Source organism: Kaistia defluvii (assembly GCF_026343955.1).
In the GTDB taxonomy this organism is placed as follows: domain Bacteria; phylum Pseudomonadota; class Alphaproteobacteria; order Rhizobiales; family Kaistiaceae; genus Kaistia; species Kaistia defluvii.
Genome location: NZ_JAPKNI010000001.1, coordinates 455403 through 511063 on the forward strand (window position 1 = coordinate 455403; position 55661 = coordinate 511063).

Annotated in this window: 56 protein-coding genes (2 of these 56 cut by a window edge); 41 read left to right on the forward strand and 15 right to left on the reverse strand. The window is 66.6% G+C overall.

Features of this window, described 5'->3' with window-relative positions:
• The 4 genes from OSH10_RS02080 to OSH10_RS02095 all read left to right on the forward strand — a co-directional run.
• Positions 1-253 carry the 3' portion of a class II aldolase/adducin family protein gene (locus OSH10_RS02080; RefSeq protein ID WP_266329825.1) on the forward strand. It extends 803 nt beyond the left edge of the window, so 253 of the gene's 1056 nt are visible here — the last part of the coding sequence; its start codon lies beyond the left edge, outside the window; its stop codon occupies positions 251-253.
• 5 nt (positions 254-258) lie between these two features.
• A complete protein-coding gene (locus OSH10_RS02085) occupies positions 259-1629 on the forward strand; it encodes an FGGY-family carbohydrate kinase (RefSeq protein WP_266329826.1) in 1371 nt (456 codons plus the stop codon).
• Between the two features lie 71 nt (positions 1630-1700).
• Entirely contained in the window at positions 1701-2015 is a 315-nt protein-coding gene (gene rhaM, locus OSH10_RS02090) for an L-rhamnose mutarotase (RefSeq protein WP_266329827.1), read from the forward strand.
• Between the two features lie 8 nt (positions 2016-2023).
• Positions 2024-3406, forward strand: coding sequence for an FGGY-family carbohydrate kinase (locus OSH10_RS02095; RefSeq protein WP_266329828.1), 1383 nt, complete (start codon positions 2024-2026; stop codon positions 3404-3406).
• Between the two features lie 66 nt (positions 3407-3472).
• Here the strand turns inward: OSH10_RS02095 and OSH10_RS02100 are convergent, their stop codons facing one another.
• Positions 3473-4312, reverse strand: a complete 840-nt coding sequence (locus OSH10_RS02100; RefSeq protein ID WP_266329830.1) for a MurR/RpiR family transcriptional regulator — start codon at positions 4310-4312, stop codon at positions 3473-3475.
• A gap of 167 nt (positions 4313-4479) precedes the next feature.
• Here OSH10_RS02100 and OSH10_RS02105 point away from each other — a divergent pair, with 167 nt between their 5' ends.
• From OSH10_RS02105 to OSH10_RS02150, 10 genes are all read left to right on the forward strand, one after another.
• Positions 4480-5298: an N-formylglutamate amidohydrolase gene (locus OSH10_RS02105; RefSeq protein ID WP_266329831.1), complete on the forward strand. Its 819-nt coding sequence runs from the start codon at positions 4480-4482 to the stop codon at positions 5296-5298.
• Positions 5299-5493: 195 nt separating this feature from the next.
• Positions 5494-7074: an amino acid permease gene (locus OSH10_RS02110; RefSeq protein ID WP_407660647.1), complete on the forward strand. Its 1581-nt coding sequence runs from the start codon at positions 5494-5496 to the stop codon at positions 7072-7074.
• Positions 7075-7253: 179 nt separating this feature from the next.
• Entirely contained in the window at positions 7254-8618 is a 1365-nt protein-coding gene (locus tag OSH10_RS02115; RefSeq protein ID WP_266329832.1) for a glutamine synthetase family protein, read from the forward strand.
• A gap of 73 nt (positions 8619-8691) precedes the next feature.
• Complete coding sequence (locus OSH10_RS02120) at positions 8692-9129, forward strand: DUF7662 domain-containing protein (RefSeq protein ID WP_266329833.1); 438 nt, start codon at positions 8692-8694, stop codon at positions 9127-9129.
• Positions 9126-9539 (forward strand): type II toxin-antitoxin system VapC family toxin, encoded by a 414-nt coding sequence (locus OSH10_RS02125; RefSeq protein WP_266329835.1) that lies wholly within the window; start codon positions 9126-9128, stop codon positions 9537-9539. The genes OSH10_RS02120 and OSH10_RS02125 overlap by 4 nt, the downstream gene beginning before the upstream one ends.
• 10 nt (positions 9540-9549) lie before the next feature.
• Entirely contained in the window at positions 9550-10953 is a 1404-nt protein-coding gene (locus tag OSH10_RS02130) for an aldehyde dehydrogenase family protein (protein WP_266329836.1), read from the forward strand.
• Positions 10954-11097: 144 nt separating this feature from the next.
• Positions 11098-12273 carry an iron-containing alcohol dehydrogenase gene (locus tag OSH10_RS02135; protein WP_266329837.1) on the forward strand — a complete coding sequence of 392 codons (1176 nt, stop codon included), beginning with the start codon at positions 11098-11100 and terminating at the stop codon, positions 12271-12273.
• An 83-nt stretch (positions 12274-12356) separates the two neighbouring features.
• A complete protein-coding gene (locus tag OSH10_RS02140; RefSeq protein ID WP_266329838.1) occupies positions 12357-13310 on the forward strand; it encodes a sugar kinase in 954 nt (317 codons plus the stop codon).
• 71 nt (positions 13311-13381) lie between these two features.
• Positions 13382-14539 (forward strand): lipase, encoded by a 1158-nt coding sequence (locus OSH10_RS02145; protein ID WP_266329839.1) that lies wholly within the window; start codon positions 13382-13384, stop codon positions 14537-14539.
• 9 nt (positions 14540-14548) lie between these two features.
• Positions 14549-15139 (forward strand): protein-S-isoprenylcysteine O-methyltransferase, encoded by a 591-nt coding sequence (locus OSH10_RS02150; protein ID WP_266329840.1) that lies wholly within the window; start codon positions 14549-14551, stop codon positions 15137-15139.
• Positions 15140-15261: 122 nt separating this feature from the next.
• On the opposite strand, the gene OSH10_RS02155 is transcribed toward OSH10_RS02150, so the two are convergent.
• The 4 genes from OSH10_RS02155 to OSH10_RS02170 are packed head-to-tail and all read right to left on the reverse strand — an operon-like array spanning position 15262 to position 18173.
• Entirely contained in the window at positions 15262-16251 is a 990-nt protein-coding gene (locus tag OSH10_RS02155) for a metal ABC transporter substrate-binding protein (RefSeq protein ID WP_266329841.1), read from the reverse strand.
• Positions 16252-16283: 32 nt separating this feature from the next.
• Positions 16284-17156, reverse strand: coding sequence for a metal ABC transporter permease (locus tag OSH10_RS02160; protein ID WP_266329842.1), 873 nt, complete (start codon positions 17154-17156; stop codon positions 16284-16286).
• A complete protein-coding gene (locus OSH10_RS02165) occupies positions 17156-17908 on the reverse strand; it encodes a metal ABC transporter ATP-binding protein (protein WP_266329843.1) in 753 nt (250 codons plus the stop codon). The genes OSH10_RS02160 and OSH10_RS02165 overlap by 1 nt, the downstream gene beginning before the upstream one ends.
• 7 nt (positions 17909-17915) lie before the next feature.
• Positions 17916-18173, reverse strand: a complete 258-nt coding sequence (locus OSH10_RS02170) for a hypothetical protein (protein ID WP_266329844.1) — start codon at positions 18171-18173, stop codon at positions 17916-17918.
• Positions 18174-18604: 431 nt separating this feature from the next.
• On the opposite strand from OSH10_RS02170, the gene OSH10_RS02175 reads away from it, so the two are divergent.
• From OSH10_RS02175 to OSH10_RS02200, 6 genes are all read left to right on the forward strand, one after another.
• A complete protein-coding gene (locus tag OSH10_RS02175; RefSeq protein ID WP_266329845.1) occupies positions 18605-19105 on the forward strand; it encodes a hypothetical protein in 501 nt (166 codons plus the stop codon).
• A gap of 48 nt (positions 19106-19153) precedes the next feature.
• Complete coding sequence (locus tag OSH10_RS02180; RefSeq protein WP_266330364.1) at positions 19154-20419, forward strand: imelysin family protein; 1266 nt, start codon at positions 19154-19156, stop codon at positions 20417-20419.
• A 118-nt stretch (positions 20420-20537) separates the two neighbouring features.
• Positions 20538-21950 (forward strand): multicopper oxidase family protein, encoded by a 1413-nt coding sequence (locus OSH10_RS02185; protein ID WP_266329846.1) that lies wholly within the window; start codon positions 20538-20540, stop codon positions 21948-21950.
• A gap of 11 nt (positions 21951-21961) precedes the next feature.
• The gene (locus OSH10_RS02190) at positions 21962-23176 is read left to right on the forward strand and encodes a di-heme oxidoredictase family protein (RefSeq protein ID WP_266329847.1); all 1215 of its coding nucleotides are present in this window, start codon (positions 21962-21964) and stop codon (positions 23174-23176) included.
• Positions 23173-24276: an imelysin family protein gene (locus OSH10_RS02195; protein WP_266329848.1), complete on the forward strand. Its 1104-nt coding sequence runs from the start codon at positions 23173-23175 to the stop codon at positions 24274-24276. The genes OSH10_RS02190 and OSH10_RS02195 overlap by 4 nt, the downstream gene beginning before the upstream one ends.
• The gene (locus OSH10_RS02200) at positions 24266-25372 is read left to right on the forward strand and encodes a DUF1513 domain-containing protein (RefSeq protein ID WP_266329850.1); all 1107 of its coding nucleotides are present in this window, start codon (positions 24266-24268) and stop codon (positions 25370-25372) included. Before OSH10_RS02195 ends, OSH10_RS02200 begins: the two co-directional genes overlap by 11 nt.
• 204 nt (positions 25373-25576) lie before the next feature.
• On the opposite strand, the gene OSH10_RS02205 is transcribed toward OSH10_RS02200, so the two are convergent.
• The gene (locus OSH10_RS02205; RefSeq protein WP_266329852.1) at positions 25577-26806 is read right to left on the reverse strand and encodes an SAM-dependent methyltransferase; all 1230 of its coding nucleotides are present in this window, start codon (positions 26804-26806) and stop codon (positions 25577-25579) included.
• A 249-nt stretch (positions 26807-27055) separates the two neighbouring features.
• Here OSH10_RS02205 and OSH10_RS02210 point away from each other — a divergent pair, with 249 nt between their 5' ends.
• Positions 27056-27691 (forward strand): TerC family protein, encoded by a 636-nt coding sequence (locus OSH10_RS02210; protein WP_407660648.1) that lies wholly within the window; start codon positions 27056-27058, stop codon positions 27689-27691.
• Between the two features lie 80 nt (positions 27692-27771).
• Complete coding sequence (locus OSH10_RS02215; RefSeq protein WP_266329854.1) at positions 27772-28269, forward strand: hypothetical protein; 498 nt, start codon at positions 27772-27774, stop codon at positions 28267-28269.
• Positions 28270-28367: 98 nt separating this feature from the next.
• Here OSH10_RS02215 and OSH10_RS02220 read toward each other — a convergent pair whose 3' ends face one another.
• Complete coding sequence (locus tag OSH10_RS02220; protein WP_266330367.1) at positions 28368-28865, reverse strand: L,D-transpeptidase family protein; 498 nt, start codon at positions 28863-28865, stop codon at positions 28368-28370.
• 329 nt (positions 28866-29194) lie between these two features.
• Between OSH10_RS02220 and OSH10_RS02225 the strand changes: the two genes are divergently transcribed.
• The gene (locus tag OSH10_RS02225; RefSeq protein WP_266329856.1) at positions 29195-29911 is read left to right on the forward strand and encodes a FadR/GntR family transcriptional regulator; all 717 of its coding nucleotides are present in this window, start codon (positions 29195-29197) and stop codon (positions 29909-29911) included.
• An 87-nt stretch (positions 29912-29998) separates the two neighbouring features.
• Here the strand turns inward: OSH10_RS02225 and mgrA are convergent, their stop codons facing one another.
• Complete coding sequence (gene mgrA, locus OSH10_RS02230; RefSeq protein WP_266329858.1) at positions 29999-31006, reverse strand: L-glyceraldehyde 3-phosphate reductase; 1008 nt, start codon at positions 31004-31006, stop codon at positions 29999-30001.
• A 232-nt stretch (positions 31007-31238) separates the two neighbouring features.
• On the opposite strand from mgrA, the gene OSH10_RS02235 reads away from it, so the two are divergent.
• The gene (locus OSH10_RS02235; protein WP_266329860.1) at positions 31239-32006 is read left to right on the forward strand and encodes a glucose 1-dehydrogenase; all 768 of its coding nucleotides are present in this window, start codon (positions 31239-31241) and stop codon (positions 32004-32006) included.
• Positions 32007-32200: 194 nt separating this feature from the next.
• On the opposite strand, the gene OSH10_RS02240 is transcribed toward OSH10_RS02235, so the two are convergent.
• Entirely contained in the window at positions 32201-33838 is a 1638-nt protein-coding gene (locus OSH10_RS02240; RefSeq protein ID WP_266329862.1) for a Na+/H+ antiporter, read from the reverse strand.
• A gap of 214 nt (positions 33839-34052) precedes the next feature.
• On the opposite strand from OSH10_RS02240, the gene OSH10_RS02245 reads away from it, so the two are divergent.
• A complete protein-coding gene (locus OSH10_RS02245; RefSeq protein ID WP_266329864.1) occupies positions 34053-34436 on the forward strand; it encodes a YciI family protein in 384 nt (127 codons plus the stop codon).
• Between the two features lie 37 nt (positions 34437-34473).
• A complete protein-coding gene (locus OSH10_RS02250; RefSeq protein ID WP_266329866.1) occupies positions 34474-34872 on the forward strand; it encodes a hypothetical protein in 399 nt (132 codons plus the stop codon).
• A 45-nt stretch (positions 34873-34917) separates the two neighbouring features.
• On the opposite strand, the gene OSH10_RS02255 is transcribed toward OSH10_RS02250, so the two are convergent.
• From OSH10_RS02255 to OSH10_RS02265, 3 genes are all read right to left on the reverse strand, one after another.
• Entirely contained in the window at positions 34918-35679 is a 762-nt protein-coding gene (locus OSH10_RS02255) for an ABC transporter permease (protein WP_266329868.1), read from the reverse strand.
• Positions 35676-36602, reverse strand: coding sequence for an ABC transporter ATP-binding protein (locus OSH10_RS02260; RefSeq protein WP_266329870.1), 927 nt, complete (start codon positions 36600-36602; stop codon positions 35676-35678). Before OSH10_RS02260 ends, OSH10_RS02255 begins: the two co-directional genes overlap by 4 nt.
• Positions 36603-36666: 64 nt before the next feature.
• Entirely contained in the window at positions 36667-37194 is a 528-nt protein-coding gene (locus tag OSH10_RS02265) for an HPP family protein (RefSeq protein ID WP_266329872.1), read from the reverse strand.
• 299 nt (positions 37195-37493) lie between these two features.
• Between OSH10_RS02265 and OSH10_RS02270 the strand changes: the two genes are divergently transcribed.
• Complete coding sequence (locus OSH10_RS02270; RefSeq protein ID WP_266329873.1) at positions 37494-37895, forward strand: hypothetical protein; 402 nt, start codon at positions 37494-37496, stop codon at positions 37893-37895.
• 89 nt (positions 37896-37984) lie between these two features.
• Here the strand turns inward: OSH10_RS02270 and OSH10_RS02275 are convergent, their stop codons facing one another.
• Positions 37985-39013: an L-idonate 5-dehydrogenase gene (locus OSH10_RS02275; RefSeq protein ID WP_266329875.1), complete on the reverse strand. Its 1029-nt coding sequence runs from the start codon at positions 39011-39013 to the stop codon at positions 37985-37987.
• A 169-nt stretch (positions 39014-39182) separates the two neighbouring features.
• Between OSH10_RS02275 and OSH10_RS02280 the strand changes: the two genes are divergently transcribed.
• The 8 genes from OSH10_RS02280 to OSH10_RS02315 all read left to right on the forward strand — a co-directional run bounded on the left by OSH10_RS02280 (position 39183) and on the right by OSH10_RS02315 (position 47722).
• Complete coding sequence (locus tag OSH10_RS02280; RefSeq protein WP_266329877.1) at positions 39183-39944, forward strand: SDR family oxidoreductase; 762 nt, start codon at positions 39183-39185, stop codon at positions 39942-39944.
• A gap of 135 nt (positions 39945-40079) precedes the next feature.
• Positions 40080-41585, forward strand: coding sequence for a sugar ABC transporter ATP-binding protein (locus tag OSH10_RS02285; protein WP_266329878.1), 1506 nt, complete (start codon positions 40080-40082; stop codon positions 41583-41585).
• 82 nt (positions 41586-41667) lie between these two features.
• Positions 41668-42711, forward strand: coding sequence for an ABC transporter permease (locus tag OSH10_RS02290; RefSeq protein ID WP_266330368.1), 1044 nt, complete (start codon positions 41668-41670; stop codon positions 42709-42711).
• A gap of 29 nt (positions 42712-42740) precedes the next feature.
• Positions 42741-43850, forward strand: a complete 1110-nt coding sequence (locus tag OSH10_RS02295; RefSeq protein ID WP_266329880.1) for an ABC transporter substrate-binding protein — start codon at positions 42741-42743, stop codon at positions 43848-43850.
• A 295-nt stretch (positions 43851-44145) separates the two neighbouring features.
• Positions 44146-45144 (forward strand): LacI family DNA-binding transcriptional regulator, encoded by a 999-nt coding sequence (locus OSH10_RS02300; RefSeq protein WP_266330370.1) that lies wholly within the window; start codon positions 44146-44148, stop codon positions 45142-45144.
• A 391-nt stretch (positions 45145-45535) separates the two neighbouring features.
• The gene (locus OSH10_RS02305; RefSeq protein WP_266329881.1) at positions 45536-46231 is read left to right on the forward strand and encodes a GntR family transcriptional regulator; all 696 of its coding nucleotides are present in this window, start codon (positions 45536-45538) and stop codon (positions 46229-46231) included.
• Positions 46232-46318: 87 nt separating this feature from the next.
• Positions 46319-47119 (forward strand): potassium channel family protein, encoded by an 801-nt coding sequence (locus OSH10_RS02310; protein ID WP_266329882.1) that lies wholly within the window; start codon positions 46319-46321, stop codon positions 47117-47119.
• A gap of 42 nt (positions 47120-47161) precedes the next feature.
• Positions 47162-47722 carry a methylated-DNA--[protein]-cysteine S-methyltransferase gene (locus OSH10_RS02315; RefSeq protein ID WP_266329883.1) on the forward strand — a complete coding sequence of 187 codons (561 nt, stop codon included), beginning with the start codon at positions 47162-47164 and terminating at the stop codon, positions 47720-47722.
• Positions 47723-47726: 4 nt separating this feature from the next.
• Here OSH10_RS02315 and OSH10_RS02320 read toward each other — a convergent pair whose 3' ends face one another.
• The gene (locus OSH10_RS02320; RefSeq protein ID WP_266329885.1) at positions 47727-48569 is read right to left on the reverse strand and encodes an NAD-dependent epimerase/dehydratase family protein; all 843 of its coding nucleotides are present in this window, start codon (positions 48567-48569) and stop codon (positions 47727-47729) included.
• A gap of 276 nt (positions 48570-48845) precedes the next feature.
• Here OSH10_RS02320 and OSH10_RS02325 point away from each other — a divergent pair, with 276 nt between their 5' ends.
• From OSH10_RS02325 to OSH10_RS02350, 6 genes are all read left to right on the forward strand, one after another.
• Positions 48846-49205, forward strand: a complete 360-nt coding sequence (locus OSH10_RS02325; RefSeq protein ID WP_266329887.1) for a DUF423 domain-containing protein — start codon at positions 48846-48848, stop codon at positions 49203-49205.
• Positions 49206-49279: 74 nt separating this feature from the next.
• The gene (locus OSH10_RS02330) at positions 49280-50866 is read left to right on the forward strand and encodes a peptide chain release factor 3 (protein WP_266329889.1); all 1587 of its coding nucleotides are present in this window, start codon (positions 49280-49282) and stop codon (positions 50864-50866) included.
• A gap of 73 nt (positions 50867-50939) precedes the next feature.
• Entirely contained in the window at positions 50940-51287 is a 348-nt protein-coding gene (locus OSH10_RS02335; RefSeq protein WP_266329892.1) for an MmcQ/YjbR family DNA-binding protein, read from the forward strand.
• Between the two features lie 142 nt (positions 51288-51429).
• Complete coding sequence (locus tag OSH10_RS02340; protein WP_266329893.1) at positions 51430-52632, forward strand: lytic murein transglycosylase; 1203 nt, start codon at positions 51430-51432, stop codon at positions 52630-52632.
• A 237-nt stretch (positions 52633-52869) separates the two neighbouring features.
• Positions 52870-53415: an RBBP9/YdeN family alpha/beta hydrolase gene (locus tag OSH10_RS02345; protein WP_266329895.1), complete on the forward strand. Its 546-nt coding sequence runs from the start codon at positions 52870-52872 to the stop codon at positions 53413-53415.
• A gap of 266 nt (positions 53416-53681) precedes the next feature.
• Entirely contained in the window at positions 53682-55088 is a 1407-nt protein-coding gene (locus OSH10_RS02350) for a patatin-like phospholipase family protein (RefSeq protein WP_266329897.1), read from the forward strand.
• A 12-nt stretch (positions 55089-55100) separates the two neighbouring features.
• Here the strand turns inward: OSH10_RS02350 and OSH10_RS02355 are convergent, their stop codons facing one another.
• On the reverse strand, positions 55101-55661 hold the 3' portion of the coding sequence (locus OSH10_RS02355; protein WP_266329899.1) for a hemerythrin domain-containing protein. It continues 24 nt past the right edge of the window; 561 of the gene's 585 nt are visible here — the last part of the coding sequence; its start codon lies beyond the right edge, outside the window — the gene reads right to left on this strand; its stop codon occupies positions 55101-55103.

Sequence of the window (55661 nt, forward strand, 5' to 3'; positions counted from 1 at the left end):
CGATACGCCCTCCGCCGTCGCCGAGCGATCCGAACTGCCGCCCATGCTGCTCGCCGTGCCTGGCAAGGGCGTGCTGATCCACCGCGAGGTGCTGCGCGGCGGCGACGCGCTCGCCCGCGCTTTGGCCGAGGTGACCGGCCGGATCGAGGCCGACGCACCGCTCCGCTTCCTCACGGTCGACGAGGAACAGGAGCTTGTGACGTGGGACGCCGAGATCTATCGCCGCTCGCTCGCCGCCGCCGCGAAGAACTGACCATCATGCCCGAAGCCGTCGCCGTCCTCGACATCGGCAAGTCGAACGCCAAGCTGGCGCTGCTCGATTTCGACAGCCGCGCCGTGCTCGCCATCCGCACCCGCAGGAACACCGTGCAGGCGGGACCGCCCTACCCGCATTTCGACGTCGACGGGATCTGGGAGTGGTTTCTCGAGGGACTGGCGGAATTTGCCGGCCAGGCCGAGATCACCGCGATCTCGACCACGACGCACGGGGCGGCGATCGCGGTGCTGGGCGAGGACGGCCTGGCGCTGCCGGTGCTGGACTACGAGCATCCCGGCCCCGACGAATTCGCCGACGACTACCGTTTGGCACGCGGCGATTTCGCCGAGATCCTGTCGCCCGACCTGCCGGGCGGCCTCAATGCGGGGCGGCAATTGTTCTGGATGGCGCGCCGCTTCCCGGAGGCATTCGCGAAGGCCACGGCGATCGTGCCCTATCCGCAATACTGGGTCTGGCGGCTCACCGGAAAGCGCGTCGCCGAGGCGACGTCGTTCGGCGCGCATAGCGACCTCTGGAACGGCCGCGGCCAGACCTATTCGAAGCTCGCCGAGACGCAGGGCTGGACAAAGCTGTTCCCGCCGCGCGCCGCGCCCTGGGACACCGTCGGACCGGTGCTGCCCGAGATCGCGGAACGGACCGGCCTGTCCCCAAACTGCCGCGTCGTCGCCGGCATCCACGACTCGAACGCCAGCCTGCTGCCGCACATACTGGACCGCGCCCTGCCCTTCACTGTGATCTCGACCGGCACCTGGATGATCTCGTTCGCCGCCGGCGGCAGCCTCGATCATCTGCATCCCGAGCGTGGCGGCCTCGCCTATGCCGATGCCTTCGCCCGGCCGGTGCCGTCGGCCATGTCGATGGCGGGGCGCGAGTTCGAGATCCTGACCGACGGCAAGGCGACCGAGCCCTCCCAAGCCGAGATCGCCACCGTCCTCGGGCGCAAGATCATGGCGCTGCCCGCCTTTGTCGCCGGCAATGGCCCGTTCGGCCATCGCCGGGGCAGTTGGTCGGTCGATCCCGCGACCCTTTCGCCGGGCGAGCGCACGGCTGCCGCCAGCCTCTATGTCGCTCTCGTCGCCCAAACCTGCCTGGCGCTCACCGGCGCGCAGGGACCCGTGCTGGTCGAAGGTCCGTTCGCCCGGAACAAGCTGTTCCTGTCCGCGCTGGCGGCGCTCGTCGACCGGCCTGTGATTGGCCGTCCGGATGCGACCGGCACGACGGAAGGCGCGGCGCTGCTGGCCGATGGCCCCGATTCCAGCAGCAAGGCCGCGCCGGACCCGATGCCTGCCGAACCGCACGGCGGCGATTTCGCGGCCTATGCGGCGCAGTGGAAAGAGCAGGCGGAAACCTGAGGCATCACCCATCCGGCTCTGAAATGTTATGGTCGCGCGGAGACGTCCCGCGATCCGTCCAGGAGATCCCCGTGCAGAAATACGCCTTCAAGATGCAGCTCCATCCGGGCCAGGAAGCGGAATACAAGCGCCGCCATGACGAGATCTGGCCGGAGCTCTCGGCCCTGCTGAAGGAAGCCGGCGTCTCGGACTATTCGATCCACCTCGACCGCGAGACCTCGACGCTGTTCGCGGTGCTCTGGCGCACCGACGAGCACGGCATGGACGCCCTGCCCGCCCATCCGGTCATGCAGCGCTGGTGGGCGCATATGGCGGATATCATGGCGTCGCATCGGAATAACGAGCCGATCGCGACGCCGCTCGAAACCGTCTTCCACATGCCGTGACCGGTTCCATGCCCCACGCTGCCCTCCCCAAGGCCACCATCGTCCTCGACATTGGCAAGACCAACGCCAAGCTGGCGCTGGTCGATGACGAGACGCGCGCGATCCTCGCGATCCGCACCACCGCCAACGAAGTCCTGACCGAGGGGCTCTATCCGCATTTCGACGTCGAGCGGATCTGGAAATGGATCCTGGAGGGCCTGGCGGAATTCGCCGGCCAGGCGGCGGTCGGCTGCATCTCGACCACCACCCATGGCGCCGCGGTCGCCGTCACGGACGGCCACGACCTCGTGATGCCGATCCTCGACTATGAGTTCAAGGGACCGGACTCCGTTGCCGAGCCCTACCGCGCCCTGCGCGGCGCGTTCTGGGAAACGCTCTCGCCGGACCTTCCCGGCGGCCTCAATGTCGGCCGGCAACTGTTCTGGCAGGAGCGGACCTATCCGTCCGCCTTCGGCCGTGCGAAGACGATCCTGTTCTATCCGCAATACTGGGTCTGGCGGCTCACCGGCGTCGCCGTCAGCGAGCCGACGACACTTGGCTGCCATACCGATCTCTGGAACCCGGAAGCCGGCACCTTCTCGCGGCTCGCCGATGATCGCGGCTGGTCGAAGCTGTTCCCGCCCATGGTGCATCCCTGGGATACCGCCGGCACGCTCCTGCCGGCGCTCGCCGCGAAGACGGGGCTGCCGGCCGATTGCCGCGTCGTCGCCGGCATCCATGACAGCAATGCCAGCCTGCTGCCGCATGTCCTGCGTCGCCGCGCGCCGTTTGCGGTGATCTCGACCGGCACGTGGCTGATCCTGTTCGCGGTCGGCGGCTCGATCGCCGATCTCGACCCGGCGCGCGACTGCCTCGCCAATGTCGATGCGCTCGGCCGCGCCGTGCCCTCGGCCCGCTTCATGGCGGGACGGGAATATTCGCTGCTGACCGGGGATGCGAAAGCCGTTCCGACCGAGGCGGAGATTGCCCGCGTCGTGAACGAGCGGATCATGGCGCTGCCCTCCTTCGCGCCCGGCACGGGGCCCTTCGCCTTCCGCGAGGGCCATTGGAGCCACGACCCGGCGACGCTGACGCCGGGCGAGAGGATCGTGGCGGCAAGCCTCTATTGCGCGCTGACCGCCGAAACCTGCCTGCAGCTGACGGGCGCCGCCGGCCCGATCGTCGTCGAGGGGCCGATCTCGCGCAACGCGCTGTTCCTGTCGGCGCTGACCAGCCTTGTCGGCCGCCCCGTGGTCGCCCGCACCGACGCGACCGGCACGACCGAGGGCGCGGCCCTGCTTGCCAAGGGCCCTGACGGCGTCGGCCCCGGCCTCCCCGATGCCGACCCCGCCCCGCCCTTCGCGCACGACCTGACGGCCTATGCGACCGCCTGGCGCGAGACGACGGAGTGAGATCTGGCTGGAAGCTTGGCTTCCTTCATCTCTCCCCCAGGGAGAGGTGAAGGAAGATCCTGCAACCTACTCGCCGCGGCGCAGGCGCTCGAGCGCCTCGAGGCGGTCGCGCGCCACGCTGCTCTGCTCGGCCACGCCCGCCGTCAGCGCCTCGGCGAGCAGCAGCAGGCCGGCACTGGAATCCCACACCGACGGCGCCGGCACATGGGCCGGCAAGACATGGCGGGCAACCTTGGAGATCGGCGAAAGCCAGGGATCGGTGATCAGGATGATCCGCGCGCCCTGCCGCGCCGCACGCTCGGCAAAGACGACGAGATCGTCGGAATAGCGCCGGATGTCGAACAGGACGATCACGTCCTGCTTGCCGATGTCGAGCAGCCGGTCGAACCAGGCCGCCGGCTGGCCTTCGATATGCTGGACATGCGGCCGCAGCACGCGCAAATGCGTGGCCATATAGGCGGCGATCGCATCGGTGAAGCGGCCGCCCAGCAGATGCAGCGGCCGCCTTGGGTCGGCGATGAGCCGTACCGCGGCGTCGAACTCCTCGCGCGGCACGTTTTCCGCCGTGGCGCGCAGATTGGCGATCGCGGCCAGCGCGAACGCGTCGAGCGGATCGCCGGATGGAGACGTGCCGCCCTTGGTCAGGGGCGTGGCGCGCTGCGCCGCCAGTTCCTGCTTCAGCCCGTCCTGGAAAGCGCCATAGCTGGAAAAGCCGAGCTTGGCGATCATCCGCAGCACGGTCGGCGCGCTGACGCCGGCGGCCTCGCCGAAGCGGGCGGCGGTATCGAGCCCCGCCATCGGATACCCGGCGAGCAGCCGATGCGCCGCGCGGCGCTCATTCGGCGTCAGCCGCCCGAGATCGCGCCGGATCTGTTCGGCGATCGAAGCCCCATTCCCGCTGTTCATGCCACTCTGCCGCCGCCCCTGTTGCCGCATCGGAAGGCAGTTGACGCCTGTATTTCAGAATTGACGCGCCACACCCACCCTGTAACGTATATTTCAGTTCGGCGGCATCGGGGAGTCGAACGATGTCGCAGCACCGGAAGCAGGCGCGACGTTCGGGGGATCGGGTCATGGCGAATGGCTTGGCAGGCGCGGCACGCGAAGCGGCAACGCCCTTGCTCGCGAGCGACGAGCCACCCGTTGTGGACCTGCAGGACAGCGGCAACGGTCCCTTCGTCTTCCTGTGCGAACACGCCTCCAACCGCCTGCCCAAGGCGCTCGGCGACCTCGGCCTGCCGGCCGAGGCACTGACGCGCCACATCGCCTGGGATCCCGGCGCGGCCGCGATGACGCTCGGCCTCGCCACCCGGCTTGGCAGCCCGGCGATCCTGCAGAGCTATTCGCGCCTCGTCATCGACTGCAATCGCGAGCCGGGCCTGCCGGACGCGATCACGACGCTGTCCGAAGATACCGAGATCCCCGGAAACCGGGATCTCGGTCCGGCGGCACGGCAGCAGCGCGTCGATGCGATCTGGGCGCCGTTCCACGCGGCGATCGACGACCTCGTCGCGACGCGCATCGCGGCCCGGACCCCCACCGTGATCGTCACGCTGCATTCCTTCACGCCGGTCTATCGCGGCCTGCCGCGGCCCTGGCATGTCGGCATCATTTCCAGCGGCGAGCGCAGCTTTGCCGAGGCGATGCTGTCGGCGCTCCGGCGCGATGCCGCGCTGGAGGTCGGCGACGACGAACCCTATTCGGCGCGCGACCATGTCGACTACACGATCCGCCGGCACGGCTTCGACCGCGGCCTGCCGCACGTGATGATCGAGGTCCGCAACGATCTCGTGCAAAGCGCCACCGATGTCGCGGCCTGGGTAGACCGGCTGGCCGCCGCGCTCGTCGAGTGCGCCACCGCCACCGGCCTTCCACCGACCCAAGAAGACTGAGGGAGATGACGCTTTCCTTCGCGACGGCGAACGAGACCAACAAGCCAGCAAGCAGGGCGGGCCGAACGGCGCAGACCGAAAGCCCGAAACGACCCGAGCGGATATTGCCGCCCGGCACCGAACAAAGGGGAACTTCATCCGATCCAGATCGCAGCCGGGCTGCGGCCGGACGGCAACAGAGACGGGAGCAGTTTGATGAGTCACATCGAGGGGTACTCTGAAAGCGACAAGAAGGCGGACGTCCACGTCCTTCACTCCATGGGCTACGCGCAGGAACTCGAGCGGCGCATGAGCCGCTTCTCGAACTTCGCGATCTCGTTTTCGATCATCTGCATCCTGTCGGGCGGCATCAATTCGCTTGCCCAGGCAACGTCGGGCGCCGGCGGCGCCGGCATCGGCATCGGCTGGCCGGTGGGCTGCCTGATCTCGGGCGTCTTCGCGCTGGCGATGGCGCAGATCAGTTCCGCCTATCCGACGGCCGGCGGCCTCTATCACTGGGGCTCGATCCTCGGCAACCGCTTCACCGGCTGGGTCACCGCCTGGTTCAACCTGCTCGGCCTCGTCACCGTGCTCGGCGCCATCAATGTCGGCACCTATTATTTCTTCGTCGGCGCCTTCGGCCCGACCTTCGGCTGGGAAGACACGACGACTTCCCGCGTGCTGTTCCTCACCGTGCTGACCGGCGCGCAGGCGCTGATCAACCACATGGGCATCGGCCTCACCGCCAAGCTGACCGATTTCTCCGGCTATCTGATCTTCGTCACCGCGCTGGTGCTGGCGATCGTCTGCCTCGCCGCCGCGCCGAGCTATGATTTCGCGCGGCTGTTCACCTTCGGCAATTATTCCGGCCAGGCGACGATGGCCGCCGATGGCACGCTGACCGGCGCGCCGGTCTGGCCGGCGGTTTCGGGCTGGTGGGTGTTCCTGCTCGGCCTGCTGCTGCCGATCTACACGATCACCGGCTACGACGCATCGGCGCATACCTCCGAGGAGACCCTGAAGGCGGCCCATTCCGTGCCGCGCGGCATGGTGATGTCGGTCGTGTGGGCGGCCGTGTTCGGCTACATCATGCTGTGCTCGTTCGTGCTGATGCTGCCCAACATGGACGATGCCGCCAAGCAGGGCTGGAACGTGTTCTTCTGGGCGATGGACGTCCAGGTGAAGCCGACCGTGAAGATCATCCTCTATGTCGCGATCTTCGTGTCGCAATTCCTCTGTGGCCTGGCGACGGTCACCTCCGTGTCGCGCATGATCTTCGCCTTCTCGCGCGATGGCGGCCTGCCGGCGTCGCGGGCGCTGTCGAAGGTGAGCCCGAGATTCCGCACGCCGGTGGCGGCGATCTGGACCGGCGCGATCCTCGCCGTGCTGTTCGTCTGGGGCTCGTCGCTCGTCTCGATCGGCGATACGCCGGTCTACACGATCGTCGTCTCCTGCACGGTCATCTTCCTGTTTTTCTCCTTCGTCATCCCGATCGTGCTGGGCCTGCTCGCCTATGGCACGCCCAAATGGCCGGCCATGGGGCCGTGGAATATGGGCCGCGGCCTGTTCTCGCTGTTCGCGATCCTGTCCGTCGTCGCTATGGTGCTGATCTTCTTCATCGGCGTTCAGCCGCCGAACGAATGGGCGCTCTACATCACAATCGGCTTCCTGGTGCTGACGGCGATCATCTGGCTCGCCTTCGAAAGCCGCCGCTTCCAGGGCCCGCCGATCGGCGACGTCATCGCCAAGCGGCAGGCCGAAATCGCCGCGGCCGAAAAGGCGGTCGGCGAGATCTGAACCTTTGCGGACCGGGCGGCTCCTCGCTGCCCGGTCCGCTCCCGCGGCATGCTGCCATCCCGGAGGCCCGCCTCCGGCACTGAGGCTCACCGCTTCTCCGCACGGCCCGTAGGCCGTGGGCGGCCGGATCCGATCCGGCCGCCCGGAGAAGCGTTCGACGGATCGAACAAGGAACTGCCATGGCCGGAAACCTGACGCTGAATGAGCTCGAGACGGCAATCGCCGACGGCACGATCGACACGGTGATCGTCGCCTTCCCCGACATGCAGGGACGCCTCGTCGGCAAGCGTTTCACCGGCCGCTTCTTCCTCGACAGCGCCATCAACGAAACGCATGCATGCAACTACCTGCTCACCGTCGACATCGATATGGAGCCGGTGCCCGGCTACAAGGCGGCGAGCTGGAAGAAGGGTTATGGCGATTTCGTCCTGAAGCCGGACGTTTCGACCCTGCGCCGCATTCCCTGGCTCGAGGGCACGGCGCTGATGCTGGCCGATGTCTGCGACCACCATGGCGACGACCTTGCCCATGCGCCGCGCTCGATCCTGAAGGCGCAGTTGAAGCGGCTGGCCGACCGCGACATGAAGGCGTTCTTCGCCTCCGAGCTCGAATTCTACGCCTTCGACGAGACGACCGAGAGCGCGAGCGGCAAGCGCTGGCGCGGCCTGAAGACGATGGGCGACAACATCGAGGACTACCAGATCCTCCAGACCACCAAGAACGAGCCGCTGCTGCGCGCGATCCGCAACGGGTTGATGGGCGCCGGCATCCCGATCGAGAATTCCAAGGGCGAATGGGGCCCGGGCCAGGAGGAGGTCAACATCCGCTATGCGGAAGCCCTCGAAATGGCCGACTGGCACGTCATCATGAAGAACGGCATCAAGGAGATCGCGCATCTTCAGAACCGCGCCGTCACCTTCATGGCGAAGTGGCGCTACGACCTCGCCGGTTCGTCGTCGCACATCCACTCCTCGCTCTGGGACGGCTCCGGCAAGAAGGCGCTGTTCTCCGATCCGAAGGATCCGCTCGGCATGTCGGCGACGATGAAATCCTGGCTCGCCGGCCACCTCGCCCATGCCGGCGAGATGACGGCGTTCCTCGCTCCCTACATCAACTCCTACAAGCGCTTCCAGGTCGGCACCTTCGCGCCGACCAAGGCGGTCTGGTCCGTCGACAACCGCACCGCCGGCTTCCGCGTCGTCGGCGAAGGCAAGTCGGTGCGCACCGAATGCCGTATCGGCGGCTCCGACCTGAACCCCTATCTTGCCTTCTCCGGCCTGATCGCGGCCGGCCTGCACGGCATCGACGAGAAGCTGGAGCTGGAGCCGGCCTTTGCCGGCGACGCCTATTATGCCGCCGACCTGCCCGAGGTGCCGAAGACGCTGCGCGACGCGATCGCAGCGCTGGACGGCTCGAAGGTGCTGCGCGCGGCACTGGGAGACGAGGTGGTTGAGCACTATCTGCACACCGCCCGCTGGGAGCAGCACGAATATGACCGCCGCGTCACGGATTGGGAGTTGCAGCGCGGCTTCGAGCGGTATTGAACACATAGAGTGTGCATTTGACACACTCATGTTTATTCCCTAGCGTCACCTGAACTCTTTGGAGGGAGGCCCCATGAGCAAATATGACCCGCTGGCACACTTCCTCGAACGCTGCACAGAGTCGGAGGTCCGGATGACCTTCGAGGAGATCGAGGGAATTCTGGGCTTTCCGCTTCCGCCATCCCAAACGCATCGGGCCTGGTGGAGCAACAATGCCAGCAACAACGTCATGACGAAGGCGTGGCTGTCGGCCGGCTTTGAAACCGAGCAGGTGGACCTGGAAGGCCGCAAGCTCGTATTTCGTCGGGTCAAGCCTATCGCCTCGTCCCGCCAGACAGGCGAAGGCGGCAAAGCGCCCGGCAAGAAGTCGCCTCGCCGCAACCCGCTCTTTGGCTTCATGGCCGGTACGTTCACGATCGCACCGGGGACCGATCTGACGGCTCCGGCGGATGGCGAATGGGCCGATATGGCATGGGGCAAATCAAGCCGGGGTCGTGAGGATGCCGCGTGACGCAGCTTCTTCTCGACACCTGCGCCATGATCTGGGTCGCAGGCAACGCCGATCTGGCCGAGCCCGCCATCGCGGCGCTGGACGATGCCGAGGACGAAGCCATGTCGATCTTCCTGTCGCCCATATCGGCATGGGAAATCGGGCTCCTCGTCGCGCGCAATCGACTGACTCTGCCGACGCGACCGAAGGCCTGGCTGGATCGGCTCCTGAAGGCGCCCAATCTAAGGCTGGCCCAGTTGCCGCCGGGCGTTCTCATCGATTCCGCTTTTCTACCCGGAACTCCCCCGCGCGATCCCGCCGACCGGATCATCATAGCGACAGCCCGGGAATATGATCTCACAATAATGACTCGAGACCGCGTTATCCTTGACTATGCTGAAGCCGGGCACGTCCGGGCTATTGCTTGTTGAAAGAACCACTATGAACGCCCCCGTCCTGAAGATCATCACGCCCGTCGATGGCTCGGTCTATGCCGAGCGGCCGCTGGCTTCCGAAGCCGATGTGCTGGCCACGCTGGAAAAGGCCAGGGTGGCGCAGCGCGACTGGCGCACCGTTCCCGTCTCCGAGCGTGAAAGAATGGCGACCGCCTTCGTCGATGCCATGGTGGCCGAGAAGGACAAGGTGGCCGAGCTTATCGCCTGGCAGATGGGCCGGCCGATCCGCTATGGCCATGGCGAGATGCGCGGCTTCGAGGAGCGCGCCCGCTACATGATCGCCATCGCGGCGAGGTCGCTGACCGATATCGACGCCGGTCCGAAGGAAGGCTTCAAGCGTTATATCCGCCGCGAGCCGCTCGGCGTCTGCCTGAACCTGCCGGCCTGGAACTTCCCCTACATGACGGCGCTCAATGCCGTGCTGCCCGCCATCCTCGCCGGCAACACCGTCGTCATGAAGCATTCGAGCCAGACGGCGCTGGTGGCCGAGCATTTCGCCTCATCCTTCGCCCAAGGCGGCCTGCCGGCGGACGTATTCCAGTTCGTCAACATGACGCATGAGACGACCGACAAGGTGATCCGCTCCGGCCTCGTCGACCAGGTCGGCTTCACCGGCTCGACCGCCGGAGGCCGCAACATCATGGCCTCGGTCGCCGGCGCGCCGAACTTCCCGGCCACCTGCCTGGAGCTGGGCGGCAAGGATCCGGCCTATGTCCGACCGGACGTCAACCTCCCCTTCGCGGTCGAAAACATCGTCGATGGCGGCTTCTTCAATTCCGGCCAGTCCTGCTGCGCCATGGAGCGCGTCTATGTGCATGAGGCGGTCTATGACCGCTTCGTCGAGGGCGTCGTCGCCACCGTCAACGCCTACAGGCTCGGCAGCCCGACCGATCCGGACACGACGCTCGGACCCGTGGTGCGTGCCTCGGCGGCCGCGTTCATCCAGGGCCAGATAGACGAGGCCATCCGCCAGGGCGCCAGGGGGCTGATCGATCCAAAGCATTTCCCGGAGGCCAAGGCCGGCACGCCCTATCTCGCGCCGCAGGTGCTGGTCGATGTCGACCATTCGATGCGGGTGATGAAAGAAGAGACCTTCGGCCCTGCCTTCGGCATCATGAAGGTCAAGTCGGATGAGGAAGCGATCCGGCTGATGAACGATTCCGAATTCGGCCTCACCGCCGCGATCTGGACCGAGGACCTCGCCGCTGCGGAAGCGATCGGCGACCGGATCGAGACCGGCACGGTGTTCATGAACCGCTGCGACTATGTCGATCCGGCGCTGGCCTGGACCGGCGTCAAGGCGACCGGACGCGGCGCCAGCCTGTCTGAGGTCGGCTACGAGCAGCTGACCCGGCCGAAGAGCTTTCACCTTCGCACCAAGACCGACTAGGTCACTTCGCCTCTCCCTGAGGGAGAGGTCGGCCCCCAGGGCCGGGTGAGGGTTTACGCCCTATCCGGATACCCTCCCAAACCCTCTCCCACCGGCTTCGCCGTCGACCTCCCCTCTGGGGGAGGTGAAGCAAAGGATCCCGAGATGCTCGACAACTACGCCTCGCTGAACGCGAACTGGTCCTATCCCACCGCCATCCGCTTTGGCGCCGGCCGCATTGCCGAGCTGCCGGCGGCGCTGACGGCGACAGGCATTCAGAAGCCGCTCTTCGTCACCGATCCCGGCCTCGTGGCGCTGCCGATCGTGAAGAAGACGCTGGCGATCCTCGACGAGGCCAAGGTCGAATACGCCGTCTTCTCCAAGGTCGACGGCAATCCGACGCTGGCCAATCTCGATGAGGGCCTCGCCGTCTACAAGGCCGGCGGGCATGACGGCGTCGTCGCCTTCGGCGGCGGCTCGGCGATGGATATCGGCAAGACCATCGCCTTCATGTCGGGCCAGACGCGGCCGGTATTCGATTTCGAGGACCGCGCCGACTGGTGGACCCGCGCCGACCCGAAGGGCATCGCCCCGATCATCGCCGTGCCGACCACCGCCGGCACCGGCTCGGAAGTCGGCCGCGCCTCGGTCGTGACCGATCCGTCCGACCACACCAAGAAGATCATCTTCCATCCGCTGATGCTGCCGAAGATCGTCATCTCCGACCCGGAGCTGACCGTCGACCTGCCGGCGAAGATCACGGCCTGGACCGGCATGGACGCGCTGTCGCATTCGCTGGAGGCGTTCTGCAGCCCGTTCTTCCATCCGATGTCGGCCGGCATCGCGCTCGAAGGCATGCGGCTGGTCAAGGACTGGCTGCCCAAGGCCGTGAAGGACGGCCACGACATCCAGGCGCGTTCGCAGATGCTGATCGCCTCGTCGATGGGCGCCGTCGCCTTCCAGAAGGGACTCGGCGCGATGCATGCCATGAGCCATCCGAGCTCAAGCCTGCGCGGCACGCATCACGGCCTGACCAACGCCGTCGTCATGCCCTATGTGCTCGCCTTCAACGGCAAGGCGATCGACGCCAAGCTGGCCGCCGCCGCCCGCTATCTCGACCTGCCCGGCCAGAGCGCGTCGAGCTTCGTCGACTGGGTGCTGGCGATTCGCGAGGAACTGGCCATTCCGCACACGCTGAAGGAAATCGGCGTGGATGAAACCGTGCTGCCGGAAGCGGCCCGCATGGCGGAGCTCGACCCCTCGACCGGCGGCAATCCCATCGCCGTGACCGCCGCCGACTATGATCTCCTGTTCCGGAACGCAATCAACGGCAGGCTCTGAACGCGATTGCACGCGCGGCGTGGTCTTGCACCGTCGCGCGTGACACGCCATGAAGGGCACCATTCGCGTCCGGAGAAACGTCAATGCCGAGCCCTACCGTTCAGAGCCCTGTTTCCCAGAGCCCTGACATCGTCTGTATTGGCGAACCCCTGTTCGAACTCAATCAGGCCAAGGGCTCCGAGGCGTTCCTGCCGGGGCATGGCGGCGACACGTCCAACTGCGCGATCGCGGCCGCCCGCCAGGGCGCGTCGGTCGGCTATGTAACGGCCGTCGGCGCCGATAATTTCGGCCAGTCCTTCCTCGATCTGTGGAAGAAGGAAGGCGTGGATTTCAGCGCGGTCAAGGTCGACCCCGCCGCGCCGACCGGCATCTATTTCGTGACCCACGGCCCCGAAGGCCATGTCTTCTCCTATCGCCGCGCCGGTTCGGCCGCGAGCCGGATGACGCCGGAAGAGCTTTCGCTGGACTACATTCGCGGCGCCAAGGTGATCCACACCTCCGGCATCAGCCAGGCCATTTCCTCGCAGGCCGCCGACCTCGTCTTCAAGGCGATGAAGACCGCGCGCGAAGCCGGCGTGCTGGTGTCCTATGACACCAATCTGCGCCTGCGCCTCTGGCCGATCGAGCGCGCCCGCGCCGTCATCCATGCCGCGGCGGCGCTCGCCGACATCCTGAAGACCAGCTCCGACGACGCCTTCGAACTGACCGGGGAAGAGGACGCCGACAAGATCGCCGACTTCTATCTCGGCCTCGGCCCGAAGATCGTCATCGTCACGCAGGGCGCCGACGGCGCGCTGGTCGCGACGAAGGAAAAGCGCATGGTGATCCCGGCAATCGCCGTGAAGCCGGTCGATGCCACCGGCGCCGGCGACACCTTCGACGGCGCCTTCCTGACGGAGTATCTGCGTTCGGGCGATCCCTTCGCCGCCGCGCGCTATGCCAATGCGGCGGCCGGCCTCGCCACCGAAGGCTATGGCGCCGTGGCGCCGATGCCGACGCGCAGCGCCGTCGAAGCGGCACTCCTCAACCGAAAATGACGACAGTCGAACGGGCCAGCGCTTCCCTTCGGGAGCCCTCGAGGACGGCCGGACAACCGGTTCGCCGTTCCGTGGTCTATCTCGGCGGCTACGATCCCGTGACGCCGGAGAAGTTCTTCGCCCGTCAGGCGCGCGAACTCGGCCATTTCCGCGCCACCTGGGATGTCGACGTGACGCCGACCCCGGCCCGTCCGTCGTCGGATGGCCATGTCTGGCGCACGGAAATCGAGACCCGGGGCGACGGATGGAACGTCGAAACCGACTTTCGCCTGCTCGCCTGGGACGATCTGGTCAAGGGCGACTTTGCACGGCCGATCTGGCAGCGCATCCCGCTATCCCTCGGACTCCTGGCCGATTTCCTCGTTTCCGGCACGATCTTTCGCTATTTTCTGGCCGCCTGGCGCTTCGGCCTCTACTTCGTGGCGCCTTTCTTCCTCTCGCTGCTATTCGTCATCGCTGCGGCGATGGCCGCCGCGCTGGTGCTGCGCCTGGACAACGCGATCGCCGCCTGGCTGGCCCCCGTCATCGCCGTCCTCGTCTATGTCGGGCTGATGCGATGGCCGGGAAACCGCTGGTTCGTCAGCCACCTGCTCGATGCGCGGGTTTTCATGGGCGAGTACATGCGCGGGTGGCGGCCGGACATGGAAGCGCGGCTCGACCGCTTTGCCCGCGAGATCGTCGCCGTCGCGGCCGAGCCTGGGCTCGACGAACTTCTGATCATCGGCCACAGCCAGGGCAGCGTCTTCGCGCTCGAGGCGCTGGAACGTGCGCTCTCGCTCGATCCGGCCATCACCCGGCGCGGCCTGCCGATCTCGGTCATGACGGTCGGTTCCTGCGTGCTGCAGCTCGGCCTGCACCCGGCGGCGAAGCAGCTTCGCGCCCGGGTCCAGCGCCTGCAGGCCGAGGATGGCGTCGAGTGGCTCGAATTCCAGACCTTGACCGATGTGGTGAATTTCTACCGGACCGACCCGGCCAGGCTGATGCGGCTCAAGCCGTCGGCGAACCGGATCTTTCCGCATGTGCTCAATGTGCGCATCCGCGAAATGCTGCAGCCGGCCGATTACAGCCGGATCCGCAACAGTCTTTTCCGTGTGCACTATCAGTTCGTCATGGGAAACACGCGCCGCTACTTCTATGATTTCTTCCTGATTTGTTGTGGTCCGACGGTCCTGCGCGAGCGCTTCTCCCTGGCCGAGAAGCCAGCGGCGCGGAACCATACGGAAGCCTGAGGGGACGACATGACGCAATTTGCCGCCACGATGTGCTGGGTCGCCGGACTGGTGATCTGGTTCATCATCCGCCTCCCCCACCAGCGCCGCGCCCGCAAGCATGCGATCGTCGATTCCCGCAATCGCGGCGGCCAGCAGACGCTGGTGGCGATCTCGGTCGTCGGCCTCGGCCTGGTTCCGGCCTTCTGGGCGCTGACCGGGATGGGCGCTCCGAGGGGGGCCAACCTGCCCTTCTCGCCCGCCGTCGCCTATGCCGGCATCGTCGCCGTCATCGCCTATCTCTGGTTCTTCTATCGCAGCCACAAGGATCTCGGCCACAACTGGTCGGCGACCCTGGAGATCCGCGCCAAGCACACGCTGGTGACGAGCGGCGTCTACCACTATGTCCGCCACCCGATGTATGTGTCGTTTTGGCTGATGGCGATAGCACAGGCGCTTTTGCTGCAGAACTGGTTCGTCGGCCTCGCTGGCATCGTCGGCGTCGGCATCCTGTATTTCTTCCGCGTGAAGAAGGAAGAAAAACTGATGCTGGACACGTTCGGCAGCGTCTATCGCACCTATGCGAGCAAGACCGCCCGGCTGATCCCGTATATCTACTAGGGGCTCAGGTCCCTTACCCAACCCTCTCCCGCAAGCGGCGAGGGCTTTTCCGCCGATGTCAGGCGACGAGGCGCGGGAGGCTCCCTCTCCCGCGCGCGGGAGAGGGCTGAGGTGAGGGGCTGCTACTTCGCGGGCGCGTTCATCGCCGCGAGCAGCTTCGCGCCGTTGTTCTCGAACATCTTGAGATAGGTCGGCGCCGGGCCGTCCGGCGGCGACAGCGCGTCGGAGAACAGCTCGCCGCCGATCTTGACGCCGGTCTCGCGCGCGATCTGGTTCAGCAGGCGCGGATCGGTGATGTTCTCGGCGAACAGCGCCGTGATCTTCTCCGCCTTGATCTGGCGGATGATCTTGGCGACGTCGGCGGCCGAGGCCTCGCTCTCCGTGCTCACGCCCTCCGGCGCGACGAACTGGATGCCATAGGCATCGGCAAAGTAGCCGAAGGCGTCATGGCTGGTGACGATCTTGCGCCGCTCGGCCGGAACCCTGGCGAATTCCGCCTTGAACTTCGCGTCGATCGCCTTCAGGGCCGTCGCCAGCTCTTCCCCCTTGGCCTTGTACTCGGCCGCGTTCTCCGGGTCGGCGGCGGAGAACCCGGCGACGATGTTCTGGACATAGAGCACGCCGTTCAGCGGATTCTGCCAGGCATGCGGATCGACGCTATGCGAATGGCCTTCATGCGCGGCATGATCGTGGCCGTCATGGTCATGCCCCGCCTCGGCCTCGGCCTCCGGCTTGTCGTGGTCATGCCCCTCTTCTTCCTCCGCGCCGGTCCAGGCGATCGGCTTGACGCCTGCGGTGGCGATGACCTTCTCGCCCTTGAAGCCGGAGACGTTGATCAGCCGGCCGAGCCAGCCTTCGAGGCCGAGGCCGTTCTCGACCAGCACCGCCGCGCCGCCCATCGCCTTGGCGTCGGCCGGGCTCGGTTCGAAGGTGTGGGCGTCGCCGTTCGGGCCGACCAGCGTGCGGACCTCGACATGGTCCCCGCCGATCTCGCTCGCGAGATCGCCGAGAACCGAGAAGGTCGCGACGACCTTGAGCTTGTCGGCCGCCTGGGCCGGCAGCGCCGTGCTCAGGGCAAGCGCCGCCGCGATGAGCCAAAGACTTGACTTCATTGGGTAGTTCTCCTGCATTGGAAACGTAGAATTCAGCCCCTCAGGTGCCTTGCGCGCAGGGCCTGGCTGGCAAAGCTGCCATGGCGGCCCGCGAGTATGGAGAGAGCGTGGATCGCACCGGCCGCCAGGATGATCGCCGGCGAGGTCGGCAATTCGGCGTGATAGGAAACCAGCAGGCCAACCAGCGACGACACGATGCCGATGATGGCGGAGGCGACGATCTGGCCCGGCACGGTCTCGCTCCAGAAGCGGGCCGAGGCGGCGGGAAGGACAATCAACCCCACCACCATCAGCGTGCCGAGCGCATTGAACCCGCCGACCAGATTGAGCACGACCAGCGCCAGGAAGAGGAAATGCGCGAGGCCACCGGCGCCGCCGACGCTCTTCAGGAAGCCGGGATCGAAGCATTCCGCGACCAGCAGCCGGTAGATCAGCGCCAGCGACAGCAGCGTCACCGTCGCGATGCCGCCGATCAGGTAGATCGAGGGATCATCCAGCGCCAGCACGTTGCCGAACAGCACGTGCAGCAGGTCGATGTTCGAGCCTTTGATCGAGACGATCATCACGCCGAGCCCGAGCGAGACGAGATAGAAGGCGGCAAAGCTCGCATCCTCGCGCAGCGGCGTGGTGCGGGCGATGGCGCCGGCGCCGAGCGCCACCAGCAGGCCGGCCGCGACACCGCCCACCGTCATCGCGAACAGCGAGAAGCCGGACAGGAGGAAGCCGATCGCGGCACCGGGCAGGATTGCATGCGCCATCACATCGCCCATCAGGCTCATGCGGCGCAGCACCAGGAACACCCCGATCGGCGCGCCGGAAATCGATAGCGCCAGGCAGCCCATCAGGGCGCGGCGCATGAAGCCGAATTCGATGAACGGCCCGAAGAGAAGATCATAGAGGGCCATCAGGCAGGCATCTCGCACAGCTCGGCATTGTCTTCGAACGCCTCGTGCAGATGCCGGGCACGGGCGAGATTGGCGTCGGTCATCACCTCGGCCGTCGGCCCCCAGGCAACTTTCTCTCGCGCCAGAAGCAGGGTTTCGGGGATGCGCTCGCGCACGATGTCGAGGTCGTGCAGCACGGTGACGACCGTGCGGCCCTCGCCATGCCAGCTCTGGATCAGCGCCAGCAATTCCTCCGTCGTGCGCGCGTCGATCGCCGTGAACGGCTCGTCGAGCAGGATCAGCCGGGTGTCCTGCAGCAGCAGCCTGGCGAACAGGGCCCGCTGGAACTGGCCGCCCGACAGCGTGCCGATGATCCGATCCTCGAAGCCAGTGAGGCCAACGGCGGCCAAGGCCGCCTCGACCGCGCCGAGCTGCCTGCGGCCGATCGACGAGAAGATGCCGGCCTTGCGCCACAGGCCCATGGCCGCGACGTCGAGCACGCGCATCGGAAAGGAGCGGTCGAGCGCGCTCTGCTGCGGCAGATAGCCGATATCGGAGCGGCCGACGCCGTCGAGCGCGATACGGCCGCTATCGGGCTTGATCAGGCCGACAATGCCCTTGAGCAGCGTCGACTTGCCGGCGCCATTCGGCCCGAAGATCGCCGTGAACGAACCCGGCTCGAACGAACCGGAAAGATGATGCACCGCCGGATGGCGCCGATAGGACAGCGTCAGATTATCGAGGCGGATGGAGGGAGCGTTGCGTTTCAGCATGTCGGTCTCAGGAAATCGCCCAGAAGATGCCGATCCAGATCAACCCGATCAGCAGCACCGCGATCACCAGGCGCTCGATCGCCGAGGCGAGAAACATGGAATGCTTGTAGGCGCGCGGAATGGCGACGGCATCGTGCGGCGCGGCGTGCACATGGCCGGCGGAATGCGCATGGCCGTGGCTGTGACCATGATGGTGATCCTGCCCCGGTGCCGAGGCGGGGATCGTCCCGCCCTTCGCCGCTATGCCTGGAATCACGTTTGCCATGGCTGGTTCGTCCCGCTGCCGATTGCTCGACGTTATGTTATATCATTTCACGCGATGCAAGACCCGCATGGCGAATTTTTCCAGCCGGCCACGGCAACAGAGTCGCAGGGCCGCGCTGCGCTCCGACGCCATGTGCATCACGAAGACTGTCGGCCCCGACTCGTAGCCGCAAAGTCGAGCTTGCCAATTCCGCAAGGCGATCAAGAACTCAGCGGCAGAGCAGGCTCAAACACTGGAATTAGAATAATTTCAAGGTGTTACATATTCTTGACTCATCTGGCCAAGAGGTCCAAACGTCGCCCATCCGCGCCACGATCGGTGGACGCTTTAACAACAGGTGCTGCCTGTTGATTGGAGTGGACGATGGATTTTGCCTTCCCCCGCGCGCTGCCGCATCCGGCCCGGCGCGCCTGTTCCAAGGATATGCGCTGATGGCGACGCGCCTGCCCTGTGGATCCCCCAGCCGCTATCTCGAGCGGCAACCGGAAAAGCTGGTTGTCGAGGGCCTGCGCCGCTGGATGCAGGGCTGCGAGCGCGGTTCGGCGACGTGCTGGGAACTGGCCGCGAGCCTCTACGCCGAGGAGCTGGGTTCGGCAGACGGACGGCGCGTCCTGGGCGCGCTGGCGCATTGGGTCGAAGCGCTGCGCAGCTGGATGGACCGGCCCGCCGGCCTGTCTCCCTCGCACTGCCCGCGCCTTTGCCTCGACGAATGCTGTGCCGTCTCGATGATCGCCGCTTGCCAGAATGATGACGAAGGCAGCCTGCTCGACGCCATGGAGCGGCTGATCCTGCCGGAGGGCCATGCCGAGGTCGTCCGAGCCACCCGGATCTTCGCCGAAGCCCTCGCCGATACCGGCCAGATCCTCATCCCGGTCCCGCAGGCCGTGATCCACGAGATCGCCACCCGCCCCTGCCGCCGGCTGTTTCACTGAATTCACCGCACCCATTCACGCACGGAGACGATTGTGAACCTCAAGAAGATGCTTCTCGCCGCCACGGCGGTGCTTGCCCTTTCGGGCGCCGCGCCGGCCCTGGCCGCCGACGCCCCGGCCGCCAGCGCCGTGCTCAAGACCTATGGCGATATCGCGCAGGCGAAGTATGAAGACGCGCTGGCCGGCGCCAAGGCCCTGAACGTCGCCGTCGACGCGCTGATCGCCAACCCGACCGACGCGACGCTGGCCGCCGCCCGCGACGCCTGGAAGGCTTCGCGCCCGGCCTATCAGCAGACCGAGGTCTACCGCTTCGGCAATGCCATCGTCGACGATTGGGAAGGCCGCGTGAACGCCTGGCCGCTCGATGAGGGTCTGATCGACTATGTCGACGCCAAGTCCTATGGCGACAGCTCGGATTCGAACCCGCTCTATGCCGCCAACGTCATCGCCAACAAGACGCTGCAGATCGGCCCGGACAAGGTCGACGCGACGGTGATCAACGCCGATCTGCTGCACAAGCTGCAGGAAGCCGGCGACGTCGAGGCGAATGTCGCCACCGGCTATCATGCGATCGAGTTCCTGCTCTGGGGCCAGGACCTGAACGGCACCGGCCCGGGCGCCGGCAACCGCCCCGCGACCGATTTCGACACCAAGAACTGCACCAACGGCAATTGCGATCGCCGCGCCGCCTTCCTGAAGGCAGCGACCGACCTGCTGGTTGCCGATCTCGAAGAGATGGCCGCCAACTGGAAGGCCGATGGCGAGGCGCGCAAGCAGCTTGCCGCCAAGGGTGACGAGGGCGGCCTCGCCACCATCCTCACCGGCATCGGCTCGCTCTCCTATGGTGAACTGGCCGGCGAGCGCATGAAGCTCGGCCTGATCCTGCACGATCCGGAAGAGGAGCATGACTGCTTCTCCGACAACACGGCCAACAGCCACTATTACGACCAGGCCGGCATGGTCGCCGCCTGGCAGGGCAAGTACACCCGCACCGACGGCACCACGGTCGAAGGTCCGAGCATCCGCGACCTCGCGGCTGCCAAGAACGCAGACGCCGCCAAGCGCGTCGACGACGCGCTGGCCGTCACCACCGCCAAGATGCAGGTTCTCAAGGACACGTCCGACAAGGGCGAGGCCTACGACCAGATGATCGGTGCCGACAACGCAGCCGGCAATGCCATCGTGCAGGCGGCGATCGACGGCCTCGTCGGCCAGACCCGCGCGGTCGAGGCCGTCGTCGCGGCGCTGGGCCTGAAGATCGAGGTCGAAGGTTCCGACAGCCTCGACAACCCGGCCGCCGTCAACGCCGAGTAACGGTCACAATTGGTCCCTATTGCGGACCGCAATTCCGGCGTGGCCACCTTCCGTGGCCACGCCACCAGAGCCCCTTATCATGATCTCGCGCCGTTCCATCCTTTTGGGTTCCGCCGCCATGGCAGGCTCCGTCCTGTTTGGCCGCCCGGACCGCGCTCCGGCCTTTACCCGGCCGCTGCCGCCCACGGCCGCGATCGGCGCGGAGAGCGTCGTATCGATCGAACTGAAGGCGGCGGAGCGCCAGCTTTCGCTCCCCTGCTTCGACGGCAAGAGCCTGCCGCTCTGGACCTTCACCGACGCGGCGCAGCCACCCGTCGTGCGGCTAAGGCTGGGCCAGCGCCTCAACACCCATCTCGTCAACGGGCTGACCCGGCCGGGCGAGCATGTCTCGATCCATTGGCATGGCATCCGCCTGCCCAACGACCAGGATGGCGTGCCCTATCTGGTGCAGCCGCCGGTCGAGCCAGGCGAGAGCTACGACTATTCCTTCGTGCCGCCCGACACCGGCACCTTCTTCTTCCACACCCACTGCAACTCGGCCGAACAGCTTGGCCGCGGCCTGTTTGGCGTCCTGATCATCGAGGGCGACGCGCCGGAGCCGTATGACGCCGACGAACTGGTGGTGCTGAAAGACTGGCGCATCGACGAGGCCGGTACCGGCTTCCTGCCCTTCCTGACCCAGGAAGGCGCCGGCAAGGCCGGCACCTTCGGCACGGTGCGCAGCGTCAACGGCGCCATCCGGCCCGACATCCCGCTGCCGGCCTCCGCCGATGTCCGCCTGCGCATCGTCAATGTCGACCCGACCCGCCTGACGGAGATCGGCATCGAGGGCGCCGAGGCCGCGGTCGTGGCGATCGACGGCATCGCCTGCCCGCCCTTCCCGCTCCGCTCCTGGCGCATGGGACCGGCAATGCGCGCCGACCTGATCGTCCGCACCCCGGCCGATGGCGGCACCGCGACGCTGGTCGATTATTTCGCCGCGAAGCCGGTGCCGCTCGCGCGGCTCGTCGCTCAGGGGCCGGCGCGCCGGCAGGGGCCGTTCGATCCGGCGCCGCTCGCCGCCGGCCGGATTCCCCCGCCCGATCTTGCCAACGCGACTCGGTTTCCGATCACCTTCTCCGCCACCGCCACCGGCGCGGCCGTCGCGGATCTGGTCGCAGACGGTGCGCCGCTCGGGCCGCTTTGCCTTTCGGAGAGCAATCTCTGGGCGATCAACAAGGCGTCCTGGCCGAGCGACATGCATCAGATCCCGCCGCCCATGACGACGCTGGAGCGCGGCAAGACCTATATTTTCGAGCTGCGAAACGTCACGCCGCACATGCACCCGATCCATTTGCACGGCCACAGTTTCAGCGTGCTGAAATCGAACCGCCGCGACCTGCCGGAGCATCACGCCGACACGGTGCTGCTGCTGCCGAAGGAGCGGATGGAAATCGCCTTCGTCGCCGACAACCCCGGCAAATGGATGCTCCACTGTCACATCATCGAGCATCAGGAGACCGGCATGATGGCGTGGTTCGAGGTCGCGTGAGGATCGCGCCGATGCGCCTGCGCCACGCCGTTCTGGCGCTCGCTTTGTTCACGGCAGTGCCGGCGATCGCCACGGCCGATGGCCTGGACGGGGCGATCGGGAAGGCGCTGTTCGACCGGATCTGGGTGCAGGCGCCCTCCTCGACGCTCGCCAATGACGGGCTGGGGCCGCTGTTCAACGAAAAGAGCTGCGCCAGTTGCCATTCCGGCAAGGCCCTCTCCGCCAAGCTCACCGTGAAGCCGGACGGCACACTGGCCCATCGGGGTCTGGCGACGCGCCTCGGCGATGCCCATGGGGTCACCGACCCGGTCTATGGCCGCCAGATCCAGCCCCGCGCCGTCTCCGGCCTGATCAGCGAAGGCACGGTTACCTATGCGCTGCCGGACGTTCCCGGCGACCCGCTCGCCGTCATCTTCGCGCCGAGCCGCGGCGATCTTGCGCCCGACACCCGCCTTGGGCCCCGCCAGGCGCCGTCGCTGCGTGGCATCGGCCTGGTCGAAAAGGTGGACGAGGCCGCCGTGCTGGCGCTCGCCGAACGCAACAGGACGCATCCCGACGGCATTGGTGGCCGGCCGCACTTGGTGCAGGTCGACGGCAAGCCGGTGCTCGGCCGATATGGCTGGAAAGCCTCCGCGCCGAGCCTGAGCCAGATGACCTCCGACGCCTTCATGCTCGATATCGGCATGTCGAGCCCGCTGGCGCCCTTCCCGCATGGCGATTGCACGAAGGCCGAGCCCGATTGCCTCGCCGCCCCCGACGGCCGAAGCCCGACCTTCGACAATGAAGAGATCTCCGGCGAGATGGTGCGGCTGCTCAACGCCTATCTGAAGAGCCTCGCCGCGCCGAAGCCGGTCGATCCGCCGCCGCCGGGCGCCGCGCTGTTCGCTTCGGCCGGCTGCGCCGCCTGTCATGTGCCGGATCTGCCGGCCAAGGGTGGCGGCACGGTTGCGATCTACAGCGACCTGCTGCTGCACGACATGGGCCCCGGCCTGGACGACGGCGTCGGCGAACCGGGCGTCGCCTCGTCCGAATGGCGCACGGCACCGCTTACCACCCTCGCCTTTCGCAAGGATGCCGACCGACGCTACCTGCATGATGGCCGGGCCGGCACGCTGGATGAGGCCATCCGTGCGCATGGCGGCGAAGCCACGGCCGCGAAAACACGCTATGAAGCCCTTGTGGCGGCCGACCGGGCCGCGCTCGTCGCCTATCTGGAAACGCTATGATCGCGATCACCAAACGCCTGCTGCTGCTGTCGCCCCTGCTGCTCGCGGCGCGGCGCGCCTTCGCGCAATCCGGCGACGCACCGGCCAAGCCGGGCCCCAGCACGGAAGCGCTGGACAAGGTCGCGAAGAAGGCGATCGACGATTATTTCATCCCCTCCTACGAGGCGCTGCGCGACGCGACGGCCAAGCTGGTCGCGGCGATGGGCGAGAGTTGCAAGACCCCGACCGCGGCGCCGAGTGAAGCGGTTCGCGCCGCCTTCACCGCCGTGCTGCAGGCCTGGGCGCATGTCGATTTCCTGCGCTTCGGACCGATGGCGGAAAAAGTCCGGCTCGAGCGCTTCTCCTTCCTGCCGGATCCGCATGGCACCGGCGCGCGCCAGTTGCGCCAGATCCTGGCGAAGCCCGATCCCGCGCTCCTCGAACCCGGCGCGATCGCCAAGAAGAGCGCCGCCGTGCAGGGCATGCCGGCCTTCGAGGCGCTGGTCTTCGGCGCTTCCGACGCCGCCGAGACCTCCGCCTATCGCTGCCAGCTGGCGCTTCGCATCGCCGAGAACCTCAACCTGATCGCCACCGAGGCGGTGACGGAATGGACCCGTCAGGGCGGCTGGCGCGATCTGATGCTGAACCCGGGCGGCGCCAACATCGTCTATCGCGACGCGACCGAGCCGCTTGTCGAGATCCTGAAGGCGGTTGTCACCGGCCTGCAGCAGATGCGCGACCAGCGCCTGCTGCCGGCGCTGGGCAAATCGATCGAGACGGCAAAGCCCGGCCGTGGCGCCTTCGTCAAATCCGGCGAGAGCTTCGCCTATCTGAACGCGTCCGCCGATGCGATCGACCGGCTGGTCGAACGCTCCGACGTGTTCACCCTGACGCCTGCCCAGGCCGCGACGCTGCTGGCCGCCACCGAAGCGGCGATGACCGATTTCCGCCAGTCGATCGATGTCGGCAAGCCCTGGCCGGAGGCGCTGGCCGACCCGGCCAGCTATGCCCGGTTGCAACATGCCTTCGAGGTGCTGAAGACGGTCGAGGACATCTTCAATTTCCGCTTCGCGGAGGCGGCGGGCATCTCGCCAGGGTTCAATGCGCTCGATGGCGACTGAGGCGACCGGCATCCGCGCACTGGCCGGGCGCGCGCTGCGCGCGATCCTGCCCTTTGCCCGCGAGGAAGGCGGCGCGACGGCGCGGCAGGTTTTCGTCTCCTCGGTCCGCGTCGGCCCGCGCCAGCACGAACTGCTTCTCATCGACGAGCGGGGTGCGGCGGTCGGCCGGATGAAGCTCGCCGGCCGCGCGCATGACATCGCCGTCGATCCCGAGCGCAAGCGTCTCGCCGTCTTTGCCCGCCGGCCCGGCTATTTCGCCGTCATCGTCGATGCTGAATCCTGCACGCCGCTGGCGACGATCACCCCGCCCGAGGGGCATCATTTCTTCGGTCACGGCATCTTTTCCGCCGATGGCCGCCTGCTCTACGCCACCGAGAACCGCTTCGGCGACGATCGCTCGCGTGGCGTCGTCGGCATCTATGATGCGAGCGGCGAGAGTTATCAGCGCATCGGCGAATTCGAGACGCATGGCGTCGACGCGCATGAAATGCTGCTGGCCGGCGATGGCCGCACGCTGGTGATCGCCAATGGCGGCATCGAGACCCACCCGGACTATGGCCGGCAGAAGCTGAACCTGGCCGAGATGCGCCCCTCGATCGTCCGCATCGACAGCGACACCGGCGATCTGCTCGACGAGACGGTGCTGGATAGCTCGCTCAACCGGCTTTCCATGCGCCACATGACCTTCGACGGCGCGGGCTCGGTGTGGTTCGGCTGCCAGTGGGAAGGCGAGCGCGGCGTGCGCCCGCCTCTGGTCGGGCGGATCGGCAGGGACGGCAAGGCGACGCTGATGGCCTTTCCGGACAAGGTCGCGACACTGGCGCGCAACTATATCGGCTCTGTCGTGGCGAGCCGCGACGGCTCGACCATCGCCACATCGTCGCCGATCGGCGGCCAGGTGTTCTTCTGGGATGCGACGAGCGGCGATTTCCGCGATTGCGTGGCGCTGCCGGATGGCTGCGGCATCGCGGCGACCGAGGGCGAAGCGTTTCTGGCCACCGCCGGCGACGGCCGCGTCATGCGCGCAAGAAACGGCAAACTGACACCGGTCGCACGGCGGGAAGCGCAGTTCGACAATCACCTGCGCCGGATCTGAGGCCGGGCACGGCATATTTACCTCTCCCTGAGGGAGAGGCCGACGGCCGAAGGCCGGCGGGTGACGGTTTACGGCCTATCCGCCTTGGCGCTTCAAGGGGTGCCGGCAGTTCTATCCTGCGGGTTCCCTAAACCTCACCCGGAGCTTCGCTCCGAGCTCGCCCTCAGGGAGAGATGAAGGATAGAGAGCCCTCGATCGAGCGCCCTACTGCGCGTGCACCGCCGCTAGCCGGCGTTCCTCATCGACGATGTAGTCCCGGATCACCGGGACATCGTCGCGCTGCTTGGAAAGCAGCATCTGGAACACGAAGTTCGAGCCATGCAGGAAGCCGAGCTCGACCGAGGCCAGATAGAAATCCCACATCCGGCAGAAGCGATCGCCCATCATGGCGACGGCCTCCTCCCGCTTTGCCTCATAGGCGAGCCGCCAGTCGCGGATCGTCCAGTAATAGTGCAGCCGCAGGCTCTCCATGTCGGCGCACCAGGTTCCCGTCCGCTCCAGCGACGCGAACACTTCCGACAGCGCCGGAACATAACCGCCGGGGAAGATGTACTTGCGGATGAACGGCGCGGTGGTCCCGGGCGGCGACATCCGGCCGATGCAATGGACGAGCGCGAAGCCGCCCGGCTTGGTCAGGCGCTGGATGGTCTCGAAGTAATTGTCGAAATTCGAGACGCCGATCGCCTCCATCATGGCGATCGACACGACGCGGTCATAGCGGCCTTCGAGATGACGATAGTCCTGCTCCAGGAAGGTCACCTTGTCGTCGACGTTTTCTTCCAGCGCCCGCGCCCGCGCCACGCCGATCTGCTCGGGCGAGAGGGACACGGAGGTGACGCGCACGTCGTAGTTGCGGGCCAGGAACGTCGCGAGCGCGCCCCAGCCGGAGCCGATTTCGGCAATATGCATGCCCGGCTCGAGCTTCAGCTTGGCGGCGATGTGGCGAAGCTTGTCGATCTGCGCCTGGTGCAGCCCGACATCCGGCGCCGTATAATAGGCGCAGGAATAGGTCATCGTGTCGTCCAGCCAGAGTTGGTAGAACTTCGGCGGGATATCGTAGTGATGCTTGATGTTTTCGGCCGCGAGCGGGATCGTGTTGCGCTGCTGGCTGCGGCGCAGGGTCCGCCAGACCTTGCGCAAGCCCTTCTGGATCGGATGCGCCGCGAGCCCGCTGCGATTGACCGAGAACAGCGATAGCAGGTCGAACGCCGTGCCGCCGTTCTCGACCGTCATCCGCCCGTCCATATAGGCTTCGGCGGTCTTTAGTTCGGGATTGAGGAAGATCTCGCGCTCGACCTTCTTGTCGGCAAAGCGGATGGTGACGTCGGGACCGTTTTCGCCGGATCCGAAAACGTGCCGCTTGCCCTCGTGATCGAGCACGGTGAGGCGGCCATTGCGCACGAACCGCTTCAGCAGATGAGATAACAGGCGCATGCGTACTCCCCCGTCCGACGACTGGGATCAAAGCGGCTCGATGGCGTTTGTGCAACCGGAAAGCGTCGTCCCCGGCCGGTAGACGGCTTTACCGCCCGGCAAGCGCCGGCAGGTGCGCAACCCGCTCGTGCCGCCATGCATTGGGACATTAGCCGCACCACACGAATGCCCCGCTTTTGCTGGACATTCGGATCGTCGTGCCCCAGATGTGCAGAACCCACCCATGACCTCCCCAAGGCTTCACTTCTGATGGATTTTGTAGCTGCCGAGCTGGTCGCGCTCGCGACCGTCGTCCTCATCGACCTAGTCCTTGCCGGCGACAATGCGATCGTCGTCGGCATGGCGGCCGCTGGCCTTCCCAAGGACGTGCGCAAGAAGGCGATCATCGTCGGCATCGCGGCGGCGGCGGTCCTGCGCATCATCTTCGCGCTGTTCGCGACCAAGCTGCTCGGCATCATCGGCCTGACGCTGGCCGGCGGCATTCTGCTGCTCTGGGTCTGCTGGAAGCTCTGGCGCGAGATCCGTACCGACCATGACGCGGAGGCCGCCGAGCGGGAGGCGGCGATCGCCAGCGCCGAGGGCGCGCCGGGCAAGACCTTCAAGCAGGCCATTACCCAGATCATCGTCGCGGACGTGTCGATGTCGCTCGACAATGTTCTGGCGGTGGCCGGCACCGCGCGCGAGCATACCTGGGTGCTGGTTATCGGCCTGGTTCTGTCGGTGGCGCTGATGGGCGTCGCCGCCAATTTCGTCGCCCGCCTGCTGAAGCGGATGCCGTGGATAGCCTATGTCGGCCTCGCCGTCATCGCCTGGGTCGCCTTCAAGATGATCTTCGACGGCGGGCTGGAAGTGTTCCACTTCGCCGATGTCGCCGGGGTGTTTTGAGCGCCGCGCGCGCCCATCCCCCGGCGCTGCCGCTGGCAGCCATTCTCACCGCCTTTGCCTGGAGCTTTGCCGAGGCGACGGTGTTCTTCATCGTCGCCGACGTGCTGCTGACCTTCATCGCCGTCGCCATGGGCCTGCGTGTCGCGCTGCTCGCCTCGCTCGCGGCCGCCATCGGCGCTGCTTGCGGCGGGATAGTCATGTGGCGCCATGGCCTGGCCGATCCCGTCGCGGCGACAAACCTCCTGGCCGCCGTGCCCTTCGTTTCCGCCGGGATGATCGCCAAAGGCATGGCCGGCATGGCAAGCGCGGACTGGCCGCTCGCGATGCTGCGCGGGTCGATCACCGGCATTCCCTACAAGGTCTACGCCGTCGCCGCCGGCAAGGAGGGCCTGACCGCCCTGCTTTTCTTCAGCCTCACCATACCGGTACGCCTGCTGCGCTTCGCCGTGGCGAGCAGCCTCGTCGCCGCGATCGACGCGCCCCTTCGCCGCCGGTTCGACCTCAGGCGCCGCTGGATGCTGCTCGCGACGTTCTGGCTGTTGTTCTACGGCGAATTCGCGTGGCGCTGGTTCAGCTAGAGCCTTTCGCCGTTTCCTTGAACCGGCGTAACGCTCTGATTTCCTGTTGGCTCGCGCCTTCTTCACGCCAACCGGTACCCACTTCGCTCGAAGACGCTCTAGCTCCGGATCTCGATCGGCGTGCCGGTCGGCACCTTCGACCAGATCTCCTGCATCTCCCTGTTGGTGACGGCGATGCAGCCGTCGGTCCAATCCCAGAGATGGTGCACCGGTCCCAGCCAGCCCCAGCCATTCGGCAGCCCGTGGATCATGATGTTGCCGCCGGGCGAATGGCCCGCCGCATCGGCCGCCGCCTGGTCCGCTTCGTTGGGATAGGAGATGTGCAGGCTGATATGCGCCATCGATTTCGGGTTGCGCCAGTCGATGGCATAGACGCCTTCCGGCGTCTTCTGGTCACCCTCGCGGCGCTTGGGGCCGGCATCGCCGGCGCCGCCGAGCGAGATCCGGTAGGTGGCGAGCACGGCATCGCCCTGACGCAGTTCAAGCCGCCGGTCCGATTTGTCGACGATGATCCGGTCGGCCTGCCGCTCGGCAGACGCCATGGCCGGCACGGGCCCCGATCCGATGCGCGCCATGCCGTGGTGATAACCCAACATGCCGGTGACCAGCACGATGGCGATGGTGGCAACCCGAAACCAGACGCGCACGCAAACCTCGAAAACAACCGAAACCGGGGCCATCAAACCGGCAAAGCCATGCAAAGGCTAGCAATTTCGACCGAAAGACCGCCAAACATTCGCAGGTATCCCGCTCCTGCCGCGCCGCCGCGCTTCTCTCGACCCAGCGAAATTGGCCCCCCATGCGCCAGACGTCGCGCTCCCGACTATCCAGGCGATCTCTGGCAAGCTCGCCGGCCATTCGGAAAAACGTTGCGCCGGGGTACCCTTCGCGACATGAGTCGGAGCGACAGGAAAGCGAGAGGCGGATGGTCGATCTGCAACTGAAGCCGGCGCGGCGCGAAAAGCTCGCCGATATCCTTTACGGCCAGATCCTGGAACAGATCGTCTCCGGCACCTTCGCAGCCGGCGACCGGCTGCCGTCGGAAAACGATATCTGCAAGGCCTTCGAAGTGTCGCGGCCGGTGGTGCGCGAGGCACTGCAGCGGCTGCAGGCGGACGGGTTGGTCATCGCGCGCCAGGGCGCCGGCACCTTCGTCTCGCACAAGCCGCCGGGCGGACTGCTGGCCTCGACCCCGCCGGAACAGGTCGCCAGCGTGCTGCGCGTCACCGAGGTTCGCATCGCCATCGAGACCGAATGCGCCCGCCTCGCCGCCGAACGCCGGTCGGACGCCGAACTCGCCGAGATCGAAGCCCGGCTGGGTGCCTTCGAGCAGGCGCTGCTTTCCGGCGAAGCCGGGCTGGAAGAGGACTTCGCCTTCCACCTCGCCATCGCCAACGCGACCGGCAACGAGGTTTTCCCGGCCGTGCTCGAAAGCCTGAAATGCCGGATCGAGGACTGGATGCGCAGCGCCCTCAACATGACCCGCCTCGGCTCCGAGCAGCGGCGCCGCACCATCGTCGAGGAGCACCGCAACATCTTCGACGCCATCGCCAGCCAGCAGGCCGACCAGGCCGCGCTCTACACCAAGTTCCATCTCGTCGAGGCGCGCCGGCGGTTGACCGACTCGCGTCGGGACCGCTGATTTACTTGTAACTTTTCCTTACAATCCATCCCGGACGCGCGACGAGCGCCATCCCGCCGGCAAGCGGTCAGGATGGCGGCGAGGCGATCAGCCCTTCAGCATGCCGTCAATGGCCAGCCTGTCGATCGCGGCGAGTTCGTCGGCGGTGAAGGTCGGCTTGTTGCGGCTCGCCACCGCATCCTCGATCTGCGAGACCTTGCTGGCGCCGATCAGCGCGGACGTCATGCGGCCATCGCGCATCACCCAGGAAAGCGCCATCTGCGCCAGCGTCTGGCCGCGCGCCCTGGCGATGTCGTTCAGGCCCTTCACGCGCTCCAGGTTCTGCGCCGATAGCGCGCTTTCGCGCAGCGACTGAGAATGACGGACCCGACTGTCGGCGGGAATGCCGTTCAGGTAGCGGTCCGAGAGCACGCCCTGTTCGAGCGGCGAGAACATGATGCAGCCCATGCCCTCCGTCTCCAGCGTGTCGAGCAGCCGGTCCTTCTCGGTCCAGCGGTCGAGCATGGAATAGCGCGGCTGGTGGATGACGATCGGCGTGCCGAGCCGGCGTGCGATCGCCGCAGCCTCGGCCGTCTGGGCCGACGAATAGCTGGAGATGCCGATATAGAGCGCCTTGCCCTGGCGGACGATCGCATCGAGCGCGCCGATCGTCTCTTCCAGCGGCGTTTCCGGATCGAAGCGGTGCGAATAGAAGATGTCGACATAGTCGAGCTTCATCCGCTTCAGGCTCTGCTCCAGGCTGGCGATCAGATATTTGCGGCTGCCCCATTCGCCATAGGGACCCGGCCACATCAGATAGCCGGCCTTGGACGAGATGATCAGTTCGTCGCGATAGGGTCTGAAGTCGCCGGTCACCATGGTGCCGAAGAATTCCTCGGCCGAGCCGGGCGGCGGGCCGTAATTGTTGGCGAGATCGAAATGGGTGATGCCGAGGTCGAAGGCGCGGTGGCACATCGCCCGCATCGTCTCGACCTTGCCGTCATGGCCGAAATTGTGCCAGAGGCCGAGCGAGATCTCCGGCAGCTTCAGCCCGCTCCGGCCCACGCGGTTGTACTTCATCGCGCCATAGCGATTGGCGGCAGCTTCATAGACCATGGAAGAATCCTCAGGGATGCGAAGCGGGGCCTGCCGGATCAAGCCGGCAAGGCGAACGAGCCATGCACCGAAAATCGTCAAACGAAGTGACAATTCTGGGCGCTTGCCGCATCTTCGTCAAGCATCGGGCACTGCATCGCCCGGAGCGGCCTGCGTTGCGCGATCCGGCGAGCGATGCGATCAACCGGACCGGAGACTACAGGCGGACCCATCCGCCGATCGGGAGGACTGCATGACGACGAAACTCTTCGACCTGACGGGGCGGGTCGCGCTCATCACCGGATCGAGCCGGGGCATCGGCTTTGCCATCGCCCGGGGTCTCGCGGAGGCCGGCGCCACCGTCGTGCTCAATGGCCGCGATGCCAAGACGCTGGAACCGGCCGCCGCCCAACTGCGCGATGCCGGCCTCAACGCCAGCGCCTCGGTGTTCGACGTCTGCGATGCCGAGGCCGTCGCCCGGGCGGTCGACGCCATCGAGCGCGACATCGGGCCGATCGACATCGTCGTCAACAATGCCGGGACGCAGAAGCGCCTGCCGCTCGAGGATTTCACGCTCGAGCAGTGGCGCGAGGTGCTGGCGACCAATGTCGACGCCGCCTTCCTCGTCGGCCAGGCCGTGGCGCGCAAGATGATCCCGCGCAAGCGCGGCAAGATCATCAACATCTGCTCGGTGACGAGCGAACTCGGCCGCGCGACGATCACGCCCTATTCGACCTCGAAGGGCGCGATCAAGATGATGACCAAAAGCATGTGCGCCGAATGGGCCAAGCACGGCATCAACGTCAACGGCATCGGTCCCGGCTGGTTCAAGACGGAGCTGAACAAGGCGCTGGTCGAAAGCGAGAGCTTTCATGCCTGGCTGGCGCAGCGCGCGCCGATGGGCCGCTGGGGCGACACGCCGGAACTGGCCGGCGCCGCCATCTTCCTCGCCTCGGACGCGTCGAGCTACGTCAACGGCCACATCCTCTATGTCGACGGCGGCGTGACGGCAGTGGTGTAGGGACGGAGGGCCGCACGGAGCCGGCGAGCAAGCCCTCCCTCGCCGTCATCCTCGCGAAGGCGAGGGTCCATCCAGCCCAAGATTGTCCGGAGAAACCTCCCGGAAGCACGGCTGAATGGATCCCGGGTCGCCGCCCGGGATGACGCCGGGTGGATTGGCTGGCGCGGGGGCAACTCGCCAAACGAAAGACCCCTTCACCCCTCGTAGCGCGCCTCCATCAGGTCGAGTTCGCGCACCAGCTTGCGCGCGGTCTCGCTGCCGATCTTCCGGGTGCGCAGCAGCCGGAAGATCGTTATGCGCTCGGCCTTCAGCCCGGCGACGCGCAGCCTCGCCTCGATCGCCTCGATCTGGCGGGCCAGCGCCGCATCCTCGCCGGCGCGCGACTGCGCCTCGATGCGGGCGCGGTAGAGATCCATGATGCGCGCCGCGGCGGCGACATAGAGGTCGGCGTCCGGCTTGCCCTCGGCCAGTTCGTGCTGGACCCGCTCGACCTCGGCGATGGCGGCTTCGGCGGCCGCCATTCGCGCCCGGTCTTCCTCCGCCCGCTGGCCGGTATTGGTCTCCAGATGCAGGCCATGCAGCAGCAGTGGCAGGCCGATGCTGGCGGCGACCAGCGACAGGATGATCACGCCCATCGCCAGGAAGATGGCGAGGTCCCGCGCCGGAAAGGGCGAGCCGTCGTTCAGCGCGAGCGGCAAGGTCAGCACGCCGGCAAGCGTGATCGCGCCGCGCACGCCGGCCAGCGACATCGCCACGACGAAGCGCCAGCTTGGCCGCTCGATGACGATCCCGCGCCGCCGCGCCCGGAACAGGCTGAAGCCGAGCGATACCCAGGCCCAGGCGAAGCGGAGCACTGCCAGCGCGAGGTTGATCGCGAGCACATAGACCAGCAGCCAGCCGGGATCGTGATGGCCGGTCAGGCGGACCGTTTCGACGGCGCTGCGCAGGATTGCCGGCAATTGTTCGCCAAGCAGCACGAAGATGATGCCGTTGGCCGCGAACTGGATCATGTCCCAAACGGTGCTGCGGCGCACCCGCGTGGTCGCCATCGCCTGGCCCGAGGCCTCGCTGAAGCTCATGGTCACGCCGGCGGACACCGCCGCGAGGATGCCCGAGCATTCCAGATGCTCGGCCAGCAGATAGGCGGCGAACGGGATTAGCAGGCTGATCAGGATCTGCGAGCCGGTGTCCTCGCCATAGTGGCGCGCCATCCAGTTCTTGGCCGCGTTGATGATCGAGGTGACCACGAAGCCGACGCCGAGGCCGCCGACCGCGACCCACACGAAATCCGCCGTCGCCTCATAGAGCGAGAAGGTCCCCGTCAGCGCAGCGGCGACGGCGAAGCGCAGGCAGACCAGACCCGACGCGTCGTTGAGCAGCGACTCGCCCTCCAGGATGTTCATCATGCGCTTCGGGATCGGGACGCGCGCGGCGATGGCCGAGACCGCGATCGGATCGGTCGGCGACAGCACGGCCGCCAGGGCAAAGGCGACGGCGAGCGGCATGGCCGGAATCATGGCATGGATGAAGAGCCCGACGCCGAGCACGGTGAAGACGACGAGACCGAAGGCGAGCGCCAGGATGGTCTTGCTGTCGCGGACCAGCTCCTCCTTCGGGATGCGCCAGCCATCCAGGAACAGCAGCGGCGGCAGGAACAATAGGAAGAAGATGTCGGGATTGAGTGTGACCTGGAAGTCGCCGATCAGCCCGATCGCCCCGCCGAGCGCGATCTGGACCAGCGGGCGCGGGATCGGCAATCGCAGCATGCGTGAGAGAAACTCGCTCACCACAACGGCGAGCAGGAGCACGAGAACGATCGTGATGGTTTCCACTGGCCCGCGGGTCCTGGCTTCGGGAGAGACGGCGCGATATACGCGACGACGGATGCCAAGGGACAGTGGCAGTTCGACTTTTTCGCGGCTGGCGGCGCAGAAACCTCGCCGCGCCCCCGAAGAATCATGGGCGCGGCAAGTCCGACTTTTTTTGACGATCCCGTCGGCCTCTTGGGGCATATTCGGGCTCCCGCGAGGAGAAGGGAACCATCCGATGCTCTACGCCATCCTTTGCTACCATTCCGAAGCCGTCGTCACCGCCTGGACCCAGGAGGAAGACGATGCGGTGATGGCCAAGCTGCACGTCGTGCATGAAAAGCTCGCCCGCAACGGACAGCTCGGCCCGACGGCAAGGCTGCACCCGAGCAAGGCGGCGACGACGCTGCTGAAAAACCAGGACCGGGTGATCGACGGGCCCTATGCCGAGACCAAGGAACAGTTGCTCGGCTTCTACGTCATCGACGTGGCCGACCGAGACGCGGCGCTTGAAGTCGCGCGCGACCTGACGCTGGCCAATCCCGGCGGCGCCTACGAACTGCGCCCGATCTCGCTGTTCATGCCGGGCGGCGGCCTTCCCGACGCGGTCGAGACGGCCTGATCCCGCATCATCGCGCGAAACGCACGGAACGCATGCCATGAAAACCGACTGGAACCTCGTCCGGGACATGCTGAACGCCGCCGTCGACGCCTGCGAGCGGATCGAGGCGACGGGTTTCGCCCCGGCCGATCGCGACGCGACGCTCGACGTGCGCGGCCAGGCGGTCAGCATGCACGACTTCCTCGTCAGCGCCTGGACGTTCCCGGAAAACATCCGTTACCAGATCATCCGCGATCGTCATGACGCGCACGCCGACCGGCCCTATGTGCCGGAAACGGCGCGCATCCTTGTCGCCATGGCGGAAGCGAGTGCCGAACTGATTGGCGGTGCCAAGGCAAAGCCGGCCGATGCCGCCATTCGCCAGATGATCGACTGGTATCGCAACGATGCCGCGCCCGGCATCGAGGCGGCCATCACCCAAAATCGCCACACCTGAACAGCGAAGCCGCGCGCTGACCGCGCGGCTTCGCTCCGGCTTCGATCAGTTCTTCAGCCGGTATCCAGTCTTGAAGATCCAGGTGATGATGCCGAGGCAGATCGCCAGGAAAACCAGGGTCATGATGACGCTGATGCCGACATGGACGTCGGCGGTGCCGAAGAAGCTCCAGCGGAAGCCGCTGACCAGATAGACGACCGGATTGAGCAGCGCGACCTTCTGCCAGACCGGCGGCAGCATGGTGATCGAATAGAAGCTGCCACCCAGGAAGGTCAGCGGCGTGACGATCAGCAGCGGCACCAGCTGCAGCTTCTCGAAGCCATCGGCCCAGATGCCGATGATGAAGCCGAACAGGCTGAAGGTGACGGCGGTGAGCACCAGGAACAGCAGCATCCAGAACGGATGCTGGACCTCGATCGGCACGAACAGGCCGGCCGTCGCCAGGATGATCAGGGCGAGGATGATCGACTTGGTTGCCGCCGCGCCGACATAGCCGACGACGATCTCGAACGGCGCCACCGGCGCCGACAGCACTTCGTAGATGGTGCCGGTGAATTTCGGAAAATAGATGCCGAAGGACGCGTTGGAGATGCTCTGCGTCAGAAGCGACAGCATGATCAGCCCGGGCACGATGAACGAGCCGAAGCTGACGCCGTCGATCGCCTGCATGCGCGAACCGATCGCCGCGCCGAAGACGACGAAATAGAGCGAGGTGGAGATCACCGGCGCGATGATGCTCTGCAGCACGGTGCGGCCGGCCCGCGCCATCTCGAAGAGATAGATCGCGCGCATTGCGTGAAGATTCATGACCGCTCACTCACCAGGCTGACGAAGATCTCTTCCAGCGAGCGCTGGCTCGTCTGCAGATCCTTGAAATGGATACCGGCCTTGCCGAGCGCACCGAGCACGTCGGCGATGCCCTTCTGCTCGGCATCGGCGTCATAGCTGTAGATCAGCTCGTTGCCGCCATCGCCGAGCGCCAGGCCATAGGCGCCGAGGCCATCCGGAATGGCGTGCAGCGGCTCCTGCAATTGCAGCGTCAGCTGCTTCTTGCCGAGCTTGCGCATCAGCTCGGCCTTTTCCTCAATCAGGATGATCCGCCCCCGATGGATGACGCCGATCCGGTCGGCCATCTCCTCGGCTTCCTCGATATAGTGGGTCGTCAGGATGATGGTGACGCCGCTTTCGCGCAGCTGCCGCACCACTTCCCACATGTCGCGCCGGAGCTCGACATCGACGCCGGCCGTCGGCTCGTCGAGGAACAGGATCTCCGGTTCGTGCGACAGCGCCTTGGCGATCATCACGCGGCGCTTCATGCCGCCGGACAGCGTGCGGAGCCGGGAATCCCTTTTGTCCCACAGCGACAGCTCGCGCAGGATCTTCTCGATATGGGCCGGGTTCGGCGGCTTGCCGAACAGGCCGCGACTGAAGGTGACGGTCGCCAGAACAGTCTCGAACGCATCGGTCGTCAGTTCCTGCGGCACCAGGCCGATGCGGGAGCGGGCGGCGCGGTATTCGGTGACGACGTTATCGCCATCGGCCAGCACGGTGCCGGTCGAGGGATTGACGAGGCCGCAGATGATGCTGATCAGCGTCGTCTTGCCGGCGCCGTTCGGGCCGAGCAGCGCGAAGATTTCGCCCCTCTGGATATCGAGCGACACGTCTTTCAGCGCCTCGAAGCCTGACGCGTAGACTTTCGAGAGATTCGCGACGGAAATGATGTTTTGCATGACGCCGATAATAGCCGAGGCCAACGGCGTTTCGGCGAGATTTATGCAACAGCGCCCTCAAATTTCAGGGCGCGGCGACATCCTTGACCGGCGGGCGCTTGGGGTATTCGTGCCGCGGCGGCAGCCAGTGGTGCAGCGAGGCGACGCCGACGAGGCCGATGCTGCCGCCCAGCACGACGCCGAGCAGCGTGCCGCCCTGGATGGTCGAGGTGGCGGCGAGGATGGGAATGGCGCCTGCGGGCGGATGGGTGATGCGCAGCATCGACATCAGCGCGATGGCGACGCCGACCCCGGCCGCCGCCGCGACCCAGGCGCCGGGAAAGAAGGCGAGCGCCAGCAGCGTCACCGCCGTGGCGACGAGATAGCCGCCGATCACATTGGCGGGCTGGGCAAGCGGGCTCGCCGGCTGGCCGAACAGCAGCACGGCCGACGCGCCGAACGGCGCGATCAGGAAGGGCTCCTGTGTCAGCGCCGCCGCCGCTCCGACCGCGCCAATGCCGATGGCCCCGCCAAGACCGGATTTCAGATGCGTCAGCGTCGTGCCGGAGCGCACTTCATGGCGGGTGACGAAGGGACGAAGGCGACGGGTCATGGGGCTGCTGTGCTGGAAAAATCGGGCGCCCGGAGAATGGGCTTGCCCTTTTAGGCGAGCCTCGACGAAAAAACGAGCAATCTGGGTCTAGAAAACCCCTCCCTGGCGGAAAACGCTGGCTGTCCGGCCTGCACACGCGGGCTCGCTGCTGCGGGGCCACCTTTCCACAGCCCTGCGGGGCACGGACGCGGCGAAAGAATCTGGAAAGCAGGCCCCCCTATGATCGGGCTTGACGGAGGGGATGTTCCGTTCGGCCGCGTCGGTGGGCGATGCCGCGATCCAACTGCACCGAACCAACCATGCGCTGGCGCCTGATCCGCATCCTGTTTCTGATCTATGTGGCATGGGCCATCTTCGCGCTGCTGCTCGTGCCGCTGAGCGCGTTCGGAATGGTGGCCGAAAACCCGCTGGCCGCCGTGCTGGGGCTGGTGCTCGGACTGCCCTGGAGCGTGTTGCTGACCTGGTGGATCGACAGCTCCAGCCCGATCGTCAACTTCCTGCTGCTCGCCCTGGCGCTCGCCATCAATGGCGGCATCCTGCGCTACCTCTCCCGTCGTCCCCGCCCGGCACCGCCCGAGGAAGAGGATGACGACGAGGAGGAAGAGCTGGATAACGACGAAGACGATCCCGACGCGGATCTCGACGATGACTGGGACGAGGATTGGGATGAACCGGAACCGTCCCGCCCCCGGCGCCGGTAACCGGATCCGGCTGAGCCTTCGTGGCTCGGCCCAGCGTCACACCAGCCTCAACATGCCGAGGAGGCCCGGCGCGCGCCGCCCCGCCTCCCCTAGAACGCCAGCTGGACCTTCATGGCGCGCTTGCGGTCGCCGGCCGTTTCGAACGCCTCGCGGGCATCCTCGATGCCGAAACTGCCGGTGAGCAGCGGCCGCAGGTCGACCTTGCGCGCGTCGATCAGTTGGACCGCCAGCGGGAATTCGTCATGGAAGCGGAACGAGCCCGTCAGCGAGATCTCCTTCGCGACGACGACGTTCTGCGGCAGGGACAGTTCGCCGCCGAGACCGACCTGGACGATGGTGCCGCGCGGCCGGACCACGTCGAGGCCGGAGCGCAGCGCCCGCTCGTTGCCGGAACATTCGAACATCACGCCGATGCTGCCCTTGTCGACGGCGAGCGCGGCCAGCGCCTCCGGCTCGCGCGCCATGTTGATGGTGCGGTCGGCGCCCAGTTCGCGGGCATAGGCGAGCGGCTCGTCGACGACATCGGTGACGATGATCTCGGCCGCGCCATGGAATCGGGCGGCGGCGACGGTGAGCGCGCCGATCGGGCCGCAACCGGTGATGAGCACGCGCTTGCCCAGCAGGGATGGCGCGCGCGACAGGGCATGCAGCGTGACGGCGAAAGGCTCGGCCATCGCCAGTTCGGCGACCGAGGCCTTGTCGCCCTTCTCGCACTGGGTCGCCATGCAGACTAGTTCCTGCCGGAACGCGCCCTGGATGTGCGGCATCGGCATGGCGCTGCCATAGAAGCGCATGTTCAGGCACTGGTTCGGCAGGCCCTCATAGCAATAGCGGCAGGCGCGGCAGGGGCGCGACGGGTTGACGGCGACGCGGTCGCCCGGCTTGACGCGGGTGACGTCCGGCGCGACGGCGGCGACGGTGCCGGCCACCTCATGCCCCAGGATCATCGGCTCGCGCAGCTTCACCGTGCCGAAGCCGCCATGCTGGTAATAGTGCAGATCCGAGCCGCAGATGCCGCCCGCCTCGATGCGAACGGTGACTTCGCCCGGCCCCATCGCCCCGACTTCCCGCTCTTCGATCCTGAGATCATGGGCGGCATGAATGACGACGGCGCGCATTGGTTCTCTCCCTCGACAGGCTTTTTGTTATCGATATCAGGATCTCACCGCAGTGCAAGCGAGGGCGGGTCCCGCCACCTCACCCGCGCCACGCCCGCTTGACAGTCCCTTGTTATCGATATCACGCTGGTTCCACGACCAATCAAAAACGGCTCTGGGGAGTGATCGCGTGAACCTGTTCGATCTCAGCGGGCGACTGGCCCTCGTCACGGGCGCCAGCAAGGGCATCGGCTATGCGGTGGCGGAGGCGCTCGCCTCGGCCGGCGCCCGCATCGTCCTCAACGCCCGGGACGAGACGCGGCTGGAACAGGCGCGCGCCGAACTCGCCGCCAAGGGCTATGACGTCCGCACGGCGGCCTTCGACGTCACCGATCCCGACGCGGTGACCGCCGGCATCGAGGCCATCGAGACCGAGATCGGCCCGATCGACATCCTCGTCAACAATGCCGGCATGCAGCACCGCACGCCCCTGCAGGACTTCCCGCTCGAGGCGTGGCGCAAGATCGTCGCCACCAACATCGACAGCGTCTATCTGGTCGGCCAGGCGGTCGGTCGCCGCATGATCCCGCGCGGACGCGGCAAGATCATCAATATCGGCTCGGTGCAGAGCGAAATGGCACGGCCGGGCATCGCCCCCTACACCGCGACCAAGGGCGCCGTGAAGATGCTGACCAAGGGCATGGCGACCGACTGGGCCCGCTACGGCATCCAGGTCAACGGCATCGGCCCCGGCTATTTCAAGACCGAGCTGAACGCCGCCCTGGTCGCCGACGAGGCGTTCTCCGGCTGGCTCGCCAACCGGACGCCGGCCGGGCGCTGGGGCGACGTGCAGGAACTGGCCGGCGCCGCGATTTTCCTCGCCTCCGACGCCTCCAGCTTCGTCAACGGCCACATCCTCTATGTCGATGGCGGCATCACCGCCAGCCTCTAGCCACCTTTAGGCGCGCGGCCGGCTCGCCGGCCGCGCTTGACAGGTCCAACATTGTTATCGATAACAAGAGCAACCGGACAAAGAGCCGGACGATGCGAATAAGCGGTGACCGCGCCGCATCCAGGAGGGAACACCATGATCGACGGAGGGGTCCTCCGCTTCGACGACGTCGCCAAATCCTTTGGCGGCACGCGAGCGCTGAAGGGCGTCAGTTTCGAGGTGGCGCGCGGTGAAGTCGTGGCGCTGCTGGGCGAAAACGGCGCCGGCAAATCGACCTTGATCAAGATCCTCGGCGGCATCTTCCGCGCCGATAGCGGCCATGTCACGATCGGCGGCGAACCCTACCGGCATCGCGCCCAGGCGCGCGGCGAACGCCAGAAGGTCGCCTTCATCCATCAGGATCTCGGCCTCGTCGAATGGATGACCGTGGCCGAGAACATGGGCCTTGCCCAGGGCTTCGCCGGGCGCGGCGGCAAGCGCGGCCTGATCGACTGGAAATCGACCGAGCAGCGCGCCGCGACGGCGCTGGAACTGGTCGGCTGCGATCTCGACCCGACGACCCGGGTCCACGCGCTGAGCCGCACGGAGAAATCGCTGGTCGCGATCGCCCGGGCTCTGGTGGTCGATTGCGACTTCCTCGTTCTCGACGAACCCACCGCCAGCCTCCCGGCCGACGAGGTCGAGCGCCTGTTCGAGGCGATCCGCCGGCTGCGCGCCCGCGGCGTCGGCATGATCTACGTCTCGCACCGCCTCGACGAGATCTTCCGCATCGCCGACCGCGTCGTCGTGATGCGCGACGGCCTCAAGGTCGGCGAAAAGCCGGTTTCCGAGACGACCCCGGACGAGTTGGTCAGCCTGATCGTCGGCTCGACGACGCTGGAGCTGTTCAAGAAGGGTGAACTCGGATCCGGCAAGGTGCGCGTCGCCATCCGCGACCTGGAGACGCCCTCCGCCGGGCCGGTCTCCTTCGATATCCGCCAGGGCGAACTGCTCGGCCTGGTCGGCCTGCGCGGCGCCGGGCAGGAGGAAATCGGCCGCGCCCTTTTCGGCGCCGCGCCGCATCGCGGCACGATCGAGATCGACGGCCAGGCGCCGGACCTCTCCTCGCCGCGCGCCGCGCTCCAGTCCGGCATCGGGCTGGTGGCACGCGACCGCACCGAGGAATCGGTCGCCTTCTCGCTTTCCGTCCGCGAAAACGCCTTCCTCAACCCGGCCGCCATCGGTCGCGGCCTGCTCTCCTATCTGTCGCCCCGCGCCGAAGCGCGCCAGGCCGTCGAACTCGGCGCCTCTGTCGGCCTTCGCCCCAACGATCCCGATTTGCCGATCGAGGGGCTTTCCGGCGGCAACCAGCAGAAGGTCGTGGTCGGGCGCTGGCTCGCCACCAACCGCCGCCTGCTGATCGCCGAGGATCCGACCGCCGGCGTCGATGTCGGGGCCAAGGCCGAGATCTACCGGCTGATCGCGCAGGCGCTGGAAAAGGGCCTCGCCGTCGTCGTCGTCTCGACCGATTTCGAGGAAATCGCCCATATCTGCCATCGGGCGCTCGTCTTCAACCGGGGCAGGATCATCGCCGAGCTGACCGGCCCTGCCCTGACCACGCAATCGGTGATCACCGCGGCCTCCGCGTCGGAAGCAGCCTAGAACCCTTCGTTTAGTCGCGTTTTCTTCCCGCGAACCGGATCCGACTTCGCTCGAAAACGCTCCAGGAACCGCGCCCATGTCCATGAACTCCGTCCGCTCCGATGCGCTGGAACCGACCCGCAGCGAATTGAAGAACGCCTCCTTCGGCGAGCGCCTGCGCCGCCGCATCCCGGTCTATGGCCTGCCGATCCTGCTGGTGCTGCTGATCGTGATCTTCTCGCTGATCCTGCCGCAGACCTTCCCGACCATGCTGAATGTGCGGTCGATCATCTCGGACAAGGCGATCATCGCCCTGCTCTCGCTCGCCGCCATGATCCCGATGGCCGCCGGGAAGATCGACCTGACCGTCGGCTACGGCATCGTGCTCTGGCATATCCTGGCGATCAGCCTACAGACCATGGCCGGCATTCCCTGGCCCTTCGCCGTGCTGATCGTCATCCTGCTCGGCGCCTGCGTCGGCCTGCTGAACGGGCTGCTGGTCGAAGTCGCCCGCATCGACAGCTTCATCGCGACGCTCGGCACCGGCACCGTGCTCTACGCGGTCGCGCTCTGGCACACCGGAGGCCGCCAGGTGGTGGCGCAGCTGCCGCAGGGCTTCCTGTCGCTGAACGGCACCATGGTGTTCGGTCTGCCGATCACCGGGTTCTACGTGATCGGCCTCGCCATCGTGCTCTGGCTGATCCTCGAGCACCTGCCGATCGGCCGCTATCTCTATGCCATCGGCGCCAATCCGAAGGCCGCAGCGCTCAACGGCATTCCCGTCCAGCGCTACACGATGGGCGCCTTCGTCGCCTCGGGCGCGCTGACGGCGGTCGCCGGCGTGCTGCTCGCATCGAAACTGCGCATCGGCCAGGCCAGCGTCGGCCTCGAATATCTGCTGCCGGCTCTGGTCGGCGCCTTTCTCGGCTCGACCACGATCAAGCCGGGTCGCGTCAATGTCTGGGGCACGCTGGCCGGCGTCGCCATCCTGGCGGTCGGCATCGCCGGCATCCAGCAGTTCGGCGGGTCGTTCTGGGTCGAGCCGATGTTCAACGGCGTCACCCTGCTGATCGCCATCGGCATCGCCGGCTATGCCCAGCGCCGCCGCGGCACCAACAACAAGCCATTCAAAAAGACGGGCGCTTAAGAACCCCGTCGCAACTCGGAGGGAAGTTCATGAAGTCACGCAACCTGTTGCTTGCCGCGGCCAGCGCCGTCGCCCTGATGGCCATACCCATGGTCGCCCACGCCGACGCCTTTGTCGACGAGGCGAAGGCCGTCGTCGCCAAGGCCGTCGGCCGCGCCGACAAGTGGGATGGCCCCACCACCGGTCCCAAGGCCGTCGGCAAGAAAACCGTCGTCTATGTCGCGGGCGACATGCGCAATGGCGGCATCCTGGGCGTTTCCCAGGGCGCCAAGGAAGCGGCCGAAGCGATCGGCTGGGACTATCGCGAGATCGACGGCCAGGGCACGGTTTCGGGCCAGGCCACGGCGCTCTCGCAGGCGATCGCGCTGAAGCCGGACGCCATCATCGTCGGCGGCAGCGATGCCGTCGAGCAGAAGGCCGGACTGGAGGGCGCCGCCAAGGAAGGCATCCTCATGGTCGGCTGGCATTCCGGCCCCGTCCCCGGTCCGCTCGAAGGCACGCCGATCTTCGCCAATGTCACCACCGACGCGATGGAGGTCGCCAAGGTCGCGGCGATGAAGGCGATCGCCGATTCCGACGGCAAGGCCGGCGTGGTCGTCTTCGCCGATTCGACCTATGCCATCGCGATCGCCAAGGGCCGCGCCATGGAGGAATGGATCAAGAAATGCGCCGGCTGCTCGGTCGTCTCCTTCCAGGACACGCCGCTCGCCGACGTCTCCACGCGCATTCCGCAGCTGACCACGACGCTGCTGCAGCAGAATGGCGCGAAGTGGACCCATTCGCTGGCGATCAACGACCTCTATTACGACTTCATGCCCCCGGCCCTTCAGGCCGCCGGCATTGCCGGCGACGGAGACCCGCAGAACATCTCGGCCGGCGACGGCTCGGAATCGGCCTACCAGCGCATCCGCGCCAAGGACCATCAGGCCGCGACCGTGCCCGAGCCCCTGACGATGCAGGGCTGGCAGTTGATCGACGAGCTGAACCGCGCCTTTGCCGGCGAAAAGTGGTCGGGCTACGTGCCGGGCGTCCATCTCGTGACGCCGGACAACGTTGCCTTTGACGGCGGCCCGAAGAACGTCTTCGACCCCGACAACGGCTATCGCGCCGAATACAAGAAGATCTGGGGCGTCCAGTAAGCGCCATGTCCTGACCGGCGGCGGCCTCGCGCCGCCGCCGGTTACCCCCATGTCAGGCCCACCGCCCCGGAGAGAGACCGGCGCCGCGCCGGCGCTCGCCCCGGTCGAGGTCGTGCGCCGCGCTCTGGCGCTCCGGGCGTGCCTGGGCTAACGACGACGCTTCGCCGAGGCGGCATCGCCCGTACCCGGACGTTTCAGCCTTTTTCCCCCGGCGCGGCATCGCCCGCGCCGCGCCCCCTGGACAGAGACAATGGCGACCGATCCCCCCGGCCGAACGCCGAAGAGCCAGCCCACCATGGCCGACGTCGCCGAGCGCGCCGGCGTCTCGACGATGACGGTATCGCGCGCGCTGAAGAAGGGCGGCCCGATCTCGGACGAAACCCGCCGCCGGATCATGGCCGCCGTCGACGAACTCGGCTACGTGCTCGATCAGACCGCCGGCACGCTCTCGTCCAAGCGCTCCGGTTTCGTCGCCACGCTGATCCCGTCGATCAACAATTCCAACTTCTCCGACACGGTGCGCGGGGTCAGCGAAGCGATCGAAGGCAGCGGATTGCAGCTCCTGCTCGGCCGCACCGACTATCTCGTCGAGAAGGAGGAAACGCTGCTCGAATCCATGCTGACGCGCCGGCCGGAAGGCATCATCCTCACTGGTGGCTCGCACAGCGCGCGCTCGCGGCGGCTGCTGGAATCGGTCGGCATTCCCGTCATCGAGACCTGGGACCTGCCGCAGGCGCCGGTCGAGCATGTCGTCGGCTTTTCCAACGCCGCCGCCATCCGCGCGCTCGTTCACGACCTCTACGTACGCGGCTACCGCAACATCGGCTTCATCGGCGGCACCAGCAATCGCGACACCCGCGGCGCCGATCGCCGCGTCGGCTACACCCAGGCGATCGCCGAACTGCAACTCGGCCCAGCCCGCATCATCTCTTTCGGAAGTCCGCCGATCTCGATGGAACAGGGCGGCGAGGCGATCGTTCAGCTGGTCAAGCAATGGCCGGAGGTCGACGCCGCCATCTGCGTCTCCGATCTTTCCGCCTTCGGCGCGCTGATGGAATGCCACCGGCGCGGCTGGGCGGTGCCGGACCGGATCGCCATCGCCGGCTTCGGCGATTTCGAGGTGTCGCGCTGTGCCCATCCGCGCCTGACGACGGTTTCCGTCGATGCCTTCGAGATCGGCCGCACGGCCGGCGGCCTGCTGCTGCGCGCCATCGAGGCGCGGCGCGAGGGCCGGCTGCTTCCCCCGGAAACGCACACGATGCCGTTCCGGGTGGTCCAGCGCGAAAGCACGTGACCGGGCCATAGCTCCGATCCCGCGCGTCGAGGCGCGGCACACGCAGATCGCCCCCCGGAAGCCACGTCGCCCGGCGTCCATCTGAGATATTTATAACGACATCCGCTCGGCAAGCGGCGCGACGCTGGAGACCTGCGCGCCGCCCGATCCCGGTTGCCCCCATGTCTTTCGGGTTCAAGAGCACCATCCGGTCAGGAATCTCGTCATTTTGGCTAGGTGCTCCGGACCCGTGGCCCGGAATAAACAGAGTGGATGCCGAAGGTTCGCAAAGCGGAGGCTTCCGGCAACCGCGCGCCTGTGCCATGCCGTTCTTCAAGGGTCGAATTATCGTTCCAGGCCGAAACCAAGCCACGGGGCCTGGCCTCGCAACGCCAGCATGGGAGCAGCCGTCATGACCGCACAGCCTCTCGATCGGCCGAAATCATTGACCGCGATGGCCTTCGACCGCCTGCTGCACAGCATCGTGCACGGTGAGATCGCCTATGGCACGATGCTGAGCGAGAAGGCGGTCGCCGAGACCTTCGGCACCAGCAAGACACCGATCCGCGAGGCCTTCTTCCAGCTGCAATCGCTCGGCCTCGTCGAAATCCAGCCGCAGCGGGGATGTTTCGTCCCCTACCCGACCCTCGACAAGGTTCGCGAACTCTGCGAACTGCGCATCGAACTGGAGAGCTACGCCCTGACGCTGTCGATGGAGCGGGGACAGGCACGCTTGCTGGAGGCACTGTCGGCCACCTTCGCCGAGATGGAGGAGATGCGCGACGGCTATCGGCACGAGACCTATCACAAGCTCGACCAGGATTTTCACAAGGCCTTCTTCGTCGCCAGCGGAAACACCCTGCTCGCCGAGGTCTATGGCACGATCGACCCGCGCATCCAGGCGCTGCGCGCCAATTTCTCGTCGCCGAACGAGCAACTCTTCGACGTGTCGAGGAACGAGCACGCGGCGATAGTCCAGGCCGTGGCCGACCGAAACATCGAGAGTGCGACGGCCACGATCCGCTCCCATATCAGCCGGGTCCGCGACATCTATTCGGACGGGATCGAGAAGCGGAAGCCGTTGGACCCGGCTCTTTCCCATCTATAGGCTTGGCGTTGTCGGCACGTCTGGCCACGCCATCGAGCGGCGGGTGGCCGACGACAGCCGCCTTTCCCGCCAGTTGAACGAGGCCTGATGAATTCGGATACGAAGAGCACGACGAATGCGGGCTTCGCCAGGCTGAGACGGCATCTCCACTTTCTCTATCACAGCCGCGCCCGGCCCGCCCGCCTGTTCCAGGCCTGCGTTGTCACCATCGACCTGCTGATCATCGCCTTCTTCATCGCCACCCCGATGATCCGCGATGCCTCGGCTTTCCTCTGGTACGACTATGCCATCGCCATCGTGCTGGCGATCGACCTGACCTGCCGGGGACTGGCCGAGACCGATCTGAAACACTGGTTGCGGAAGCCGACGGTGATCGTCGACATCTTCATCCTGATCACGCTGCTGTTTCCGGCCTATCTCGCCAATCTGGGCTTCCTGCGCATCCTGCGGCTCTGGTCGCTGTCGCGCAGCGGCTTTCTGTGGCGGCCGCTGTCGAAACGCCAGTTGGCCCGCTGGCAGCAGCCGGTGCAGGCGGTCCTCAACCTGGTGACGTTCCTGTTCGTCGCCACCGGATTCATCTACACCTTCTTCTTCCGCTTCAGCCCCGGCTTCGCCGGCTATATCGACGCCCTCTACTTCACGGTCGCGACGGTCACCACGACCGGCTTCGGCGACATCACGCTGCCCGGCCCCTGGGGCAAGCTGACATCGATCGTGACGATGATCTGCGGCATCTCGCTGTTCGTGCGCCTGGCGCAATCCATCGTCCGGCCCAACAAGGTGTTTCATCCCTGCCCCCGCTGCGCCCTGCAACGGCATGATCCCGACGCGGTCCATTGCAAGGCCTGCGGCGAGATTCTGGCCATTCCCGACGATGGTGATGGCTAGCGTCCGGCTGGTCTTGTTCCCGGTTTGTGCTAGAATGCCGGAATGAAAACCCAAGGCCTGGTCCTGTTCGAAACGCCGATCGGCCGCTGCGGCATCAGCTGGAGCGCGCGCGGCATCACCGGCGTCGAGTTTCCCGGCGCCGATGCCGAGCAGACGCGCCTGGCCCTGGCGCGCCGCTTTCCCGAAGCCCGTTCCGAAGATCCGCCGGCCTTCGTCCAGGCGGCCATCGCGGCGATCGTCGCGCTGCTGGAAGGCGCGGACGACGACCTGACGGCCGTCCCGCTCGACCCCGACCACATCCCACCCTTCAACCAGCGCGTCTATGACGTGACCCGCGCCATCCCGCCCGGCGAGACGCTCACCTATGGCGAAGTCGCGGCGGCGATCGGAGAACCGGGCGCGGCGCGCGCCGTCGGCCGCGCGCTGGGCGAGAACCCCTATCCGATCCTCATCCCCTGCCACCGCGTGCTGGCGGCCGGGGGCAAGATGGGCGGCTTCTCCGGCACCGGCGGCATCGCCACCAAGCGCCGGGTCCTCGCCATCGAAAGCCGCGCCAAGCTGGACGAGTTGCCGCTGTTCGGCAGCCGTCCGGATGGAGCCTGACGGCTCAGCGCCAGCCGTATTGCGGCTTGTAGCCGAGCACCTTCTTCGCCCGGTCGATCGAGAGCAGCGTCTCGTTCGGGCCGATGGGGCGCTTGCGCTCGATACCCGGAAACGCTTCGTCGAGCAGGGAATCGTTCGTCCGGCTCATGACGCCGTCATCGTTGGCGATGACGAAGACATCGGCGCCCCTGAGCGGCGATTCCAGCGCCAGCCGGCACGACTGCGCGGCGTCGCGCACGTCGATATAGGCCCAGAGGTTCCACTTGCGGGCGTTGATGTCGGCGTCGAAGGCCGGGAATTCCGCATAGCGCTCCGGCGGCATGACGTTGGAGAAGCGCAGGCCAAAGATCTTCATTTCCGGATCCCAGCGGCAGAATTCCTTCGCCATCTCCTCGCCGAGGAACTTGGACAGCGAATAGGCCGTCTCCGGCCGGCCGCGATAGGCCTCGTCGACCGGCACGTAGGGCGGCGGCGTCTCGAAGGGCAGGCCCAGCACGGTCTCGCTCGAAGCCCAGACGACATTCTTGATGCCGAGCACCCGCGCCGCCTCGAACACGTTGTAGGTCGAGATCATGTTAGTCTCGAAAATGACGTGGTTCGGCGCCAGGCCCGGCGCGGGAATCGCGGCCAGATGGACGATGCCGGTCGCCTTCTTGAAGCGATCGTCGATCCCGGAGAAGGCGGCCAGCGCCTGGCCGAAATCGGTCAGGTCGACCTTGCTGAACGGCACGCCCTGGCCCGGCGGCGGCAGGGCCATGTCGATCGAGGCGACTTCGTAGCCATGCTCGACGAGATCCTTCACCACCGCGCGACCCGCAAGACCGCTTCCACCCGTAACGATGATCATGTTTCTCTCCCGAAGCTATGGACTGGATGCCGGCGGCAGCGCCCGACCGGCCTGTGACACGAGGCGGCGGAGCCGCGATGACAGCGCTAACATAGCATCGGATTGCGATGTGACAATGCCCCAGCGGAATCTCTCCCGGTTGCGCCCTGCGTCCACGCCTGAAACGGGTTGGGCGGTTTTGCCACGACGCGCGCCGGCGCAATCGGTTCTATTCGGTCGGGAGGAATGCGGGGCGTTGACGGCAGCCTTCGCCAAGGTCTTTGGGAGAACAGGCACATGAACGGACAAAGGGCGCTTCTGGTTGTCGCCGGTCTCGCCGGCATGATTGGCGTCGCGCTGGCGGCGGCCGGCGCGCATCTGCCGGGCGGCGAGAGGCTGGCGACCGCCGGCAACATGGCGATGGCGCAGGCGCCGGCCCTGCTGGCGCTCGGCTTCTTCGTGCCGGCGACGGCGCTGCTGATGTCGATTTCCGCCTGGGCGATCGCGCTCGGCCTGATCGGCTTTTCCGGCGCGCTGGCCTTCCACGCCCTCTCCGGCAGCGCGGCTCTCTCCTTCGTGGCGCCGATCGGCGGCACGACGATGATGCTCGGCTGGCTCGGTATTGCGGTGGCATCTCTGCTGATGCGCAAGCGCTAGACGCTTCGGGCTGGCCTTTCCGGCCGGTCTCGTCTATCGATGCGCCACCTCAAAAACCGTTAGAAGACTGTTTCATGGACGCCCTGACCGGACCCGTCGATCGCCGCCGGACCTTCGCCATCATCTCGCACCCCGATGCGGGCAAGACGACGCTGACCGAAAAGCTGCTCCTGATGGGCGGCGCGATCCAGCTTGCCGGCGAAGTGAAGGGCAAGCGCGACCGCCGCCAGACCCGTTCCGACTGGATGGGCATCGAGCGCGAGCGCGGCATCTCCGTCGTCACCTCGGTGATGACGTTCGAGTATGGCGGCAAGATCTTCAACCTGCTCGACACGCCGGGCCATGAAGACTTCTCGGAAGATACCTATCGCACGCTGACCGCCGTCGATTCCGCCGTCATGGTGATCGACGCCGCCAAGGGCATCGAAGACCGCACGCGAAAACTGTTCGAGGTCTGCCGCCTGCGCGATATCCCGATCGTCACCTTTGTCAACAAGCTCGACCGCGAGACGCGCGATCCCTTCGATTTGCTCGACGAAATCGAGAAGGTGCTGGCGCTCGACACCGTGCCGATGACCTGGCCGATCGGCCGTGGCCGCGAATTCGCCGGCACCTACGACATCGTCGCCCGCACGATCCGCCGCATCGATACCGACAATGCCGTGATCCCGGTCTCGGGCCCGAACGATCCGAAGATCGACGGTCTGACCACGCCGGAGGCCGTCGCCCTGTTCCGCGAGGAAATGGAGCTGATCGAGGGCGCGGGCAACGGCTTTGACGCCGACAGCTTCCGTCAGGGCCACCTGACCCCGGTCTATTTCGGTTCGGCGCTGCGCAATTTCGGCGTCCACGACCTGATCGACGCGCTCGCCGCCTTCGCGCCGTCGCCGCGTCCGCAGGAAGCGGAGGGCCGCACGGTCGAGCCGACCGAGCCGAAAATGTCGGGCTTCGTGTTCAAGATCCAGGCGAACATGGATCCGAACCATCGCGACCGCATCGCCTTCCTGCGCGTCTGCTCCGGCAGGCTGCAGCGCGGCATGAAGGCCAAGCTGGTGCGCACCGGAAAGCCGATCCCGCTGTCGAGCCCGCAATTCTTCTTCGCGCAGGACCGCCTGCTCGCCGACGAGGCCTTTGCCGGCGACGTGGTCGGCATCCCGAACCATGGCACGCTGCGCATCGGCGACACGCTGACCGAGGGCGAGAACCTCGTCTTCCGCGGCGTGCCGAGCTTCGCGCCGGAAATCATGCGCCGCATCCGGCTGCAGGATCCGATGAAGGCGAAGAAGCTGAAGGAAGCGCTGCAGCAGATGGCCGAGGAAGGCGTCGTGCAGGTCTTCGTGCCGCATGATGGCTCGCCGGCGATCATCGGCGTGGTCGGTGCGCTCCAGCTCGACGTGCTGAAGGAACGCATGCAGGTCGAATACAGCCTGCCGATCGATTTCGAGCATTCGCGCTTCACGGTCTGCCGCTGGGTGACCTCGCCCGACAAGGTCGCGCTCGAAACCTTCATCGATCGCCACCGCTCGTCCATGGCGTCCGATCTCGACGGCGCCCCGGTGTTCATGGCTCCCTCGGCCTTCGAGCTGCGCTACGAGCTCGACCGCACGCCCGGCATCACCGCCAGCGAGATCAAGGACTACCAGCGCGAAGAAGCCGCCTGAGCCGCCAGGCTGGCAACCCGGACGCAACCGGCGCAAATTGCCCTGGGAGGATTCTTCCTGGCGGGGCGACACGATGCCGGTCGATACGGATGGGTTGAGGCAGATCTTCCTGGCGCTGCCGCAGGTGCGCGAGGGCGTGACCCATGGCACGCTCTCCTTCCATCTCGGCAGGACCTTCTTCGGCCGGATGCAGGAGGACGGCAGCACCTTCGCGCTCAAGATGGATTTCGGCGATCGCGACCTTCTGATCGCGGTCGAGCCCGAGATCTTCTTCACCAACGACCATTTCCGCGGCTACGCCTACGTGCTGGTGCGTCTGCCGGCGATCGACGCCGAGAGGCTGGCGCCGCTGGTGGAAAAGTCATGGCGTCAGACCGCGCCGAAGCGGCTCCTGAAAGCTTTCGACCCCGCCGCCGGCTGAAGCCAGACCCATCAAGGATTGCAGACGCCGTTGCTTTCGTCATGGAATCGACGGATTGCAATGGTCAAAGACCGCTCAAACGATTGGGCCGCATCCCGGCCCCTCATCACCCCCCGGCCATTCCCCTCGGAGGTTATCCCCCATGCGAAAAGCTGGCTTGCAGCTCGCGACGTTCCTCGCCTTCGCCATTTCCGCCGCCCCGGCCTTCGCCGCCTCCTGCAAGGACGCCTCCGGGTTTCCCGCCTGGCTCGACGGCGTGCGCCAGGAAGCCGCCCAGAACGGCATCTCGGCCAGGACGATCTCGGCGCTGGACGGGATCGCCTATGCGCCGGATGTCGTCGCCAAGGACCGTGCGCAGAACGTCTTCTCGCAGAGCTTCCTGGAATTCTCCGACCGCATGGTCGCCAAGTACCGTCTGCAGAAGGGCGCGCAGCTGATCAAGTCGAACGCCAAGCTGTTCGACCGGATCCAGAAGGATTACGGCGTTCCGGCCGCCGTGCTCGTCGGCTTCTGGGGCCTCGAGACGGATTTCGGCGCCAATCTCGGCGACATGCCGACGCTGCGTTCGCTGGCGACGCTCGCCTATGACTGCCGCCGGCCGCAGCTTTTCCACGACCAGCTAATGGCCGCGCTCACCGTCATCGACCGTGGCGACCTGACGGCATCCGAGATGAAGGGGCCCTGGGCCGGCGAACTCGGCCAGGTGCAGTTCCTGGCGACGCATTATCGCGATTTCGCCGTCGACTATGATGGCGACGGCCGCCGCGACCTGATCAAGAGCGTCCCGGACGTGCTCGCCTCCGCCGCCAATTTGCTAGTGCATGAAGGCTGGCAGCGCGATCAGCCCTGGCTGACCGAAGTCCGCGTCCCCGCCGATCTCGACTGGTCGCAGGCCGATCTTCAGATCCAGCATCCTGTATCGACCTGGCAGAAGATGGGCGTCAGCGCGGCTCCCGGCTCGAAGCTTCCGACCACCGATTACAAGGCATCACTGCTGCTGCCGATGGGCCGCAATGGTCCCGCCTTCCTCGCCTACCAGAACTATCGCGTCTATCTCGAATGGAACCAGTCCTTCATCTACGCGACGACGGCCGCTTACTACGCGACCCGGCTTGCCGGCGCGCCGCAGGTCGGACGCGGCGACAACGCCAAGCAGCTTCCCTACAAGGAAGTCATCGAGCTGCAGAAGCTTCTCGCCAAGCGCGGCCATGATGTCGGGAAGGTCGACGGCATGATCGGCGCCGGCACGCGCGCGGCGGTAAAGGCGATGCAGATCGATCTCGGCATGCCGGCCGACTCCTATCCCGACGCCGCGCTGCTGCAGCGCCTGCGCGCCGGCAGCTGAGGACGAAAGGCCGGGCGGCAGCGCCCGGCCTCTTTTTCCGGATCGCGCACGCCTCAAGCGGGAATCGCCCGCTTCGCGGCGAGCCCGGCAGGTGCGCAGCGGTTGCCCTTCCAAGCAATTCGCAATCCGGGGGAAGATAATCCGGCATGCCGGAAAAGCTTGGACCCTCATTCCTTCGACCGGGAGCCTCCCTGCCCTATTCTTGGAGCCATCCAATTCCTGGGCAGAGATTGCGCCATGTCCCGTTTGATCATTCCCGGCTGGCAAGGTTCCGGCCACGGCCACTGGCAGCGCCGCTGGCTCGATGTCGATGCCGACGCGCGGATCGTCGAGCAGGATGACTGGCATGCGCCCAACCTCGAAGCTTGGCTCGCTCGCCTGGATGCCGCCATCCGCCGCACCCGGCAGCCCGTCCTGATCGCACACAGCCTCGGCGCGGTCCTGGTCGCGCATTATGCCCGCCGCCATCCGCGCGCGCCGATCGCCGGCGCCCTGCTGGTGGCGCCGGCCGATACCGTGTCGCTTGCCGCCGATCACCCGCTGGCCGGCTTCGCGCCGGTTCCGCTGGCGCGCCTGCCCTTCCCCACCACGCTCGCGCTCAGCCGCAACGACCCGTACATCTCGGTCGAGCGCGGCAGGCTGTTCGCCGCCCGCTGGGGCTCGGAACTGGTCGATCTCGGCCATGCCGGCCACGTCAATACCGAGAGCGGCCACGGCCACTGGCCGGCAGGCTTCCGCCTCGCCTCGCAGCTCGGCCGGCAGCCGATCCGCGCCGCCGCCTGATCGGTCCGGTCGCTGCGCGGCCTCGAAAGGGGGAAGTGCGCCGCGCCCGGCCGGCCCTGTTGGCCTCGGCCGCCAAGCGCGCTAACCTCGCATCGGGGCGGCTGCAATCCCAAGGCGCGATCATCGCGCCATGGGGAACCAGATATTCAAGGACGATTAAGCCATCGCCTCCTAGACTGCCTTGCGAGGACGGGCGAAGGGAATCGACAGTGCCGAACGGTTGGGGAGCAGCGCTTCGGCTTGTCGTGCTTGCGGCAGGGATCGCCATGTCGGGGTGCTCGGCCACCGACACCACGCCGATCAACCAGACGCGGACACAGCCTGGCCCGCCATCGCCCGCGGCCCTTCCCGATCCCGACGATGACGGCAGCACCATCCTGGCGCTGGCCTTTTCCGGTGGCGGCACCCGCGCCGCGGCCTTCGCCTATGGCGCCTTGACCGAACTCGACACGCTCATCATCGACGAGCACCCCGTCGAACGCAGTCTGGTCGACGACGTGCGCTCGGTCGCCGGCACCTCCGGCGGCGCCATCATGGCGGCCTATCTCGGCTACAAGGGCAAGGCGGGATATGTCGACTTCCGGGATCGCTTCCTGGCGCTGGACGCCGAAAGCTACATGCGGACCCACTTCACGCCGGGCAATCTGGCGCGCACCGTCCTGGATGGCGGCGCCAATGACCGCAACAGCTTCGGCCGCTGGATCGACGAGAATCTGTTCGACGGCGCGACCTATGCGGCTTTCCACAAGCCGGACAGGCCGTTGGTCTGGATCACCGCCTCCGACATCTACAACCGCGCGCCCTTCCTGTTCACCCAGGACACGTTCTCGGCGCTCTGCAGCGATCTCGACCAGGTGAAGATCGCCGATGCGGTCGCGGCGTCGGCGGCGGTCCCGGTTGTGTTCTCGCCCGTCATTCTCGCCACGCCGGACAAGGGCCAGTGCCAGTATCAAAGGCCCGCCTGGCTGCAGAAGGCCATCGATTCCGACAACCCGTCCGTCCGCCTGCAGGCCTATGCGCGGATGCTCGATTCCTACCAGTCCAACAGCGATCTCAAATATGTCCGCCTGCTGGATGGCGGCCTGACCGACAATCTCGGCATCAGCGCGATGTCGCTGGAGCGGGCCCAGGCGACCACGCCCTACGCCCCGCTATCGGCCTATCAGGCGGTGCGTATCCGCCACTTCCTGTTCATCGTGACCGATGCCGGCGTGCAGAGCGAATATGACTGGGGCGGATCGCAGCGCCCTCCGCATCTGGGCAAGATCCTGCGTTCGGTCACGGATACGACGATCTCCGCTTCCACCCGTCACGGCTTCGACGCGATCGACCTCGCCTTCAACCAGTGGCAACAGCAGCTGATCGAATATCGCTGCGGCCTTTCCAGCGCGCAGGTGCTGCGCTCGCGCGGGACGCTCGTCGGCTGGAACTGCCGCGATGTCGTCGTCACCACGGAGCACCTGTCGTTCCGCAACGCCGACCCCTCCCTGTACCGCGCCCTCAACAACATTCCGACCCGGCTGCGCCTCGACAAGCAGCAGGTCGATCTGGTGATCCAGGCCGGCCGCGAGGCGGTACGAAACAATGCGAACATCCAGAAGGTCGCCCGCGAGACGCGCCAGCGCGCCCGCATCTTCGACGCGATCGGCCCGGCGCGGATGGCGCACAACTGACGCGAGCGTCGCTCAGATGCCGATGCCGTCCTCGGTCCGGTCGAGGATAAGCGGGATGATCAGGTCTTCCTCGTCGGCGAGATGGCGCATCAGCCCCGCCAGCATGGCGCCGCTCGCATCGGCATAGGCGTCGCTTGCCCGCAGCAGGGCGTCGCGATCGGCATCGAGCGACCGGAGGAGGCCGTTCGCCGTCCCGGCCACGGAATCGATCCAGTGATGGATCGTCTGGTGGTCTCCGTCGAGCAGTTCGAAGCCATGCGCCAGGCGCGGCTCCGCCGCCGTGAAGACGGGAAAATACTGGTAGTCCTCGATCTGGTGATGACCCTCGAGTTCGCCGAGAAAGCGCTGCAGCCGGGGCACCAGCCAGGGCCCGAAGGCGCGCGGCTCGATCCTGCCTTCGCGGAAATCCACCAGCCCGGCGGCCATGATCCGGCCCTGCTCGCGAAAAGCATCATGGCGCTGTAGCCAGAAGCGCGCGGTCATGCCGAGATTGGCGTGGCCGGTCCAGACCTCGCGCGGATAGAGCTCGGCGAGGAAGCGCAGCGCCTCCGGCAATCCGGTGCGGGTTTCGAG

Excerpts from the sequence above, each read along its gene's own strand:
- OSH10_RS02085 (WP_266329826.1), top strand. The coding sequence starts at position 259 with ATGCCCGAAGCCGTCGCCGTCCTCGACATCGGCAAGTCGAACGCCAAG.
- OSH10_RS02095 (WP_266329828.1), top strand. The coding sequence starts at position 2,024 with ATGCCCCACGCTGCCCTCCCCAAGGCCACCATCGTCCTCGACATTGGC.
- OSH10_RS02100 (WP_266329830.1), bottom strand. The coding sequence starts at position 4,312 with ATGAACAGCGGGAATGGGGCTTCGATCGCCGAACAGATCCGGCGCGAT.
- OSH10_RS02105 (WP_266329831.1), top strand. The coding sequence starts at position 4,480 with ATGGCGAATGGCTTGGCAGGCGCGGCACGCGAAGCGGCAACGCCCTTG.
- OSH10_RS02110 (WP_407660647.1), top strand. The coding sequence starts at position 5,494 with ATGAGTCACATCGAGGGGTACTCTGAAAGCGACAAGAAGGCGGACGTC.
- OSH10_RS02115 (WP_266329832.1), top strand. The coding sequence starts at position 7,254 with ATGGCCGGAAACCTGACGCTGAATGAGCTCGAGACGGCAATCGCCGAC.
- OSH10_RS02120 (WP_266329833.1), top strand. The coding sequence starts at position 8,692 with ATGAGCAAATATGACCCGCTGGCACACTTCCTCGAACGCTGCACAGAG.
- OSH10_RS02130 (WP_266329836.1), top strand. The coding sequence starts at position 9,550 with ATGAACGCCCCCGTCCTGAAGATCATCACGCCCGTCGATGGCTCGGTC.
- OSH10_RS02135 (WP_266329837.1), top strand. The coding sequence starts at position 11,098 with ATGCTCGACAACTACGCCTCGCTGAACGCGAACTGGTCCTATCCCACC.
- OSH10_RS02140 (WP_266329838.1), top strand. The coding sequence starts at position 12,357 with ATGCCGAGCCCTACCGTTCAGAGCCCTGTTTCCCAGAGCCCTGACATC.
- OSH10_RS02150 (WP_266329840.1), top strand. The coding sequence starts at position 14,549 with ATGACGCAATTTGCCGCCACGATGTGCTGGGTCGCCGGACTGGTGATC.
- OSH10_RS02155 (WP_266329841.1), bottom strand. The coding sequence starts at position 16,251 with ATGAAGTCAAGTCTTTGGCTCATCGCGGCGGCGCTTGCCCTGAGCACG.
- OSH10_RS02160 (WP_266329842.1), bottom strand. The coding sequence starts at position 17,156 with ATGGCCCTCTATGATCTTCTCTTCGGGCCGTTCATCGAATTCGGCTTC.
- OSH10_RS02165 (WP_266329843.1), bottom strand. The coding sequence starts at position 17,908 with ATGCTGAAACGCAACGCTCCCTCCATCCGCCTCGATAATCTGACGCTG.
- OSH10_RS02170 (WP_266329844.1), bottom strand. The coding sequence starts at position 18,173 with ATGGCAAACGTGATTCCAGGCATAGCGGCGAAGGGCGGGACGATCCCC.
- OSH10_RS02175 (WP_266329845.1), top strand. The coding sequence starts at position 18,605 with ATGGCGACGCGCCTGCCCTGTGGATCCCCCAGCCGCTATCTCGAGCGG.
- OSH10_RS02180 (WP_266330364.1), top strand. The coding sequence starts at position 19,154 with ATGCTTCTCGCCGCCACGGCGGTGCTTGCCCTTTCGGGCGCCGCGCCG.
- OSH10_RS02185 (WP_266329846.1), top strand. The coding sequence starts at position 20,538 with ATGGCAGGCTCCGTCCTGTTTGGCCGCCCGGACCGCGCTCCGGCCTTT.
- OSH10_RS02190 (WP_266329847.1), top strand. The coding sequence starts at position 21,962 with ATGCGCCTGCGCCACGCCGTTCTGGCGCTCGCTTTGTTCACGGCAGTG.
- OSH10_RS02195 (WP_266329848.1), top strand. The coding sequence starts at position 23,173 with ATGATCGCGATCACCAAACGCCTGCTGCTGCTGTCGCCCCTGCTGCTC.
- OSH10_RS02200 (WP_266329850.1), top strand. The coding sequence starts at position 24,266 with ATGGCGACTGAGGCGACCGGCATCCGCGCACTGGCCGGGCGCGCGCTG.
- OSH10_RS02205 (WP_266329852.1), bottom strand. The coding sequence starts at position 26,806 with ATGCGCCTGTTATCTCATCTGCTGAAGCGGTTCGTGCGCAATGGCCGC.
- OSH10_RS02210 (WP_407660648.1), top strand. The coding sequence starts at position 27,056 with ATGGATTTTGTAGCTGCCGAGCTGGTCGCGCTCGCGACCGTCGTCCTC.
- OSH10_RS02220 (WP_266330367.1), bottom strand. The coding sequence starts at position 28,865 with ATGTTGGGTTATCACCACGGCATGGCGCGCATCGGATCGGGGCCCGTG.
- OSH10_RS02225 (WP_266329856.1), top strand. The coding sequence starts at position 29,195 with ATGGTCGATCTGCAACTGAAGCCGGCGCGGCGCGAAAAGCTCGCCGAT.
- mgrA (WP_266329858.1), bottom strand. The coding sequence starts at position 31,006 with ATGGTCTATGAAGCTGCCGCCAATCGCTATGGCGCGATGAAGTACAAC.
- OSH10_RS02235 (WP_266329860.1), top strand. The coding sequence starts at position 31,239 with ATGACGACGAAACTCTTCGACCTGACGGGGCGGGTCGCGCTCATCACC.
- OSH10_RS02245 (WP_266329864.1), top strand. The coding sequence starts at position 34,053 with ATGCTCTACGCCATCCTTTGCTACCATTCCGAAGCCGTCGTCACCGCC.
- OSH10_RS02250 (WP_266329866.1), top strand. The coding sequence starts at position 34,474 with ATGAAAACCGACTGGAACCTCGTCCGGGACATGCTGAACGCCGCCGTC.
- OSH10_RS02255 (WP_266329868.1), bottom strand. The coding sequence starts at position 35,679 with ATGAATCTTCACGCAATGCGCGCGATCTATCTCTTCGAGATGGCGCGG.
- OSH10_RS02260 (WP_266329870.1), bottom strand. The coding sequence starts at position 36,602 with ATGCAAAACATCATTTCCGTCGCGAATCTCTCGAAAGTCTACGCGTCA.
- OSH10_RS02265 (WP_266329872.1), bottom strand. The coding sequence starts at position 37,194 with ATGACCCGTCGCCTTCGTCCCTTCGTCACCCGCCATGAAGTGCGCTCC.
- OSH10_RS02270 (WP_266329873.1), top strand. The coding sequence starts at position 37,494 with ATGCGCTGGCGCCTGATCCGCATCCTGTTTCTGATCTATGTGGCATGG.
- OSH10_RS02275 (WP_266329875.1), bottom strand. The coding sequence starts at position 39,013 with ATGCGCGCCGTCGTCATTCATGCCGCCCATGATCTCAGGATCGAAGAG.
- OSH10_RS02285 (WP_266329878.1), top strand. The coding sequence starts at position 40,080 with ATGATCGACGGAGGGGTCCTCCGCTTCGACGACGTCGCCAAATCCTTT.
- OSH10_RS02290 (WP_266330368.1), top strand. The coding sequence starts at position 41,668 with ATGAACTCCGTCCGCTCCGATGCGCTGGAACCGACCCGCAGCGAATTG.
- OSH10_RS02295 (WP_266329880.1), top strand. The coding sequence starts at position 42,741 with ATGAAGTCACGCAACCTGTTGCTTGCCGCGGCCAGCGCCGTCGCCCTG.
- OSH10_RS02300 (WP_266330370.1), top strand. The coding sequence starts at position 44,146 with ATGGCCGACGTCGCCGAGCGCGCCGGCGTCTCGACGATGACGGTATCG.
- OSH10_RS02305 (WP_266329881.1), top strand. The coding sequence starts at position 45,536 with ATGACCGCACAGCCTCTCGATCGGCCGAAATCATTGACCGCGATGGCC.
- OSH10_RS02310 (WP_266329882.1), top strand. The coding sequence starts at position 46,319 with ATGAATTCGGATACGAAGAGCACGACGAATGCGGGCTTCGCCAGGCTG.
- OSH10_RS02315 (WP_266329883.1), top strand. The coding sequence starts at position 47,162 with ATGAAAACCCAAGGCCTGGTCCTGTTCGAAACGCCGATCGGCCGCTGC.
- OSH10_RS02320 (WP_266329885.1), bottom strand. The coding sequence starts at position 48,569 with ATGATCATCGTTACGGGTGGAAGCGGTCTTGCGGGTCGCGCGGTGGTG.
- OSH10_RS02325 (WP_266329887.1), top strand. The coding sequence starts at position 48,846 with ATGAACGGACAAAGGGCGCTTCTGGTTGTCGCCGGTCTCGCCGGCATG.
- OSH10_RS02330 (WP_266329889.1), top strand. The coding sequence starts at position 49,280 with ATGGACGCCCTGACCGGACCCGTCGATCGCCGCCGGACCTTCGCCATC.
- OSH10_RS02335 (WP_266329892.1), top strand. The coding sequence starts at position 50,940 with ATGCCGGTCGATACGGATGGGTTGAGGCAGATCTTCCTGGCGCTGCCG.
- OSH10_RS02340 (WP_266329893.1), top strand. The coding sequence starts at position 51,430 with ATGCGAAAAGCTGGCTTGCAGCTCGCGACGTTCCTCGCCTTCGCCATT.
- OSH10_RS02345 (WP_266329895.1), top strand. The coding sequence starts at position 52,870 with ATGTCCCGTTTGATCATTCCCGGCTGGCAAGGTTCCGGCCACGGCCAC.
- OSH10_RS02350 (WP_266329897.1), top strand. The coding sequence starts at position 53,682 with ATGTCGGGGTGCTCGGCCACCGACACCACGCCGATCAACCAGACGCGG.